The following is a 57,671-nucleotide window of genomic DNA, read 5'->3' as shown; positions in this document are numbered from 1 at the left end:
CGCGCAGCAGCTCGTCGTCGGTCAGCGGACTGGTCCGCTCCAGCCCGTGCACGTCGCGCGACACGGGATCGGAGAACTCTGCCGTCCATACGACCTCGGGATGGCGGACCTTGTACAGCGCGGCGAGGAAGTGTGACGCTGGCCAGACGACGCGGCTGTACAGCCGCTCGTACCCCTCCGGCGGGCGGCGGGACTGAATGGCTGACATGCCCCGCATGCAGAAGTCGCGGATGGCCGCCCAGTTGCCGAAGCTCGAGGGCGAATGAATGGGCAGCGCCTGGTCGATCAGCTCGGCCGAGATACGGGTCGTCTCCTTGTCGGTGCCACGGACTGAGTCCATCGCGTTGTAGATGACGTCGACGATGTCGCCGGCAGCGCGGATCCGTTTGGCCGCGACGATCGCGCTGGTGTCGACGTACGGCACGAAGCAGTAGGAGACGGCAAGGGTGCGGGCGAGGCCTCGGTTCAACACGTCGTAGGGAAAGTTCGCGAGGCCTTGCTCGCGGATGTTTCGCAGCGCGTCGCCACGATGGTCCGGCCGTGCGTCGAGGAATCGCCGGATGACGCCGGCCTGAGCCCGCATGAGCGCTGCCGCCACGCCCTGGCGGTCTGGCGGGCAACGCTCCATCAGGGCATCGAGCCGGGCGATCACGCGCACGCGGTCCTCGACGGCGAACGAGAACGTCATCTCGCGGCGGGACACCGAGTTCGGTCGGACGGTCCGGTAGTAGATCGCCTGGTCGTCAGGAGCGACCACCTGGAAGACGAACGGGTGGTGAGCGAGAAGGGACATGAAGAAGACGATGTCCTCGCCGCTGCTCAGCGTGCCGTCGTAAGCCACCTCCTGCGCGACCCGGGTCGGGATGAGCTTGGCCGCGTTGAAGCCCATCGCCCGCGGCAGCTTCTCGGGGCGAGCACGCTGTCCGGCCCAGGCGCGCAGCTGCTCGTTGACCTTGTTGTCATGGTCGGGTTCTCCGCCGTCTGCGACATCGGCGATGTTGGCGATCGGGATCACGTGCTCACCGGCGTAGGCGAGCAGGGACGAAAGGAATGTCGGAGACACGGTGTCGTCGTCGTCGACGAAGGTCGTGAATTCCTGCCGGGCCGCGGCGATCCCCAGGTTCCTGGCCCGCGAGACGCCGGCTTTGTTCACAGTGAGGCGGCGAACTCGCAGGTGCGGATTTCGGCGTGCGAATTCGTCGATGACCGCGCCAGTGCCATCGCGTGGGCCGTTCAGGACGATGATGATCTCGAACAGATCCGGCGACAGTGTCTGAGCCGCCAGTGAGCCCAGGCACGATGCGATGTGGCCTTCGGCTCGGAACGTCGGGATCACGACGCTGATGCCGCGTGACCGACTCGTGCTCGAGACCGCCGGAGCACTGTCGCGCTCGTACACGCCTTGTCCCTTCTGGATCGATACGCACGGCCGGCCGGCAGCGTGGCGCGGTGCGATGGTACCGGAACCCTTCAGCCCGACTACGCTTGCTGCCCTGAGGCGAGATTTGGAGATCGACGGTGAGAGTTCTGGCGGATTCCGGCACGGCAAGGATGCTCGTGCTGGCCGACTCCGACGAAGCCGCTGTGTCGGCGGCGCGATACACATTCGACAGTGCTGCGGTGATCCTGCTAGGTGGCGAGGACCCGGTTCTATTGGACAAAGGTGACCTGTACGACGATGTTGTCATCGCCTTGACAAACGTCACGCCGGAGGCTTTCGCAACTGCCCTCGCGATATGCGGTCATCACCTTCACGCGGACACGACGATCCGGCTATCTGTGACTCATCGGCAGGACGATGATCTCGTGGCTGCGCTCGGCAAGGCCGCCGGTTACGGCATCGTGGACGTCGAGTTCCGTGAGGGCGAGCCGTTCGTCGTCCTGAAGGCGGGCGCAGGCGACGGCTCCGATGGGACGCGGCTTTCTGGTGTCGTCGCGACCCTGCGCGCGGCCGACCGGGCGGGTCTGGGCTGGGGTCGGCGGTCTACGGAAGCGCAGGATGTCCCCCGCGACCTCGAGGGTCAGCTCGCAGTAGCCCGTGCCGCCGAGGAGCAGCTCGCGGCGAGAGCCGACCAGCTGCGCGAGCAGCTCGACGCGGCACGGGCCGAAAGCCGGGAGGCGCGCGGCGACTACGACAAGCTGAGCAGATCCAAGCTCGGGCGCCTGACATTGCAGTACTGGGGCGCGAAGCGACACCTGCGGGCCGGGCGACGGCGGGGTGCGCCGGCTGCGCTGCTGCGAATGCGTCTGCGGCCGATCCTGCTCACGGTCGTGCTCTTGCTGTGGCTGACGGCGACCACGATGGCGGCCCGTCAGTTCGATTGGAGCCTGACGCGGTGGTTGGTCGTGCAGCTGATTCTGCTGACGTCCACGCTGGTGGTCCTCCAGGTCAAGGGACAGCGTCTCGTCATTCGTGAGATGGAGGACCTGCGCCGCCGTGCCGCCCGCGACCGCAAGGCAGTGACGGACACCGCTCGTGGCGTGTCGGCCGTCAGATCCGGACTCGACAAGCTGGCCAAGCAGCTCGACGCCGTGTCGGGGCAAGCGGACGTGCTCGCCGAGGCTGGAGAAGCGCAGCTCGGCGCGGTGCGTGCCGCCCGTGTCGCCGTGACCGATCTTGCTTATCAGCTGGGGCGTCGCCTGCCGCACGAGATCGGCCGCCGCTGATCCGCCCGCGGGCCAGCGCAGTCGAAGGCGGCGCGCTTCAGAGCGCGACGTCTTTGCGGAGCTGACGGGCGAACTCAGCGCTGACCAGGCGGGCCGTGAACTGGTCGGCCCGCTCCCGCGCAGCCTGCCGGGCGAGCGGGCCGACCAGAACTGGCAGCTCCCGCAGCTGTCGGGAGAGGTCATCGCGGCTGGCGGGATCGAAGAGCAGACCCGTTTCGGGCGTGACGACGTCGGCCGGGCCGCCGCCGTGTGGTGCGATCACCGGGAGCCCGAACGTCAGCGCCAGCAGCAGATACCCGCTGTTCAGCGAGCGCTCGTACGGGACGAGTGCGACGTCGGCTGCGCGGAGAAAGATCTGGACGTCCTCGGCGCGGACCTTTCCCGCGTTCAGGATCACGCGAGGGTGGCGTGCGGCGCGGCGCAGCAGCTCGCGTGTCTGCGGATCCCGGTCAGGCGGTCCGGCCAGTACGAGCCGCCACGGCGCATCGTGCGTCCACGACTCGTCCAGGACGTCGAGGACCCGCGCGATCCCCTTGTAGCCCTTGATGGCGCCGAAGGTGGCAAGGACGATCTCGCCCGGCTCGATGCCGAGGGTCGCGCGAGCCTCTTCACGGGTCCAGTACGAGGGATACGCCTCCTGGTATGCCGGATGCGGCGAGTAGACGACCTTCTCGGCCGGGATCGGGCACACGTCCGCAACACGATCGCGGGTGTCTTGCGACATCACATGCACGCGCCAGCATCGCTCGACGAGTTCGCGCTGCAGCCGGCTCTGCTGGGTCTGGAAGACGACGTCATGAGGGAGCACGTTGTGGACCGTCCACATCAGCTTGCCGCCGGCGCTGACGAACTCGTCGACAACCGCGAGGAACGCGTCGGCGCGGTGCTCGGCGTCGGCCTCGTCGGTGGCATCGCGCAGGATCTGCGCGGTCCAGTGCAGGTGGAACACTGACTCGTACCCTTGCTGCCGCAGGGCCGTCAGAGCGGGCATGGTCGTGATGTCGTACACCGGGCTGACCGCGAGTCCTTCGGCGGGAAACGCCGAATAGAGCAGGGCCTGGAACGGGTTGAGCCGGGCGACTGGCCCGTAACCGAGCAGCACTCGGTTGCCGACTCCGCCGGCCTTGAGCTGGCGGACGGCGGCGATCGCTTCGCGCAGTGTGCGTGCGGCGCTGAAGTCGGGGTTGTGGAGGAGAGCGTGCACGGTCAGCCGCGGCCGTTCTGGTCCTGTAGGCCCTTGTAGGCGGACTGGTAAATGGGGCCGTTCGCGCTCCATTGCCGGAGCTCGCGGACCCAGGTGAGTCCGCGCTCGGCCTTCTCGCCGAGCGAGGAAGGGTCGGTGGACAGGCCCTGCAGCAGGTCGGCCAAGGCGTGGGCATCACCTGGGGGGAACACCCAGCCGCGGTCACCGTCGCCGATGATCTCGCGTAGCGCTTCTAGATCGGAGACCACGAGCGGGATACCAGCAGCCATGGCCTCGAACGGCTTGAGCGGTGTCACGAGCCGGGCGGCGCGGTCGCGTGTGCGCGGTACGACGAACACGGACATCAGCGCGTAGTGATCGAGCACCTCGCGGTGGTCGACCCGCCCGGTGAACACGACGGCGTCGCCGGCGCCCTCAGCCAGCCCTTCCAGCTCCGCCCTCCGACGCCCGTCGCCCACGATGAGGGCGGTGGCGGGAACGCCGCGGTCGCGGAGGATCTGTGCCGCCTGGATCAGCGTCTCCTGGCCCTCGCGTGGGTGGTCGAGGTTGCTCACGTAGCCGAACACGAACCGGTCGCGCAGGCCGTAGCGGTCGATCAGCTCGGCCGAGCGTTCTCGCGGGCTGAACCGGCGGGTGTCGACACCGTTGGGCGCCACCGTGATGCGGTCCAGGGGAATTCCGCGCGACGCGATCTCGGTACGCATGGATTCGCTGATCGTCATCACTGCGTCGGCCGCCGCCATGCAGCGGTTCTCGGTCTCGTACCGCCGGCGGTAGTACTCGCCGAGCTCGGCGCGCGCCGCGTCCGGCGTCCAGGTGGTCTCAAAGAAGGACCGGACCTCGTACACGACCGGGATGCCGAAGTGGCGGCCTAGCGCGAGGCCGACGAGTGCGGTCTCGTACCCACGATGCCCGGATCCGACATGGATCACCGACGGTGCCAGCTCCCGGACGTGTCGCGCGGCCGCCCAGGTGAAGTCGGTGAGGTAGCGGTCGTACGGCGACTTCAGGTCGTAGTCCGGACCGAGATCCAGCCGGATGTGCCGGATGCCCTCGACGACCTCGTCGTCGGCGAACTCGTCGACGCCGATGACACGCGGGAACCCCAGCGACGTCAGCACGATCGGTTCGAGGCCGGCCTCCAACTGGGCTTGCAGCGTGTACATGCTGCGCATGGTGAAGCCGTTCTCGTGGTACGGCACGGACTCCTTCAGCAGGTGCAGGACCCGGCCGGGCGTGAGCTGCTGGAGCGGCTCCGCGGGACCGGGCAGCTCGGGCGACCAGCCCTCGGTCGTCTCACGGATGCGGCCGAGCAATCCGGCCTCGCGCGTGATCAGGCTAGGAGACGGATCACCGAAGCGCAGCGCGCTCGTTGCGGCGAGCGCAAGGCTGATGGCGCCGGCCTTGTAGAAGACCTGGACGGCGCGCGAGGCGAACTGCGGATCGTTGGAGAACTCGGAGAAGGTGGCGAGGGTGAGTGCGACGGCGCGGTCGTGCTCGCCAAGCTCGGCAAGCTCGGTCAGCCGCCGGAGCACAGTGAGCCGCCGGGCGGCGGCCTGGGCTTTGGCCAACTCGGTACGCGGCGGCTTGGCCTTGAACCCCCTGACGAACGCGCGTGGATACCGGTCCAACCGCAGCCCTTGCCGAAAAGCCTTGCGCGCCGCGCGGGACAGTCGGCGCGGCATACCGTTCGGGTCGTGCTCAGCCGATGTCAGCCGCCCGACCGCATTCGCCAGAGCGTTCGCTGAGGCCTGCACGTGGGCGAGCTCAGCGAATGCGGCCTCGATGACCGCATCGTCCAGCTCGTTCCACGCCACCAGCAACGTGGGCGACGGCCGTTCAGGCATACCACTCTCCACCAGATCATCCGTTGAGCCATGGCGACGCCTCGAGCAGTGCACGAGCGCCCGTCCTGCCGGGCCGGTGCGACCTCTATCTCAGCCGACTACCCAGCGTCGCCATACGCTACAGGTTCATCGGCCGGACGATACATCGTCGCGAACGCGGTCGACCAGTTGTTGGACGGCGGCGGCGGATCGTTCTCGGAGTTCCGCGCGAGCGGTGTCGGGGATCGGGGTCTTCAGTTCGGCGATCTTGTCCTGGAGATTGTCCGCGTTCAGATGGGAGAGCAATCGCTCTTGGCCGATCATCCGATAGAGGTTGCGGCTCTTGTCAGTCGGCGACAGGACCAGCGACGGGACGCCGTACGCGACCGCGACCACCGTGCCGTGGAACTTCATGCTCAGCAACCCCCCGCACTCGCCGATGGCCCGGGTCAGCACATCGAGATCCTCGCTCACCACGAGCTCCTTGCCGGGCCAGTCGAAGGCGCCCGCCGCGGCGGCATCGGCCTCGCCGACCGGCCCGGTGCCAAGAACGATCTGCCGGATGCGGTAGCCGAGTCGTTCAGCGCGCTCGCACGCACTCGCGACGCTCTCGTAGTTGTCGGGGCCGCCCTTGCGGTGGCGGGTGACGACGCCGAGGATCGGCTGGCCGGCCGGAGCGGACACAGCAGGCAGGTCGAGTGCGAACACGAGATCGGGCGCCCATGTGACGGGCACCGAGGGCTCCAGGTTCTCGGTGATCCAGGCCGCGCTCTCGGGGTCGCGAGCGCTGATGTAGCGGACGTTCGGATGCTGGAAGAAGGCCCGGAGCCGGTTGACGATGTGGTCCTTGCGGCCGCCCCACGTCGGCACGCCCACCCCTGCGATGTAGACGGGGCGGGTGAGCCACTCTTTGCGCCAGTAGAGGTCGGAGATGCTCCAGGGAATCACCAGGTCGCCCCCGCCGATGACGAACGCATCGTAACTCTCGGCTACGGTCGCCACGGGATCGATGAAGTACGGCGACTTGGTGATTTGATGCACCACGGACGGTTCGCCTGCCGCTTGGAGCCGTTGCATCCAGAGCCGTAAGAACAGCTCGTCGCCGTAGTTCCCCCAGCCGAAGAAGCCGACTAGTCCGATGCGCTGCGTCATGGTGCCTACCGTTTCAGATGCAGGTGCGGGGGACAAACCGCCCGGCCGAGAGGTGCGCCCGCGCCGGCACTGAGCGAGTCCTCGACTTCGTTAGACTGTGGCGGTCCCGCAGCGTTGCTGCTCGCCGTCCAGACGGATTCCCGGTCCCGATGCACCACACGAGCACAGTCGCGCCATCGTCACGCACGGTCACCGCCCAGGGCTTGCCGTTGTCGTCGTCTCGCCTGCGCTTCCGCGGCGACATCCAGGGCCTGCGCGCCGTCGCGGTGCTCTCGGTGCTCGGCTTCCACGCGGGCGTGCCGTTCCTGGCCGGTGGCTACGTCGGGGTCGACGTCTTCTTCGTCATCTCCGGGTTCCTCATCACCGGGCTGATCCACCGCGAGATCGAGCAGACCGGACGTCTCGGTCTCGGCCGGTTCTGGGCCCGCCGGGCCCGCCGGCTGCTGCCCGCCACCGCCGTGGTGCTGGGCGCGGTCGCCGCCATGACGATCGCCGTGCTGCCGGTCACCCGGTGGGCGTCCACCGCATGGGACATCGGCGCCAGCGCGCTCTACGTCGTGAACTGGCGGCTGGCCGGGCAGTCGGTCGACTACCTGGCGAACGACGCGCCGAGCCCGGTGCAGCACTTCTGGTCGCTGGCCGTCGAGGAGCAGTTCTACCTCGTCTGGCCGGTGCTGCTGGTGCTGCTGGCCTGGGTGCGCAGGCGGCGCGGCTGGCGGCTGGACGCCGTCATGCTGGCGGGCATCGCGGCGATCGGGCTGCCGTCGCTGGCGTGGTCGCTGTGGTTCACCGAGGCGAACCCGGGTCAGGCATACTTCGTCTCGACGACGCGGCTCTGGGAGCTGGCCGCGGGTGCCGCGCTGGCGGTGGTGGCGCACCGGCTGGACCGCCTGCCCGGCTGGGCCGCGCACGTCCTGGGCCTGGCCGGCCTCGTCGCCATCGGGTACGCCGCGGTCCGGTTCGACGCCGCGACGCCGTTCCCGGGCAGCGCCGCCCTGGTGCCGGTGCTCGGCGCCGCCGCGGTGATCGTCGCCGGCGGTGCCGGCCGGCGCAGCGCGAGCGCACGCCTCCTGGGCGTCGCGCCGATGCGCGGCGTCGGCACACTGTCGTATTCGCTGTACCTGTGGCACTGGCCGTTGCTCGTGGGCGCCGCGGTGCTCTGGGGCGGCGACGACGGCACCCTGACCACCGCCGCCGGGCTGGCGGTCGTGGTCTTCTCCCTCGTCCCGGCGTGGCTCACGTACCGGCTGGTCGAGGCGCCCGTCCACCACGCCGGCGTCTTCGCGCGGCGGCCGTCGTGGGCCGGCGTGCTGGGCGTGGCGTGCACCGCCGCCGGTGTGGCCGCCGCCCTGGTCGTCGCGCTCGCGATACCGCGGCCGGTGTACACCGGGAACACCGACGCGCCCGGTGCCGCGGCGCTGAGCGACGACCCCGGTTCCGATCCGGACGGCCGGCCCGCCGACGCCGTCGACTCGATGGTCCCGGACGTGCTCGCCGCGCCCGACGACATGGCGATGCTGGACGGCGAGCTGTGCATCAGCGACATCGACGGCACCGAGTTGGAGTCGTGCACGTTCGGGCCGCCCGACGCCGCCGTGACCATCGCCGTCGTCGGCGACTCGAAGATGCACCAGTGGCTCCCGGCGCTCGAGCGGGTCGCCGCGGAGCGCGGCTGGCGGCTCGTCACGTACCTCAAGAGCACCTGCCCGCTGACCACGGTCGACGTCGCCTACGACGGCGAGCCGAACGAGTGGTGCGCCGAGTACAACGACGCCCGGCTGGACCGCCTGCGTACCGACGACTCCATCGACTACGTGCTGACGTCGCAGGTGGCCGGCTATGCCGCCGGCGACGAGCCGGAGGTCGTGCGGGCCGAGCGGATGGCCACCGACCTGAGTGGCGTGTGGTCGGGCCTGGAGGCGGCCGGCCGCGACGTCGTCGTCATGCTCGACAACCCGAATCCGCAGGGCGACGTCATGGAGTGCGTCGCCACCCACCCGGAGGACCTGCGGGAGTGCGCCTTCCCGCGCGCCGACGGGGTGCGCGCGAGCGGGGCGCCGCCGCAGCAGGAGGCGCTGGACGGACTCGACGGCGTGGGCGCTGTGGACCTACGCGACTTCATCTGCCCAGGTGACCAGTGCCCGGCCGTCATCGGCGAGACGCTGGTCTACCGGCGCGGATCGCACCTCACCGCTACGTATGTCGAGTCGTTGACGCCGAGACTGGACGAGGCGCTGCTGGCGGCCATGTGACCGTCGGCCTGCCTGGGAGTCGCGGTGCCGACCCGTCGGGGCGCGGTCGTTGAATTGCTCCGCTAGAGTCCTGCTTGCTGGGGCTCGTCGGTCTGCGAGGGCACGGATGACCACGACACGTCCAGACACGTGTCGGGAGGCCCTGTCCACTGACGACAGAGGAGCATGTGATGGGGATACCGGACGAGGGCGGCGAGTACACGTCCATCGACGTCGACGCCCTGGGGCAGGCGGTCGACGACCTCGCGGCGACGCTGACCGGGTTGACCGACAAGATCACCGGTCTGGAGTCCGATTTCGGGTACTTCGGCGTCGACAAGACCAACTTCAACAAGCTCATGGAGGCGAAGTCCGACCTCGAGAGCATCACGCCCGACATGCGCCGCCGGCACAGTCTGGCCGTGCAGTTGCTGGCCGAGCAGCAGACCAACGGCTGGGCCGGCGACGGCGTCCTGACCGTCCAGGGCACCGACATCCTCAACGACGACTTCGGCTCCGTCGAGGAGGCCCAGGGCGCCGGCAGTGACCTCGCCACCCAGGTCAACGAGAGCGGGGGCGACATCCCGCCGGAGGTCTACGAGCAGCTCGAGCAGTACGGCCACGACCCCGACTTCGCCGAGGCCTTCATCAACGGCCTCAGCCCCGCCTCGCGCGCCCTGCTGATCTCTGATGCGCGCATCCAGGCCGGGGGCGGCGGCGGCGAGGACCCCAACGAGGAGCCGCAACTGGCGGTCGCGGAGGTCTTCGCCACCGCCAGCTTCCGCATCGACTACGACGCCGAGTTCTTCCGGGGCATGAACGACGCCCTGCGCGACATGGAGCTTCCCGGCCCGTCGATCACCGCCATGCAGGACTTCCTTCCGCTGCTGCAGCACGGGAGCTGGAACCACGAGGCCCTCACCTCGGTCGCCGATGTGGCGATGTCCGGTGACTCCGACGTCACGGGCATGCTGAGCGGCGACTGGCGGTCGCTCGTGTTTGCCGGGCTGGCGCGGAGCCCGCGGGCCAGTGCGGAGTTCATGGCCGAGCATCGTGACGATGTGTGGGATTCCGCGAGGTTCGGGGACTACGAGTCCGAGGAGGAGTTCGCGGCGTTCCTGCAGGCCGCCACGGTGGACGCCGGCCCGGTGTACGCCCGGTTGGGTCTCTACGACGAGGACCTGCCGAATCTGGCCGAGCAGAACGCCGCCTGGCTGATCAACCAGGTGGGTGAGCAGCCCGAGGGTGAGGCCTGGGAGTTCAACGAACACATGCGTGGGGTCTTCTCGAACATCACGGAGGAGTACTGGGACGACTTCATGTACAGCTTCTCCACACCAGCTGGGGTCACCGACAACCCCGGCCGCGACGGCATCGAGGTGGACACGGCCAACTGGGAGGCGTTCATCATGGAGGTCATGCGCTCGGAGGAGGGCTCGGCCGACATGTTCATGCTGTTCCAGACCCAGATCGGCGACATGCGCGACCACCGGGTCGAGGGCTACGACGAGGACGACTCCGACACCGCGCACGCGACCGGCTGGGACGCCTACGTCAACCGACGGCTCGGCAACCTGTTCGTGTCGAACTGGGAGCAGGTACTCAGTGAACGCGACGCCAGCGCCCAGGAGCGCGAGGAGTTCCGTAACGGCGTCGTCGACTTCCTCATCGGTGCCGCCTTCGACCCGAAGGGTACCGCCGAGAGCCTGACCTCCATGCCGAAGGACATTGCCCAGACATTGATCGGCGACATGATCAAGGACTGGTGGGGCAGCATGACCGAGGAGGAGGTCCAGGAGATGGACACCGACTGGTTCGGTGACCGCAACACCTGGATGGAGTACGCCAACCGGCTCGCCAACGATGACCGCTTCCCGATCGACCCCGGATACAACGACGGCACCGTTACCTGGGACGGCGACCCGCAGTTCTACGAGGAGAGCTACGGTGCCAGCTTCCGCGACGACTCCGGCAACATCCTGCCGCTGGACCAGATCCGCGAAGACCCGGCTGCCCTGGAGGCCTACAACGCCTGGTTGCAGGACCCGGCCGTCCAGATGATCACCGACCCGCTCTTCCAGCCCGAGGTCCACTCGTCCTGATCGACGGTGAGGCACTGACGGCGGCCACCCGAGTGGCCGGGTTGCCGCCGTCAGCGCATTCGGCAGGTCAGGACGCGATGTCGTCCGGTATCTCGATGGCAACGATGATCGACTCGTCGGACTCATCGTCGTAGACCGCGGCCGCGAGCCGGCCGTCGCCGTACCATGCCGCATCATCGCTGGCGATGTCGGCTGTGGCGACCTCCCCGCCGGGCGTGACGACGACGGTGGAGTGCGTCTCGGTGTTGCTCGCTCGGGAGTCGGCGATCGCCTGGGCGCGCTCGCTTCCGTCGGTGACCACCCACTCGTACGGTGCGTGGTCGTCCTCGGTGAGGCTCTCCAGGTTGCCGATGGCACCGGTCGCGATGGCGCCATCCCCCGTCACGGAGAAGGTCTTGGGATCCAGGATCGCCCGGTAACCGATGGAGGTCGCGCCGACGGTCTCGGCGAACGGTCCGTCCGAGGTGACCACCGGCAGGGTGTCATCGCTGGTGTCGGCTCCGAGGACGACGCCGGCTGTCCCGTCGTCGGCGATCGACAGCACGGACCACCCGGTGCGGACGAGGACGTCGCCGTCAGGCCCACCGGCCAGCGCGATCGGGCCCAGCAGGTCGATCTCCGTGGCGGCGGATCCGTCCGGGAATGCGGTGACCGGGATCTGGTCGGTCTCGGGTGCGGTGGTCGGGTCCTCCCAGGGTTGACCTGCGAGGGTGACGAGGACACCGTCCTCGACCGTCCGGACCATAGAGGCACCCGTCAGGCCCCCGCCCTCGGCCAGCAGTGACTCGGCGAACAGCAACCGGCCGTCGGCGTCCGCGGCGATGTCCACGACCTGGCCGAGCCGAGCCTCCTCGGCGGGGGTTCCGTCGGGTGACACCGGCGTACGGGCGGACAGCTCCTCAGGCGGCGCGGGGACACCGAGCGCCGCCTGGAGGGTGTCGCTGTCGAGTACGAAGACGGACGCGTCGGACGCACCGTCGGCAACGGCGTACACGGTGCCGTCCGGGCCGACAGCAAGGTCGGTGACGGCCGTGGCACCGGCAGGCAACTCCGGCTCGAGGGAGCGCACGTCACCGTCAGCGGTGATCTCGACCAGAGTGTCGCCGCCGGCGACGGCCCACACCGAGCCGTCTGGCCCCGAGGTGAGCGCTGTGACCTGCCCGTCGAGGCGTATGTCCCGCCCGGCGGCCGGCTCAGCGGCCAGTGGTGAGTCGCCGCCGCCGGCCACCAGCTCGACCTCGACGCCGTCGCCGCCGTCGTCGTCAGAGGTACATGCGGTCACCGCGGTCAATGCGAGGATGACTCCGATGACCGCTCTGCTGGTCCGCACGTGTCCATCTCCATCGTCGGCTGGCGTTCGCAGCCGCCATGCTAGCCTCACGCGCAGCGTGACCGAACAGGAAGTAGGGTGTGATGGCGAACGACCGGATGGTCCCCAACCCGTTCATCTCCGCCATGGAGAGTCTGAAGACCCGCACGTCCAACGCCGTCGCCGAGACGCCGAACATGGACGCGCCCGCGGGGTCCATCGGCCCCGGCCCGGCATGGACCGGCGTCAAGGCCCGGCAGATCCACGACGACTACCTCGCGCCCAACGCGCAGCCGCTGAAGACCGCGCTGTCCGAGCTGGTCGGCGACGTCGAGGAGAAGATCGGCACGCTCGACCCCGAGGTCTCCGAGGGCGCGGCGCGGGCCATGCGCATGGACCTCGAGACCCGCTGACGCCCAGTTGACGCCTCCGGCTCAGGTCCGCGGGGCGAGCGCGGCCAGCAGCAGCCGCTCGGTCCGGCCGAGCCCGTCCGGGCCGACCACCACCGACGCGGTGCTGCGGTAGGTCGCGAAGACGGTGCTCAGCGTCGTGCGCACGTAGTCGTCCCACGACTGACCCTCGTACGGCCAGTCGCCGGCCGGCAGCAGCAGCTCCGCCGGGTACCCGTAGGCGCGGGCCGCGGCCAGCTCGGGCACGTCCATGACGATCACCGGCCGGAACCCGGCTGTCAGCACCTGCAGTTCGGCGATCTCGTCGACGATCTCCCTGACCCGCTCCGCGGGCGCGCCCAGGAGCAGCACCACGACGACCGGCAGCCGCCCGGTGCCGACGCCGGCCAGCAGCCGGCCGGCGGTGACGTCGAGCGGCGTGTGCTGCTTGGAGTCGACGGCGAACAGCCGGTGCACGACGGCGCGGGCGGTGGCGCTGTCGCGGATGCGCGGGACGACGGTGCGCCGGGCGTACCGGTAGCCGGGGATGCGGCGCATGTGGCGCATGACGCGGCGCGGCTTGCGGCGGTCGGCCATGGTCAGACCTGCCCTTCGACGACGAGGCCGGTGAGGACGCGGGCGGCCCCGACGGCGCCGTTGCCGGGGTCGGCGTCGGAGACGTGCTTCACCATCGGCTCGCCCCGCTCCAGCAGGTCGGCCAGCAGCGGCGTCGCCTGGTCGACGGTGACCACCTCGAGCGTATGCGCCCAGCCCTGCGCCGCGGCGTAGCGGCCGCGCGCCTCCTGGTCGTCCAGCGCGGTGGACCGGTTCGGCACGAACAGCGTCGGGACGCCGAACCGGAGCAGTTCGTGGAAGCTGTTGTAGCCGGTCGCGCTGACGGCGAGGTCGAACGCGCGGTAGCGGCGTGACAGCGGGAAGTCGCGCACCACGTGGACGTCGTCGAGGCGGCCCTGGCCGGTCGCGATCTCCGGCTGCGTCACGCACACCTCGACGCCCAGGTCGCGCAGCGCGGCGACGACGGCTCCGAGGTCGCCGCTGGTGTCGTTGATGTTGCCCGCGCCGAGCGAGACCAGCGCGAGCGGCGCGGCCGGGTCCAGGCCGAGGAACGAGCGGGCCGCGGCGCGGGTGTCGAGGTCGTCGCGGTCGAGCAGGGTGACGGGGCCGACGCGGGTCGCCTGGGCCTGCGCGGTGACGCCCTGGTCGGCCGGTCCGGCGAACTCGCCCGGCTCGATGACGAGGTCGAACCAGCTCGATTTCGCCAGCTGGTCGCGGTTCATTCCGGCCCGCCACATTCCTCGTCGCGACCACACCCAGCGGATGCCCGGGTAGGCCCGGCGGACCAGACCGAGCCCCTCGTACGGCCAGGTGCCGTCGAAGACGACGACCGACGGGTGGATGCGCTCGATGGTGGCCGACAGCCGGGCGGCGAAGTACGCGTGCCAGCGGGCCGGCTCCAGCCCGGTCGCGGACGCCGACGGCACGTACTCGTACGGGTGCCCGAACCGCCCGACCACCGGCGCGGCCTGCGACAGCGAGAAGAAGTGCGGCTCCAGCGCGGGCGCGCACCGCTGCGCGTACGCCAGCAGCCGGGTGAGGTGGCCCATGCCGGCGCCGTTGCTGCTGACGAACAGCGCCCGCGGCGGCCGCTCGTCGCTCGTCGTCGCGGGGGCGGCCGGGGTGGGGGTGGACGGCGCCGGCGTCGTGCTGGGCGGCCCGATCAGCGCCGCCAGCCGCGCGACGTGCGCCTCGTGGCCGTACCGCTCGCGCGCCGTCGTCCGGGCCCGCTCGACCTGCGCGTCGTAGGCGGCGCGGTCGGCGTAGAGGGTCTCGACGACGCGGCGGACGTCGTGCGGCTCGGCGTAGACGGCGGCGTCGCCGAAGACCGGCTCGAAGTGCGGCGGCAGGACGGCCGGGACGCCGGTGGCCAGCGCCTCCAGGATGGTCCGGCCGAACGCCTCGACCCAGCGCGGGTTGTGGAAGTAGACGAAGAAGTCGAGCGAGGCCAGGAAGTCGCGCGGCGGCATCGCGCCGAACGGGAACACCTCCCAGCTCTCCGGCAGGTCGCCGAGCAGGTGCTCCACCGGCCCCGCGCCGCCGAGCACGCGCACCGTCCACGTCCCGTCGACCGGGTAGACGGCGTGCAGCGTGGCGGCGTCGGCGGGCCACTTCTGCGGCGACGACCGGCTGTGCCGCCCGATGACGGGGCGCGCTCCGGCCGCCCGGCCCGGCCGGTCGACGGCCCAGGCGTCGACGTCGATGATGTTGACCCAGTCGGTTTCGGCCAGCGACTCCGCCGGCACCCGGCCGGCGATGGCCTGCCGCACCAGCGGGCCGATCGGCGCCCAGAGCGGCTCGCGGCCGAACCGGTGCTTGGCGATCTCGTGCACCGCCTCGGGCCGGTAGTGCTCGTGCCCGTCGATGTCGTAGGGCGCGGCGTTGGCGACGATGACGACATGGTCGGCCTCGACCGGCGGCAGCTGCTCCGCGGCGTGCTGCAGGACCGCCGGGTGCCGCACCACGACGACCTTCGCCCGCACCGGAGCCCGGCCGACCAGCAGCCGGGCGCGGCCGTCCTCGACCGCCGCGCGGATGAGCCGGTTCACCGGGGACACCTTGGCGACGAGCGGCCCGTTCAGGCTGATCAGGCCGGTGCTGTACCCGGACCGGGCCTGCGCCGTGATCTCCTCGGCGATGCTGTGCGAGGTGCCGCCGGGGAAGCGGAGGTCCGAGACGTCCAGGACGTCGACAGTGCGGGTGCCGGGAGCGGGCATGGTTCCAGATCGTGCCACACCCGCGGGCCCAGGCCGATTCGGGCCGCGCATCCGGGCAACCTCGCTTGCGGGTCGGGCGTCTACTGGGCAACACGGCCGTGTTTGCCCGATTCATCCAGCCCGACCTGGGAGCACTTCATGATGGAACCCGAGACCCCGTCCGCGGCCGACGACCGCTCCAGCCGCCGGCGCCTGCTCCGGGGCGCCGGCGTGCTGGCCGGTGGCGCCGTCGCGACCGTGGCCGGCGTGGCCGCCGCCTCATCCGCGCAGGCCGCCCCCGGCGACCCCGTCCGCCTCGGCCGCGTGAACACGTCCGGCAGCGCCACGACGACCGTCCGCTCCTCCGGCGCGGCGACGCTCGGCGTGCAGCATCGCGGCGAGGGCGACGGCCTGGTCGCCTCGACCGGTGACGCGATGAACGCGGCGATCCGGGCCGTGAACACCAACGACGAGCACATGATGGGCATCGGCGGCGCCGTGGTCGCGACCGGTTCGGCGACGCCGGCGATCATCGCTACGACCTACGGCGGCCACGATCCGGCGATCTACGCCTACGGCTTCACGGACGAGACCGAGACCGAGTGGAGCAGCGCGCTCTACGCCATCGGCTCGGTCTACCTGTCCGGTCCGGTCTACATCGAGGGCGACCTCATCGTGAACGGCACCATCTACTGCGACGACGTCAAGCCGCTGAGCGACCGGCAGCGGGCCGAACTGCGCGCTCAGGCGCAGCGTTCAGCTGACTGACGTCCGGCCGTCGACGACCGAGCGGAGCGAACCGACGAGGCGCTCCGCCCGGTCGTCGTCGTGGTTGCGCAGCCGGTTGGTCAGGTAGGCGAACCCGACCCGGGCGACGGGGTCGGCGAAGGCCAGCTGGCCGCCGGCGCCGTCGTGGCCGAAGGAGGACTCGGCCAGCATCGGCGCGATCGGCGAGCGCAGCATGAACCCGGTGGCCCAGCGGGCGTGCGGCGGCGGCAGGTCCAGCACGCCCGGCCCCTCGGCCAGGACCCGGGTCGCGTCGCGGACGGCCTCCGGGCGCAGCAGCGCGGGCGCGCCGTCGGTCTCCGTGACGACGCGCGACCAGGTGCGGGCCAGCGCCCGGGCCGTCGCGACGACGCCGACGGCGGGCAGCCCGGCGGCCAGGACGGCGGGGTCGTCGAGCCCGGTGCCGTCGCCGACCAGCTCGGGGGTGAACGCGCGGCCGAGGGTGATCGCGCGGGTCACGGTCCGCCGCCGCCAGGGTGTCGACGGCGCGTCGGCGGGGAACGTCAGCCGCGAGCGGGCCCGGTCCCAGCCGGCCGGCGCCACCCGCGCGGCGTCCGTGGCCGTGACGCCGAGCAGCAGGTCGGGCCTGCCGGCCAGCCGGGCGAGGTGCTCGGCCAGCGGTGCTCCGGTGGCGCGGCGCAGGATCTCCGCGACCAGCCAGCCGTACGTCATGGCGTGATAGGCGTGCCCGCTGCCGGGCGGCCACAGCGGCCGCTGCCGCTCCAGCGCCTCGACGACCGGCGTCCCGGCCAGCGCGTCGGCGCGGGTGAGGTCGGCGTCCAGTGCGGGCAGCCCGGCCGAGTGCGACAGCACCATGCGCGTCGTCACCGCCGCCTTGCCGTGCGCGGCGAACGCCGGCCAGTACGCGGCCACCGGCGCGTCGAGGTCGAGCGCGCCGTCCTGGGCGGCCCGGACGGCGCACGCCGCCAGCAGGCCCTTCGTGCAGGAGAACGTGGCGGCGAGGGTGTCCGCGGCCCAGCGGGCGCCGGTGCGCGGGTCGGCCCGGCCGCCCCACACGTCCACCACCGGCCGTCCGTCGACGTACACCGCGACGGCGGCGCCCGCGGCCGGGTCCTCGGCGAGCAGGTCGGCCAGAGTCCGCGCGACCGGCGCGTAGTCCGGCGCCCAGTGTCCGTCGATCATCGGCCCGCTCCCTGGAGGATGGCGGCGACGAAGCCGCGCTGGAACACGAGGAACACCACGATGGTCGGGACGACGATGAGCAGCGACCCGGCGCACAGCAGCACGATGTCGGTGCCGTACTGGCCCTGGAAGGCGCCGAGCGCACCGGCCATCGTCCGCCGCGTCGGGTCGTCGACCAGCGTCACCGCGAGCAGGAACTGGTTCCACGTCCACAGGAACAGCAGGATCGCCAGCGCCGACCACGCCGGCGCCGCCAGTGGCAGCATGACGTGCCGGAACGCCTGCCGCATGCTCGCGCCGTCGACCCGGGCGGAGTCGAGCAGCTCGGCCGGCAGCCCCAGGAAGTGCGCGCGCATCCAGAAGATGCTGAACGGCAGGAACAACGCGGTCAGCGGCAGGATGATCGCCCACCGGGTGTTCAGCAGGCCGAGGTCGCCCAGCTGCAGGTAGAGCGGGGCGATCAGCGCCTCGTACGGCAGTGCGAGGCCGGCCAGGAACGCCGCGTACACGAGCCGGGAGCCGCGGAACGGCACCAGCGCCAGCCCGTACCCGGCCAGCGTCGCCACCAGCAGCGCCGCCGGCACGACGACCAGCACGATCAGCGAGCTGGACGCCAGCAGCTCGCCCATGACGGCGGCGTCCCAGGCGGCGGCGAAGTTGCCCCACTGCGGGTCGGACGGCAGGCTCAGACCGGCCGGGCTGGAGCCGCGCGGCTGCAACGCCGTCAGGGCCATGCTGACCAGCGGCAGGACGGTGCCGACGGCGGCCAGCGCGAGCAGCAGGACGCCCGCGGGGCTGCGCCGCCTCACCGCTCGCGCCCCAGCCGCTGCAACGGCGCGATGATCGCCAGCACCAGCACGACCAGCACCACCGCCAGCGCCGACGCCAGCCCGACCGCCTGCTCGGTGAAGACCAGCCGGAAGATCAGCACGCCGGGCACCATCGTCGAGTAGCCGGGGCCGCCCGCGGTGGCGACGTAGACGATGTCGAAGCTGGCCAGCGCCGCGATGGTGAGGATGGTCGCGGCCACGACGATCTCGCGGCGCAGCGACGGCAGCGTGATCGCGGTGAACCGGCGGACCCGGCCGGCGCCGTCCAAGGCGGCAGCCTCGTAGAGCGCCGGGTCGATCCGCAGCAGTCCGGCGGTGAACAGCAGCGTGCACAGGCCGGTGGCCACCCACGCGCCGATCAGGCCGACCGCGGGCAGCGCGGTGTGGAAGTCGGCCAGCCAGGGCCGGGCCAGCGCGTCCAGCCCGGCCAGGCGCAGTAGCTGGTTCACCACGCCGTCGGGCGAGTACATCCACGACCACGCGATGGCGGCGCCGGCCAGCGGCACCACCTGCGGCAGGAACAGCACCGCTCGGGCGGCCGCCCGAGCGCCCGCCGAGCGCAGGTCGGCGACGACGGCGGCCAGCGCCAGGCCGAGCGCGATCGGCAGCAGCGTGAAGAACGCGATCAGCACCAGCGAGTGGCCCAGCGAGTCCAGCAGCCGCTCGTCCGTCGCCACCGACCGGTAGTTGTCCAGGCCGACCCAGGTCGCCGGGCCGAACCCGTCCCAGTCGTAGAACGAGTAGCGCACCGTCTGGCTCAGCGGGTAGAGCACGAAGCCGCCGTACAGCAGCAGCGCCGGCAGCACCCACCACCAGCCGGACGCGCCGGGCCGGCGCCTCGCCGCCGCCGTCACCGGCCGAGCTGGCTCTCGTAGTCGGCCTGGAGCGTGGCGGCGAAGTCCTCGGGCGTGACCCGGCCGGCCAGCAGCAGCTGCAGCTGCGGCGTCAGCGTCGCGGAGAAGAACGACGCGGTCGCGTTGCCCACGAACGGGACGATGCCGTCGTCGCGGCCGAGGTCGGTGAACGCCTGCAGCGCGTCGGAGACGACGGGGACGGTCGACGCCGGGACGGGCGCGTCCGCGGGGCCGCCGGGCGCCAGGCCCTGGTTGGCCACGACCAGCTCGCGGCCCTGGTCGGAGAAGGTGAAGTCCAGGAACGCGGCCGCGGCGTCGGCGTCCTCGGCCTCGGCCGGGATGACGAAGTTCGCCGGGTCCGACATCGCCGCCCGCGGATGGTCGTCGGCGGCCGGGAACAGGAAGAACCCGACGTCGTCGCCGAGCTGCTCGCCCAGCGTGGCGGCCTGCCAGTTGCCGCTGACGAAGTAGACGCCCTCGCCGGCCGCGAACTGCGCGACGGCGGTGCTGGCGTCGATCGCGGCGACGTCCGGCGCCAGGTAGCCGGCCGCGGCCCAGTCCTGCAGCGTCCGCGCCGCCTCGACCGCCTCGGGAGTGTCGATGCTCGCGTCGGGCGCGTTGAACACCCACTCGGTGACGGGTGCCGCGGTGCCCTGGGCCAGCAGCAGGGACTGGTACGGGAAGAACACCAGGCCGTCCTTGCCCGACGTGATCAGCGGCGTCACGCCGGTGGTCGCCGCAGCGGCGAGGTCGCGTTCGAAGTCGGCCAGCGTGGCCGGCGGGCCGTCGATGCCGGCCTGCGCGGCCAGCGTCTTGTTGTAGTAGACGCCGGTCAGCGTGAACCCGATGCCCATCCCGTACAGCGAGCCGGTGCCGCGGGTGCCGTCGGCGTCGATGCGCCACTGGTTCAGCTGCGACGCGGGGAAGTCGGTCCAGCCGTACGCCTCGGCGTAGACGTCGAGGTTGCGGACCAGCCCGTCCTCGACGGTGTTGCCGGGCGTCGGCAGGCTGATCAGGTCCGGCGGGGCGGCGCCGGTCATCAGCCGGGGCGCGTTCTGCTGCAGCGCGTCGAACTGCTCGCCGGTGATCTCGAACGTGACGTTCGGGTGCTCCGCGGTGAACGCGTCGGTGAGCGGGCGCAGGCTCTCGACCTGGGTCGTGTCCATGGTGATGTCGACGACGACCGGCTCGTCGCCGAGGTCGGTGCTCGCCTCGTCCGGCGCCGACTCCGGCGCGTCCGTGCCCGGCGAGCCGCAGGCGGCCGCCGTCAGGGCGACGAGCGTCAGGGCGCCGAGCAGGCTGGCGCGGTGCTTGGGGCGGGGGCGGGGGCGGGTGGCGGTGCGGCGTGTCGTCATGGCGCTCTCCTCGACCTCGGTGTCGGTGGTCGGCGACCCGGCCTACCGTCGTCCGGTTCGCGGATTTTGTCAAGCACTTCGATAAAGCACTTCGATAACCTAGGCTCGGTGCCGTGAAGGACGTGACCATCTACGACGTCGCCGAGCAGGCGCAGGTGAGCATCTCGACGGTGTCGCTGGCGCTCAACCATCCGGCGCGGCTCAAGCTGTCGACGCTGGACCGCGTGCTGCAGGTGGCCGACGACCTCGGCTTCGTGCCCAAGGAGCGCGCCGTCGTCCGGGCCCGCAAGGGCGTGCACCGCATCGCCGCGGTCGCGCCGTTCACGTCCTACCCGAGCTTCTCGCGGCGGCTGGCCGGCGTCTTCGACGAGCTCGGCGACCGCGGCGAGCAGCTGGTGGTCAGCGACTGCGCGGACATCGCGGTGTCGGCGTCGCCGGTGCTGGCGAACATCCCGGTCCGCGGCCACGTCGACGGGCTGCTGAACCTCGGCGTGCCGCTGGACGAGAAGATCGGCGAGCGGCTGCGGCAGCGGCTGCCCACGGTGCTGCTGGACACCCGCTACCCCGGCCTGCCCGACATCTGCGTCGACGACCACGAGGGCGGCCGGCTGGTGGCCGAGCACCTGGCCGCGCTGGGGCACCGGACGGTCGCGTTCCTCAACGAGGTCGAGACCTACCCGTTCCAGTCGCCGCCGGTGCTGCGGCTGGCCGGGCTGCGCTCCGTGCTCGGCGAGGACTCTGTCGTGGAGATCACCGTGCCGCGCGGGACGGCGGCCGGTGCCGCCGCGGTGTCCCGGCTGTGGTCGGACGACGCGCTGCGGGACCGGGTGACGGCGGTGGTGGGCTGCCGCGACCTGGTGGCGCTGGGCGCGCTGGCGGAGCTGCGCTCGCGCGGGGTGGACGTGCCGGGCGACGTCTCGGTCCTCGGCTTCGACGACGACCCGGTCGCCGAGGCGCTCGGGCTGAGCACCGTCAGGCACCCGTTCGAGGAGTCCGGCCGGCTGGCGCTACGGACGCTGCGCCGGATGCTGGCCGCCCCAGGCGAGCCGATCGCCAGCCGGCGGCTGCCGCTGACCCTCGTGCCCCGCGCGACCTCCGGCCCCGCGGCGGGCTAGCGGGTGCTATGCGTGGCTCGGTGTTGTGCGCCGGGGTCGGAGGGGGCGGTGGGTGCTGCGCCGGCTCCGCTTCGCGGCGGTGAAGCATGCCGCGTGCGCTCTTGACGCCGGCTCCGCACCCACCGCCCCCTCCTCGTGCCCCGCGCGACCTCCGGTCCCGCGCGCGGCGTCAGGCGGCCGCCGTCGCCGTGACGCGTTCGGTGGCGGTGCGGGCGGAGCGGCCGGCCGGGTCCTCGTGCCGGACGAGCACCGCCGACCCGCCGACCACCAGCGGCACCAGCAGCGCGTCGACCAGGGCGGTGCCGAGGTCGTCGGTGGCGACCAGGAGCCGGCCGCCGGGACCGGCGCCGAGCTGCTCAGCCCGCTGCCGGGCGTGGTCGGCCAGCCCGCCGAGGGTGTGCACGACGCCGGCCCGCTCGAGCGCCGGCTCGGCGTCGTCGGGCGGGGCGAGTGGGGCGAAGCGGTCGGGGTAGCCGGGCACCTCGACGGCGTAGTCGGTGACGCCGGGCGGCAGCGGCTCGGTGAACCGGCCGCCCAGCGGGCGCAGCGCGAGCCCGACCACCTCGGGCGCGCTGCCGGCCGCGTCCGCCGCGGCCGCCACGCCGTCCGGGCCGACGACCGCGACCTCGACGTCGTCCTCGTCGCCCAGCACCACGCAGACGCCGGCCGACCAGCAGGCGGCCGCCCAGGCCAGCGCCTGCCAGTGCGCCGGCAGCCGCAGCGCGACCCGTTCGCCGGGCTCGGCGCTCAGCCCGCCGGTGAGGAACCCGGCGGTCTTGGCGACCCAGTTGTCGAACGTGGTGGTGGACAGCTCGACGCGCTCGCCGGTGGCGTCGTCGTAGAACGTGAGGAACGGCCGCGCACCGTCGTGCCGGACCGTGGTACGTAGCAGCTCTGCCGGGGTCTCACTCATGCGCCCAGCCTACGGCGACGGCGGTGTGCTGCTCAGACAACGGGGCGGAGCCGAAATCGCAGGCCAGCCGCGGTCCTAGCGGTTCTAGCCGGTGATCCGCCCGACCAGCCGGACCGTCCAGCCGACCGGCCGCCACACCTCGTCCCGGTCGGCCGGCCAGGCGTAGCACGGCCCGCCGCCGCGCAGCAGCCCGACGATCCGCGGGTCGCCCAGCTCGGCGGCCGCGAACGCGTAGAGCCGGTCCAGCCGCGGCACGATCACGCCGTAGTCGACGTGCCGGCCGAACCGGTTCTCGCCCCGCAGCACCTCGTCGATGGTCAGGTCGTCCAGCGGATACCAGTCCGGCAGGATGTTGCGCAGCGACAGGAACCACCCCGTCCCGCGCCGGCGGGGGTCGCCCAGCACTGTGGCGGCGGGCCAGAACCGGCCGAGCGCCGTCCGCGGCGCGGCGACCAGGGCGTGCGCGAAGAACACCCGCAGCAGCGCGACGTCCATGAAGAACCGCTCGACCTCGTGCTCGCCGGCGGCCAGCTCGCGGTGCTCGAAGTACCCGGCCACGATGCTGCCGTTGTGGGCGCGGTACCACCGGCTCGGCGACGGCCGCTCGAGGAACCGCACCCACGGGGCGACGGCCGGGCGGCCGGCGTCCGCGGACCGGCCCGCGTCGAGCAGCGCTGCCGCCTCGAACGCGTGGCGCAGCAGGCCCTCGTTGACGGCGCGCCACCACGGACTGCCCGCCGGCTCCAAGACGCCGCGCCGCGCCTGCCAGCGCATGAACGCGAGCTGGGCCCGTCCGTACGTCCGGATGCCGCGCCGCCGTGCGTAGAACTCCGCCGCGAGGGCGAGCCGCGCACCCACGTCGTCGCGGACGGCGGCGACCAGCCGCTCGCCGGGTGCGTCCTCGGCGTCCCCCACGGGGTGAGTATTCAGCCCCTGCCGCTGCGGCGACAAACGGCTGTCGGTGGTGCGTGCTTCACTGGGTGACGTGATGGAGCGGACGTGGCGGCCGCGGCGCCCGGTCGACGTCCTGGCAACGCTCGGGGCGCAGCAGCGCGGTCCGTACGACCCCGCCTTCCAGGTCGACGCCCGCGGGCGGGTGTGGCGCACCTGCCGGCCCGGCGGCGAGCCGGCCACGGTGTGCGTGGCGCGCGCGGCCGGAGGCGAGGTGACGGCGACGGCGTGGGGTCCCGGCGCGGCGGCCGCGCTCGACGCCGTCCCGCTGTGGCTCGGCGACGCCGACGACCCCGACGACTTCCGGCCCGAGCACCCGGTGCTGGCCGACGCGATCCGCCGGTTCCCGGGCACGCTGATCGGGCGCACCGGGCTGGTCATGGAGGCGCTGGTGCCGGCGATCCTCGAGCAGAAGGTCACCGGCACCGAGGCGTACCGCGGCTGGATGCGGCTGCTGCGCCGGTTCGGCGAGCCGGCGCCCGGCCCCGCGCCCGACCGCATGCGCGTCGTCCCGCCGTCCGGCGCGTGGGCGCGCATCCCGTCGTGGGAGTACCACCGTGCCGGCGTCGGGCCGCAACGCTCGCGCACCATCGTCACGGCCGGGCGGCATGTGGCCCGGCTGGAGGAGATCACCGGCCTGGCCTCCGACGAGGCCGACCGGCGGCTGCGCGCCGTTCCCGGCATCGGCGTCTGGACGTCGGCCGAGGTCCGCCAGCGCGTACTCGGCGACGCCGACGCGGTCTCGGTGGGCGACTACGGCCTGCCGCACGCCGTCGCGTATGCGCTGACGGGGGAGCGGCGCGGCTCCGACGAGCTGATGCTGGAGCTGCTCGAGCCGTACCGCGGGCACCGGCACCGCGCGTGCGTCCTGCTGCTGCGGGCCGGCGCCACCCCGCCGCGGCGCGGCCCGCGGGCGCCGGTGCGCGACTTCCGGTCGATGTGACGGGCGCTCAGGGCAGGTCGCGGACCAGGTAGACGAACTCGCTGCGCTCGTCGGCCCCGACGCGGTCGCGGCGGAAGCCGAGCTTCTCCAGCACCCGGAAGGACGGCGTGTTCCACGGCCCCACCGTCGACCACAACCGCGTCCGCCCGGTCGCGGCGGCCGCGTCGACGACGGCGCGCGCGGCCTCCGTCGCGTAGCCCTGCCCGTGATGCCGCCGCAGCAGCTCGTAGGCCAGCTCCGGCTCGTCCAGCGACGCGCGGCCGATCAGCAGTCCGGTGTAGCCGAGCGGCTCGCCGTCCGACCTCCGCCTGATGGTGCGGAAGCCGATGCCGTTGGCGGCCTCCGACGCCAGCAGGTCCGCGAGCAGTCGCCGGTCCTCGTCGAGGGTGCGGGTCGTCCCGTCCTCGCGCTCGCCGAGCAGCTCGAGGTGCCATTCGGCGGCGTCGGCCGGGACGAGCGGGCGAAGCGAGAGTCGCTCCGTCTCCAGCTCGGACGCCAGCGGCCGGTACGTCACAGCGTCGCCGTCACAGCGTCACCGTCACGGTGGCGACGTCGACGGGCGGGTGGTCGGCGGACGGTTCGGCGGCGTGGCCGATGGCGACCGCGCCGATGGGCGTCCAGCCGGCCGGGAGGTCCAGCGCCGCCGTCGCCGCCGAGAGGGCGGGGTCGGGGAACAGCCAGGCGGACGCGAGGCCCTCGGCGCCGAGCGCGATCAGCAGGTTCTCGACCGCCGCGCCCAGCCCGAGCAGCGCGTCGGACCCGTTGACCAGGCACGGGACGACGACGTACGGGGCGGCGTCCAGCAGCCCGGCCCCGTCGAGCGCGGACGCCAGCCGGCGGCGGGCCGCGGCCGACTCCAGCAGCACGAACCGCCACGGCGGCGTGTCGATCGGCCACGGCGCGGAGAACGCGGCCGCGACCGCCTGCCGGACCACGCCCGGGTCGACCGGCGCCGGGGTGAACGACGACGCCGTCCGCCGGGTCTGGACGGCGGCGCGCATCGCCTCCGGGGTGCCGAGCCGGAACCGGTCCTCGGCGCTCGGGCGGATCAGCGCGGCGATGCCGTGGTCGTCCTCGCCCGGCTCCAGCAGCAGGTGCGGCAGCCCGCGCACGACGGCGACGGGGACGCCGGACAGCTTCGCGCGGACCAGCTCGGACGCCGCCGCCAGCTCGTCGGCCAGCGCGACGATCGTGACGCCGAGGTCGTTGCCGTAGGCGTCGGTGCTGCCGCGCAGGTCGTCGACGGCGCGGATGCCGGCCGAGCCGACGGCGAAGTCGGCGACGCCGTTGCGCCAGACCCGCCCCGCGGTGTCCGTCACGACGATGCCGACGCGTACGCCGTAGCGCTGCGCCAGCCCGTCGCGGAGGGCGCGGGCGGACGCGTCGGGGTCGACCGGCAGCAGGACGACCGAGCCGGCCTCGACGTTCGACGCGTCGACGCCGGCGGCGGCCATGACGAAGCCGTGCCGGGTCTCGACGATGCGGGTGCGCCCGCGCGGCGTCGTCCACTCCGAGATCGTCCGCACCGCCTCGGCGTCGATGGCCGCGTCGCGGTCGATGCCGGTCCGGACGCGGCCCTCGGCCTTGCTGACGATCTTGCTCGTGACGACGACGATGTCGCCGTCGCGCAGCGCGTCGCCGGGCGGTGCCTGCGCGAGCGCCGTCGCCAGGACGTCCACCAGGTCGTCGCCGGGGCGGACCTCGGGGATGCCGGGCAGCCCGAACGCCTCGTAGCGAGCGCTCACCGGGCCCGCACCTCCTCGGCGAGGTCGAGCGCGGCACGGGCCATGGCGGCGGTCGTGTCCGGGCCGGTCATCCAGAGGGGGACGGCGACGCAGCGCACGCCGGCCGCTTCGACCGTGGCTGTCGCCTCCGCATCGACGGTGTCGACCAGCCAGCCGTCCAGCAGGTCCGCGAACAGCTCGGCCACGCCGGCCGCCGTCGTCGGGACCCCGATCGCCTTGAGCGCGGCGTCGGCCATCCCTCTCACCGGTGATCCCCCGATGATCGGTGAGAGCCCGACTTTCGGCGCCTTCGTGGCGCGGACGGCGTCGCGGATGCCGGGGACGGCGAGGATCGGGCCGATGCTGACCACCGGGTTCGACGGCGGCAGCAGCACGACGTCGGCGGTGGCGATCGCGTCGAGGACGCCGGGGGCCGGCTTGGCCTGGTCGGCGCCGACGAGGACGATGCGGCGGGCCGGGACCTCCGCGTGGAGGCGGACCCACCACTCCTGGAAGTGGATCGCGCGCTCGGCGCCGTCGTCGTCCCCGGCCGCGACCACGACGTGCGTCTCGACCCGGTCGTCCGTCATGGGGATCAGGCGGACGCCGGGCTGCCAGCGGTCGCAGAGGGCCTCGGTGACGGCGGACAGCGGGTAGCCGGCGGCGAGCATCTGCGTGCGGACGAGGTGGGTGGCGAGGTCGCGGTCGCCGAGCGTGAACCACTGCGCCTCGGCCCCGTACGCCCCCAGCTCCTCCGCGACGGCGAACGTCTCGCCGGCGCGGCCCCAGCCCTGGGACTCCTCGATGCCGCCGCCGAGCGTGTACATGACGGTGTCGAGGTCGGGGCTGACGTGCAGCCCGTGCAGCGTGATGTCGTCGGCGGTGTTCCCGATGACCGTGACCTCTGCGTCCGGCGCGGCCCGCAGCAGCCCCCGGAGGAACCTGGAGCCCCCGATCCCGCCGGCCAGCGCGGTGATCCTCAGCACAGCCACGACCGTACCCGGTGCCACGACGGTGCCCCGCCCGCGCCCGGTCCCCGAGACACCGCTGGAGGACATGATCACGCGTTCCTGGGGCTGAACCGCGGAACCGAGGCGCCGTCCCGGACGTCAACGAGATGGTGCGCTCGGCGGTCGTGCATCGGGTGATCGGCCATCTGGCGTGCCGCGCGGCGGAGCGCCTATGCTCCCGCCCGAACCGCCCCACGGCTGTCGTAACAGAGCGTCGACGATGTCGTGACGATGCGTCAGCACCAGGGGCGGGGCGCGCCGTTTCGGCGGGGCGCCGGCAAATGAACGGAGATCTTTAGCACGGTTCCGCTTGACGCGCACGTATTGCACTCATGTAATTTCGAACGTGTCGTTCAGTGGTTCCGCGGCTTCGACCACCGCGGGACCGCATCGGGGGCCGGCTCTGAGCCGGAGAAACAGGTCGAAGGAGGCGAGCCATGACCGAGTGGGACGAGATCGACCTGCTCTGGGGCGAAGCCGAAGAGATGAGTTGGCAAGAGCGGGCGCTGTGCGCCCAGACTGATCCGGAGGCGTTCTTCCCTGAAAAGGGCGGGTCCACCCGAGAGGCCAAGCGCGTGTGCACCGGTTGCGAAGTCCAGGCTGAGTGCCTGGAGTACGCGCTGGCGCACGACGAGCGGTTCGGCATCTGGGGCGGGCTGTCCGAGCGGGAACGGCGGAAGCTCAAGAAGCGGGCGGTGTGACGGTCGCCCGGCCGGTTGCCGCCAAGCTGAACTCTGCCGTTCTCAGGTTCAGCGCGTAAGGTTGGCGGCTGGCGTACGGGGTTGCCCGGCCGAGGCACGCTTCGGCCGGGGCCGCCAAGCTCCGTGTGCTCGCAGACCGACCGCTGGAACGACGACGAGGCATGGCACCGGACCCCTTGACCGCAATCGACAACGGCAGCACGACGCCCAGTGTCTACTCCGACCCGGGCATCGGCGCCGACGCCGCCCTTGACGCGTTCGCCAGTGACATCGGCGAACCGGAGCCGGTCGACCCCACAGAGCTGCTGACGCACGACGTCACGGCCGTGATCGTCGCGCACGACGGCAACCGGTTCGTCCACCGCACGCTCGAGGCGGTGGCCGCGCTGCGCCGCATGCCCGAGCGCATCGTCGCCGTCGACACCGGCAGCCGCGACGACACCGAGCAGGTCCTGACGTCCACCCTCGGCGCGCCGTCGGTGGTGCCGATGCCCCGCTCGACGGGGTTCGGTGCGGCCGTCGCGGCCGGAGTCGCCGCCGGCGACGAGATGGCGCAGGCCATGCGCGGGACCGGCGGGCTGCGCAGGTCCGACCAGACCCGCTGGATCTGGGTGCTGCACGACGACAGCGCCCCGGCGCCTGACGCGCTGGCCCGGCTGCTGGAGGCGGCCGTCCGCCGCCCCGACGCGGGCATCATCGGGCCCAAGGTGCTGGACTGGCGCGAGGGCCGCCAGCTGCTGGAGATCGGCCTGACGGTCACCGGCGGCGGCCGCCGCCACACCGGCCTGGACCGCCGCGAGTACGACCAGGGCCAGCACGACACCTCGAAGAACGTCCTCGCCGTCGGCAGCGCGGGCATGCTGATCCGCCGCGACGTCTGGGACGAGCTGGACGGCTTCGACCCGCAGCTGGCGATCTTCCGCGACGACCTCGACCTCGGCTGGCGCGCCAACGAGGCCGGCTACCCGGTCGTCGTCTGCCCCGAGGCGATCGTCTACCATGCCGAGGCGGCCGCGCACGGACGGCGCCGGCTGGGCGCCACCCGCGACCGGCCGCACCTGGCCGACCGCCGCAACGCCATCTACGTGCTGCTGGCCAACACCCCGGCGCGGTCGCTGCTGTTCGTGCTGCTCCGGGTGCTGTTCATGAGCCTCGGCCGGTCCTTCACCTTCCTCGTCGGCAAGCAGCCGGCGCTGGCGTTCGAGGAACTGGTCGCGCTGCTGTCGGTCATCGGCCGGCCCGACGTGCTGATCCGGGCGCGGGCGCACCGCCGGCGGACCCGCCGCAAGGCGCCGTCGCAACTGCGCTCGCTGTTCCCGCCGCGCGGCCAGCAGTTGCGCCACGCCGGCGAGAACGTCCTCGGCATGCTCACCGGGTCCGGCAGCGGCGCCGGTCACGACGTCTCCGGCGGACGCCGCGCGGCCACGTCAGGTGGCGAGGACGACGAGGCGCCGGCCGGCGACGACGGCTGGGTCCTGCGCTTCCTGCTGCACCCCGCCGTGCTGATGACGGCCGTCCTGCTCGTGGTGACGCTGGTCACGGCGCGCGACCTGATCGGCTCCGGCCGCCTGTTCGGCGGCGCGCTGCTGCCCGCGCCGGCCGCCGCCGGCGAGCTCTGGGCCGTCTACACCGAGTCGTGGCACGGCGCCGGGCTGGGCAGCCCGTCGGCGACGCCGCCGTACCTCGGCGCCGTCGCGCTGGTGGCGACGCTGGTCCGCAACGCCTCGGTCTCCGTCGACCTCCTGCTCATCGGCTCCGTGCCGCTGGCCGGCCTGACGATGTACCTCCTGGTCCGCCGCGTGGTCACGACGAAGCTGCTGCGGGTCTGGGTGTCGGCGAGCTACGCGCTGCTGCCCGCGATCACCGGCGCCATCGCGGCCGGCCGGCTGGGCACCGCCGTCGCGACCGTGCTGACGCCGCTGCTGGTGCTGGCGGTCATGCGCACGCTCGGCACGCCCGGCCGTTCGGGACCGGGCCGGGCCGCGTGGAGCGCCGGCCTGCTGCTCGCGGTGATCTCCGCGTTCGTGCCGCTGGCCTGGCTCATCGCGCTGGTGCTGGCCGTCGTCGCCGCCGCGACGGTGTTCCGCGACCGCCGCTCGCTGGTGCGCCTCGGTGCGCTCCTGGCGGTGACGCCAGTGGTGCTGATCCCCTGGACCGGCAGCCTCATCAGCCGCCCGATGCTGCTGGTCACCGAGGCCGGCGTGCCCGGTCCGGGTCTGTCCGACCCCGAGCTGGCGCCGTGGTCGGTGCTGCTGCAGAACCCCGGCGGCCCCGGCAGCGGGCCGGTCTGGCTCGGCGCCGGCATCCTGGCCGCCGCCTGGATCTCGTTGTTCCGCCCGGTCCGCCGGCTGGCCATCGCGGCCGCCTGGATCGTCGTCGGCGTCGCGCTGGTCGCGGGCATCGTGCTGTCGCGCATCGCCGTCAGCGCCCCCACCCTGGAGACGCCGGTCGCCGGCTGGCCGGGGTACGCGACGGTCGTCGTGGCCGGTGGCCTGCTGCTCGCGGCCGCGATCGGCGGCGAGGGCGCCCGCGAACGGCTGTCGCACGTCAGCTTCGGCTGGCGCCAGCCGCTGGCCGTCATCGTCGTCTGCGCGGCCGGGCTCGCCCCGATCGTCGCGGCCGGCTGGTGGGTCGCCCGCGGCGCCGGCGACCCGATCGAGCGCCGCGACCCGCAGATCCTCCCCGCCTACGTCGCCGACGAGGCCGCCGGCCCCGAGCGGGTCCGCACGCTGGTGCTCAACCGCGCCGACGACGGCCGCATCACCTATGCGCTGCTGCGCGAGTCCGGCCCGCGCCTCGGCGACGCCGAGGTCAGCCCGCCGCCGGAGGAGTACGGCCCGCTCGACGACGTCGTCGCCGACGTCGTGTCCGGCCGCGGCGGCGCCGACGGCGCACGTCTGGCCGAGTTCGCGGTGCGCTACGTCTACCTGCCGCGCCCGTACGACCCCGACCTCGCCGACACCCTCGACACCGTGCCCGGCCTGGTCCGCAGCAGCGCGCCCGAGGGCGCGGCGATCTGGCAGATCGACCAGCCGGTCGCGCGGGTGTGGGTGGCCGCACCGCCGGCCGAGGACGGCGAGCTCGCACCGCTGGCCGACGAGAACACCGAGGTCGTCACGGTCCCCAGCGACGAGGTCGACGCCGCCGGCAGCGTGCCCGAGGGCCCCGAGGGCCGGCAGGTCGTGCTGTCCGAGCTGGCCGACCCCGGCTGGACCGCCCGGTTCAACGGCGCCGAGCTGGAGGCCACGACGTACGGCGGCTGGGCGCAGGCGTTCACGCTGCCGCCGCAGGCCGGCGACCTGACCGTCGAGTACGAGGGCAACCGGCGCGCGTTCTGGCTCTGGTTCCAGCTCGGCGCGGTCGTGGTCGCCGTCGTGCTGGCGCTGCCCGGCATCCGGCGCGAGCGTGGCGCCGTCGACGACGCCGCCGAGCTCGATCCCGAGGACTCCTCGCCGGAGCTGCCGCTGGTCCCGGTTCCGGCCGGGGTGGGCGCCGAGGCGCCGGCCGCCGTCCCGGTGGCCGCCCGCGGCAGCCGCCGCCGGAGCTCCCGCCGCGGCGCCGAGCCGTCGCCGTCGCCCCGCCCGGCGCCGACCCCCACTGCACCGCCGGTTCCGGCCGGTGAGCCGGCCCGCGAGCCCGCCACGGTCGCCGACGCCGGCGCCGGCGCCGCTGCCTGGGTGCCGGGCGAACGCACCCTCGGCGAGCGGCTGCGCCGCGGCGCGACCACGCGCAAGCGAGCGGCGGCCCGCGACCCCGAGCCCGAGTCGCCCGCGCGCGCCGCGGAGCCGGCCGCCGACGCGACCGGATTCCTCGAGCAGGCGCCGGAACCGGCGCCGCGCGGCCGCGGCGCCCGCAAGCGAGCTGCGGCCCCCGAGCCCGAGCCCCAGCCGCCGGTGCGTGCCGCCGAGCCGGCCGACGCGACCGGGTTCCTCGAGCCGACGCCGGAGCCGGAGCCGGCGCCGCGCGGCCGCGGCGCCCGGAAGCGGGCGGCCCGCGAGCCGGAGCCGCAGCAGACCGGCGATCCGCTGACCGACCCCTCCTTCGCCGAGCCCGTGCCGGCACCGGCGCCCAGGGCCCAGCAGCCGGCCGAGCAGGCGCCGCACGCCGTCGGCGAGTGGGACCCGTTCGCCCGGGCCGGCGCCGACGAGGAGGGCCCGCGCGCGTCGATCACCGACGCCTACAAGGGCCGCCGAGCCGGTCAGGCCTCCGACGAGCCGGCCGGCCCGAGCACCGACGCCGGTGGCCGCGCCCGCCGCACGCCCGGTAAGCGGGCCGCGGGCAAGCGGGCGAAGGGCCGGCGCCAGGAGGACGAGCAGTGATCAGCGCACGTTGGGCCGGCCTCGCCGCCGGCGTCGGGGTGGCCGTCGTCGTCGGCGGGGCGACGCTCATCGGCCCGCCCGACTCGATCGTCGACGACCACCCGGAGGTCCGCGAGCCGGTGGTCCGGTCGTCGCTGGTGTGCCCGTACGTCGACGGCGAGGAGGCCGGCACCGCGGAGCTCGGCGTGCTGGCGCTGCCCGGCGTCGACCTCCCCGAGGCGGTCGAAGGGGCCGAGCAGCCGCCGGTCACCGTCCAGGCGCTGGCGCTGCCGCCCGACCCGGACGACCCCGAGGCCACCGGCGACCCCGCCGAGGAGGCCGCGGCCGAGCCGCTGGTCAGCATCGCCGAGCGCGGCGTCCCGACGATCACCCCGGTCGAGACCGCGGCCGGAACGTCGTACTCCGTCACCGGCCAGGGTGCGCTGGCCCCCGGGCTGGCGGCCGAGCAGTCGCTGATCCTCCAGGAGGTCGACCTGCGCGGCGTCAGCACGGCGACCTGCACCGCGCCGCGGCGCGAGCACTGGTTCGTCGGCGCCTCGGCCGAGGTGGGCCGGCGCGGCCGGCTGATCCTGGCCAACCCGACCGACGTCCCCGCCGTGATCGACGTCGAGCTGTGGGACGAGGCCGGCGTCATCGACGCGCCCGGCACGCAGGACATCGGCGTGCCGGCCCGCAGCCAGCGGATCATGCTGCTGGACGCGCTGGCGGCCGGCTCCGTGACCACCGCGGTGCGCGTGCAGACGAGCCAGGGCCGCGTCACCGCCGCGCTCGAGGTGCGCGAGACCGACGAGATCACGCCGCAGGGCATGACGTACGTCCCGGCCGCGGTGGCGCCGCGCAACGACCTGTGGATCCCGGGCGTGCCGGGGTCGGGCCAGCGCAGCCTGCGCATCGTCGCGCCCGGCGACACCGACGCGATCGTGTCCCTGCAGATCCTCGGCGTCGACGGCGCGTACAGCCCGGTCGACCAGGACGTCGTCACCGTCACCGCCGGCACCGTCACCGACATCCCGCTGGACAGCGGCACCGACCCCGCCGGCATCCGGTTGCAGAGCGACGAGCCGATCACCGGGTCGATCCGGGTCGTGCAGGCGACCGACGGCGGCCAGCCCGACGTCGCCTACACGTCGGCCTCCGAGCCGCTCTCCGGACCGACGCCGGTGCTGCTCAGCCGCGCGGCGTCGGGCATCGCCAGCACGGTGCTGCTCAGCTCGGCCACCACGACGACGGCGCGGCTCACCGTCCAGACGCTGGCCGCCGACGGCAGCGTCGCCGAGGAGCTGCCGATGGAGCTGCCGGCCGGCGCGACCGTCCCGGTGCCGCTGACCGCGATCGGCGACGCCACGAACGCGACCGTCGTGATCGTGCCCGAGGCGCCCGGCTCGATCGTCGCGGCCCGGCAGATCAGCGGCACCGACGACGACGGCGCGCTGCTGGACCTCATGCCGCTGATCTCCCCGACGATCGAGGTCGACGTGCCCGAGGTGGTCGGCGAGCTGCCCGACGTCCCCGAGCCGGCCGAATCGCCGTAGTCGCCTCCGTGGGCCCGCGGGCCCACGGTCTAGCATCGCGTTGAGCATGGAGAAAGTCGGGTTTTGAGGCACGCGGGAGCCGCATTTCTCCATGATCAACAACGTTCGCGGCAAACTCGGTGAACCCAGTACGTCAGGGGAGGTCGTGGCCGCCGTAGGCGGGGTCGATCTCTTCAGGCTCGACGCCGAACAGCTCGGCGACCTGCTCGGTGACGACGTCGCCGACGAGGACGCGCAGCTTGGCGGGGTCGGTGGCGCGGGTCTCGACCGGGCGGCGGAACACCACGACGCGGGCGGGGAGGGCGCCGGTGCCGGCGTAGGCGCGGGCCAGCGGGACCCAGCTGCGGTCCCAGTCGTCGAGGGCGGGGACGTCCTCGACGGCGAACTCGACCTTGGCGAGCTGGTCCTGCCAGCGCCGGTCGAGCCGCTCGACGGCGGCGATGACGAGGTCGTCGAAGCGCTGGGCGCGCGAGACCGCGAGCGGCGAGCCGGACGGGGCCAGCGGGCCGCGCATGCCGCGTCCGTGCCGGTCGCGGCGGATGCGCGGCAGGGCCACCCCTGGCGGGGTCTCGGGGTCGGGCGAACGGCGGCTCATCCAGAGCAGAGTAGCTCGTATGCCGACCGCAAAGGTTCAAGACAGCGGCGGGTACCACAAGGGAAAAGGGGCATCGTGCCGTTTGGCGCGCCGTGCCCGGGCGACACCGCCCAGCCGCTAGCCTTCACCTGTGAGTCCGATGCGTCGCTGTTCCCGATCAGCTTGTCGGCGGACGGCTGTCGCGACGCTGACGTATGTGTACGCCGACTCCACCGCGGTGCTGGGCCCGCTGGCCACCTACGCCGAACCGCACAGCTACGACCTGTGCGCCGAGCACTCCGAACGGCTCGTCGCGCCGCGCGGCTGGGAGGTCATCAGGCTGGCGCCGGACCCCGCCGCGCTCGGCCCGAGCAGCGACGATCTGCTGGCGCTCGCCGACGCCGTCCGCGAGGCCGGCCGGCGGCCGGAACCGGCCCCTCCGCCACCGATGGCCGGCGAGGGCGGGGCCCGCCGCGGGCACCTGCGCGCCCTGCCCGACCCCGACGCCTGAGCCACGCTCCGTTCACCTCCCGTCCACCCGTCGTACGCCTGGCGCGTCGGCTTCACGTTGATCAGGTCACGTGCTGGGCGTACGCTGCTCCCCAGCCGGACGGGGGGTGGGCAACTTCCGAAGGGAAGTACTCCGTCCGGCCCGCCGTCGCCGCAGTGACGGCAGGGGGGCGATGTGCGCGTCGAGACGACCTGGTCTCCGCCGCAGTCGGACGGGGTGTCCGGTGCGGAGCCCGTCGGCGCGCCCGGCGAGGCCTCGTTCTGGCGCCGGCTGGCCCGCTGGTTCACCGGCGGACGCAGCCTGCGCACCCGGCTGATCAGCTCCTACGTCGTCCTGCTGGCCACGTCCGCCGTGGTCACCAGCCTGGTGCTGAGCGAGGTGCTCATCATCCGGCTCGACCAGCGCATCCAGCGGGCCGAGTTGCAAGAGGTCCTCGAGCTGCGGCGCATGGTCGACGACGGCCGCGACCCGACGACCGGCGAGCCGTTCACGTCGCTGACCGCGCTGTTCGACGTCTACTTCGCCCGCAACGTGCCGAGCAGCGGCGAGGGCATGGTCGCGTTCGTCGGCGACCGCGTGCGCCAGACGGCGGTCGGCCGGCTGCCTGACGGTGAGGTGGACCGGCACGTCCTCGACCACTGGCGCGACCTCGCCGACGACGTCGGCAGCACGACGGGGCGCATCGGCACCGACGAGGGCGAGCTGAGGTTCCGCGTCGAGCCGGTCGAGCTCGGCGGCGAGTCCGGCGCGTTCGTCGTCGCGCATCTGCCGCGGCGCGACCTCGACGACATCGCCGACGTCCGCACGTACAGCCTGTTCGTCGCCCTGGGTGTACTGCTGATCGCCGGGCTGGCCATGTGGCCGCTGGCCGGACGGGTGCTGGCGCCGCTGCGCGCGCTGACGACGACCGCGCACACGATCTCCGAGTCCGACCTCACCGGCCGCATCCGGACCCGCGGCAGCGGCGAGGCGGTCGAGATGGCGCAGGCGTTCAACGCGATGCTGGACCGCCTGGAGTCGGCGTTCCGCAGCCAGCGCGCGTTCGTCCAGGACGCCAGCCACGAGCTGCGCGACCCGCTGACCATCTGCCGCGGCCATCTCGAGCTGCTCACCGACGACGACCCCGAGGACCAGCGCGCCACGGTGGCGCTGGTGCTGGACGAGCTGAACCGCATCGCCCGCATCGTCGACGACCTCCAGGTGCTGGCCGACGCCGACCAGCCCGACTTCGTCCGGCGCGCGCCGGTCGATCTCGGTGAGCTGACGGTGGAGCTGCTGGCCAAGGCCAGTGCGCTCGGCCCACGGAACTGGCAGCTGGACGGCGTCGGCTCCGGCACCGTGCTGGCCGACCGGCACCGGCTCACCGAGGCCGTTCTCAACCTCGCGCACAACGCCGTCCACCACACCACCGGCGACCAGGTCGTCGCCGTCGGCAGCGCCCGCACCGACGACGAGTGGCGGCTGTGGGTCCGCGACACCGGCGTCGGCGTCCCGGAGGCCGACCACGAGCGCATCTTCGAGCGGTTCGCCCGCGGCGCCGGGTCGCGCCGCACCTACCAGGGCGCCGGCCTCGGGCTGGCCATCGTCACGCTGATCGCCGGCGCACACGACGGACGGGTCGAGCTGGTCAGCAGCCCCGGCCACGGGTCGACCTTCACCATCGTGATCCCGCGGCGAGGTGAGTGGACGTGACGACCATCCTCATCGTCGAGGACGACCCGCTGATCAGCGCGTTCGTGCAGAAAGGGCTGCGCAGGCACGGCTATGCCACCGAGCTCGCCGACGACGGCCTGACGGCGCGGCGGCTGGGCATGTCCGGCGCCTTCGACCTCGTGGTGCTCGACCTCGGCCTGCCCGAGCGCGACGGACTGCGGGTGCTGCGCGAGCTGCGCTCGGCCGGGCACACCGTCCCCGTCGTCGTGCTGACCGGGCTGCCCGAACGCGACGCGGTCACCTGCCTGGAGAGCGGCGCCGACGATTACATGCGCAAGCCCTTCCACTTCGACGAGCTGCTGGCCCGGGTCCGCAGCCGGTTGCGCACGACGTCGAGCGGGACCGGGTCGGCGACGGTGGCGGCCGGCGACGTGCAGCTCGACCTGCGCAGCCGGCGCGCCTGGGTGCACGGCCGGGCGGTCGATCTCACCAGTCGCGAGTTCGCCTTGCTGGAGACGTTCCTGCGGCATCCGGACCAGGTGCTGGGCCGCGATCAGCTGCTGTCACAGGTGTGGGGATACGCCGTCGATCCCGGCACGAACGTGGTGAACGTCTACGTCAACGCGCTGCGCAAGAAGCTCGGCGCCGACGTGATCGAGACCGTCCGGGGCGTCGGATACCGGCTCAAAACCCCGTAAAGAAGCTCTCATGATCGCCTTACAGCCGTCTCATCGCACCACGGGACGCTGACACCGTCGATATCCAGGTGGGGCGTGCGGAATGGCCGGGGGGTCTTCCGCAGGGGGGCGGGTAGTCATGTCCAAGGGGCGGGCTAAAGCGCTGGTCGCATTGTTGGCGGCCATCGCCACAGTGGCCGGCATCATCGCGCTGACGGCGCCGGCGGCACAGGCCGGCGAGACGTTCGTGCTGACGAGTACCACGGATGCGGCCGACGCCGACGTCGGTGACGGCATCTGTCTGACCGGCGCGGGCGAGTGCACGCTCCGCGCCGCGATCCAGGAGTCGAACGCCTCGACGGCGCCGGACGTCATCCAGGTGGCGGCCGGCACGTACGAGCTGGCCATCGCGCCCGAGGGCGACAACGGCGCCGACACCGGCGACCTCGACATCACCGCGCCGGTCACCGTCAACGGTGCCGGCGCCGCGGCGACGGTCGTCGACGGCGGGGACGCGCCATCGGGCGCGCCGCCGGAGCAGACGGCGCTGGACCGGGTGCTGGAGATCCACGAGACGGCCGGGGCGGTGACGCTCTCCGGCCTGACGCTGCGCGAGGGCTTCGCCCAGGAAGAGGGCGGCGCCCTCTACACCGCGTCGGGCGGCAACATCCGCCTGAACGGTGTCAACGTCACCGACAGCGAGGCGATCGGCGACGGCGGCGGCATCTACGCGCTGAGCGGCACCGTGACGATCACCGGTGGCGCGCTGACCGGCAACACCGCGCACAACGGCGGCGGCGTGTTCGGCGGCGGCGAGCCCAGCCTGACCGGCGTGCCGAGCCGCCTGAACCTCAGCGGCGTCACCGTCGACGGCAACTCCGCCATGTCCGGCGGTGGCGTGTTCATCGACCACGAGGGCGCGCTGAACCTGACCAACACCCCCATCACCGACAACCACGCGACCGACGGCGACGGCGGCGGCGTGGTCGCCGGGTCGAAGGCGAGCCTGTCGATCCGCGGCGGCGCCATCGAGGGCAACACCGCGACCGGCGACGGCGGCGGCGTGTTCACCGGCATCGAGCGCCCTGTGTCCATCGAGGACGTCGCGTTCACCGGCAACGAGGCCGGCATCGAGGTCGAGGGCGTCACCGAGGGCAGCGGCGGCGGCCTGTTCGCCGGCGGCAGCGGCCCGGTCGTCGTCGAGTCGTCGACGTTCACCGAGAACAGCGCCGGCACCGCCGGCGGCGGCATCGCGCTGGAGAACAACGGCTCGGTGAACATCGAGAACACCGAGATCACCGGCAACCACGCGGAGGCCGGCGGCGGTCTGCTGAACGCGGCCGCGCGGGTCACCGTCACGGGCCTGACGATCATGGGCAACGAGGCCGAGCTCGACGGCGGCGGCATCCTCAGCGACGGCAGCGGCGACTTCACCATCTCCGAGACGATGGTCCGCGCGAACACCGCCGAGAACGGCGGCGGCCTGGCCAACGAGGCCGACGGCGCGCTGCGGGTCGAGTCGTCGACGTTCTGGGACAACCGCGCCATCCAGCGCTTCTCCGACGACACCGGCCTGGGCGGCGGCATCTACGGCCTGGGCGACGCCGCGGCGAACTACGAGAACGTCACCATCACCGGCAACATCGCGCAGGTGCGCGGCGGCGGCCTGTACATCGACGCCGACGCCGACGTGCACGTGGGCAGCACCACCATCGCGCACAACAGCGCACCGCTGGCCAGCGGCGTCGGCGGCGAGGTCAGCGTCCCGTCCGTCCCGATCGAGCCCAGCACCAGCGTGATCTTCCGCAACACGATCGTCTCGGACAACCTGCTCAGCCCGAGCTGCAACTTCGCCATCGGGTCCGAGGGCGGCAACATCGAGAACGGCGACTCCTGCCACTTCCGCGGCGCCCGCGACCGCCAGAACGCGTCGACCGCCGGCCTGGACGCCGTCGCCGACAACGGCGGCCCGACCATGACGATGGCGCTGCGCGAGGAGAGCTTCGCCATCGACGGCGGCGTCGAGCCGTGCCCGACGGTGGACCAGCGCGGCGTCAGCCGGCCGCAGGGCAACCAGCCGGACCCGGCGGACAACAAGTGCGACAGCGGCGCGTTCGAGTACGAGGGCCCGTTCGCGGCGGCCGACTCGAGCCCGCCGGACACCGCGTACGTCTCGGGCCCGACGCAGGACACCGAGAACACCTCGCTGTTCACGTTCACCGGCATCGACGACGTCACGCCGACCGAGGAGCTGCTCTACGAGTGCCGCCTGCTCGAGTTCGAGCCGGGCGAGCCGCCGGAGCCGCCGGACCCGACCGAGCCGCTGGACCCCGAGGAGATGTTCGTCGGCTGCCCGAACCCGTGGCAGGTCGAGCTGGTCGAGGACGGCATCTACCTGTTCGAGGTGCGCGCGATCGACCGCGCGGGCAACGTCGACCCGACACCGGACTCGGAGTCCTTCGAGTTCCAGCCCGACGGCACCGCGCCGAACACCGTCTTCCAGGAGACCCCGTCGGACCCGAGCGACCGCAACTCCGCGGCGTTCACGTTCACCGGCACCGACGACCGCACCGCGCCGCAGTTCCTGGAGTTCGAGTGCCGCATCGACACCGTCGACCCGGACGCGTGGCTGGAGTGCTTCAACCCGGCCGTGTTCTCGAACCTGGCGCCGGGCGAGCACACCGTGCAGGTGCGGGCGATCGACGGTGAGGGCAACATCGACCCGACGCCGGCCACCCACACGTGGACGGTGACCGAGCCGAGCAGCTGCACCGCGGCCAACATCATCCTGCCGGCCGCCGCCGACACCCATGTCGAACAGGGCCAGCCACTGGACAACTTCGGCGCGTCCGAGGAACTGGTCGTGCGGTCGAACGAGCCTGACCAGAACGCCCGGTCGTTCGTGCGGTTCACGCTGCCCGACGTGCCGGACGACTGCGTCCTGGAGCGGGCGACGCTGCGGCTGCACGGCGAGGGCGAGGCCGGCCGCTCGCTGGAGGCCGTCGCCACCGACGCCGCCTGGGACGAGTCCCAGCTGAACTGGAACAACCAGCCGGGCACCGCCGGTGCCGCCGTCGCGACCAGCTCGGGCGCCGGCTACCGCGAGTGGACCATGACCGGCCAGGTGCAGTCGATGCTCGACGGCGCCACGGCGAACAACGGCTGGACGATCCGCGACTCCGCCGAGGGCGACCTCACCGGCGCCGAGTCGTCGTTCATCAGCAGCGAGGCCGTGCTCGAGCCGCCGACGCCGCCGCAGCTGGTGCTGCGGTTCCAGGAGGTCGGCACGCCGGAGCCGCCGGCGCCGCCGGAGCCCGGCTCGCCGGAGACGGTGACCTGTGGCCAGGTGATCACCGAGAGCACCCGGATCGACAACGACCTCCTGTGCCTGGGCGAGGGCCTGGTGATCGGCGCGCCGAACATCGTCCTCGACCTCAACGGGCACACGCTGAAGAGCGCGCTGTTCGTCGACCCGGGCGCCGAGGAGGGTCTGCACGCGGGTGTCCGCAACGCCGGGCACGCCAACGTCGACGTCCGCAACGGCACCATCGAGTGGTTCGGCTACGGCGTGCGCATCCTCGGCGGCGGCGAGCACGGCTCCGTGCACGATCTGACGCTGACGAACAACCTCATGGCCGGCGTCGAGCTGCACGACGCCGACGACGGCCGCTACGGCGTCCACGTCCACGACAACGTGATGAACCTCAACGGCGACGGCGTCGCGGCGGTGTTCGGCACCGAGGGCGCCCTGGTCGAGGGCAACACGTTCGGCGGGAACCTGGGCCGGCAGGTGTACCTGTTCGACTCCGGCTACAACCGGGTCGAGGGCAACACCGTCAGCGGCCTCACGCACGACCCGCTGCTGGACAGCGACGGCGGCATCTACCTGGAGAGCGCCAGCGACAACGTCATCGCCGGCAACACCGTCTCCGACACCGGCGACGCGGCGATGGCGATCCACGCCGGCTCGCACCGCAACACCGTCGAGGGCAACACGTCCAGCCGCAGCAGCGACTCGGCGATCTCGGTCGACGACTCCGACGGCACCGTCGTCACCGGCAACGTGCTGCACCTGTCCGGCGGCGCCGGCATCTCGCTGTCCAACGCGCACCACGGCGTGGTCAGCGAGAACGACGCCCGGTTCAACCCGGGCGGCATCGCGTTGGCCGGCTCGCACGACAACGAGGTCACCGGCAACGAGGTCAGCCACACCGGCGCCGAAGGCATCGGGGTGGAGTCCAGCCACCGCAACGTCATCAGCGGCAACGTCGCCGACCACGGCGGCGGCGCCGGCATCGCGGTCACCGCGGAGCTGCTGGACGAGAACGGCAACCCGATCGACGGCAACGTCATCGAGGACAACGAGGCCACCGGCAACCTCGCCGACGGCATCGCTGTCGACGGCGGCGGCCACGAGGTCACCGCCAACGAGGCGTACAACAACGCCGGGTGGGGCATCACGGCCGACGTGCTGACGATCGACGGTGGCGGCAACCTGGCCAGCGGGAACGCCGAGCCGGAGCAGTGCGAGGGCGTCGTCTGCGCGCCCGGTACGGCCCCGCCGGTGCTGCCGCCGGACCTCACCGCGCCGGACACGCAGATCCTGACCCAGCCGGCCAACGGCGCCAGCTCGCTCTCGCCGCAGATCTTCACGTTCACGGGCACGGACAACCTCGCGCCCGCGACCGCGCTGCGGTTCGAGTGCCGGCTGGACGCGCCGCCGGACCCGCCCGTCGATCCGCCGGAGCCGGGCGAGCCGCCGCAGCCGCCGGACGTCGACAACTGGGTCGAGTGCGGCAGCCCGCAGATCTACCCGTTCCTGCTGTCGGGTGAGCACACGTTCGAGGTGCGGGCGATCGACCCGTACGACAACGTCGACCTCACCCCGGCGACGTACACGTGGAACGTGGTCCCGGCCCCGCGCGGCCCGGACGACCTGCCGCCGAGCACGACCATCAGCTCGGCGCCTGACGACCCGTCGACGGAGACGACCGCGACGTTCGCGTTCCGCGGCTCGGACAACGCCACCCCGGGTCCGTTCCTCACCTACGAGTGCCGGCTCGACGGCGGCGCGTGGGCGGCCTGCGTCAGCCCGGCCGAATACCCCGGGCTGAGCCTCGGCGAGCACACGTTCGAGGTGCGCGCCAGGGACGTCGCGGGCAACACCGACCCGACGCCGGCCGTCCACACGTGGACGATCGAGACGCCGCCGGACGACACGACGGATCCGGAGACGACCATCGACTCCGGACCCGACGTCACCACGGTGGACACGTCGGCGACCTTCACCTTCTCGTCCAACGAGGCGGGCGCGACGTTCGAGTGCAAGCTCGACACCGGCGCCTGGGCGGCGTGCACCTCGCCGGCCGAGTTCACCGGCCTGGCGGTCGGTGGGCACGAGCTGCAGGTCCGCGCGACCGACACGTCCGGCAACGTGGACGAGTCGCCCGCGAGCTACCTGTGGACGGTCACCGCCGCTCCGGTCCAGACGACGGTCACCTGTGGCCAGGTGCTCACCCAGAGCACGCTGGTCGACAACGACCTGACCGACTGCGCCGGCGACGGCCTGGTCATCGGCGCCCACGGCATCACCGTGGACCTCGACGGACGGATCATCGACGGTGTCGGGCAGGGCACCGGAATCCGCAACGACGGGTTCGACTCCGTCACCGTCCGCGACGGCATCGTGCAGGAGTTCGACTTCGGTGCCTCGCTCAACTCCGGCGTCGCGCAGAACATCGTCGACGGCCTGACGCTGCAGTCCAACATCACCGCCGCCGTCCAGCTCAGCAACGCCGACGACGGCACCAACGGCAACACGATCCGCAACAACGAGATCGCGGGCAACGCCATCGGCGTCTCGCTGCTGGCCGGGACGCAGGACGCGTCGATCACCGGCAACATCATCAGCGGCAGCACCGAGCAGGGCGTCTACCTGCTCAACTCCAGCGGCAACACGCTGGCGAACAACCAGATCAGCGCGACGAGCAACGCCGGCGTCCAGCTGGACGGCTCGAGCACCAACGTGCTGCTGGAGAACGAGGTCGCGACGAGCTCCGACGCGGCCGTCCTCATCCAGCTCGGCTCGCACGGCAACCGGGTCGAGGGCAACACCCTCACCGAGAGCGAGGCCGGCGTCATCGTCCTCGAGTCCAACGGCACCGAGATCGTCGGCAACGCCGCGACGACCAACGGCGACGTCGGCATCTCGCTGGAGACCGCCCAGGGTTCGCTGGTCCAGGACAACGACGTCCGCTACAACACCGGCGGCATCGCCCTCAGCGGGTCCAGCGGCAACCACGTCGAGGCCAACAACGCCAGCGACAACGCCGGTGTCGGCATCGAGGTCGGCGACACCTCGCTGAGCAACGTGCTGCTGGGCAACATCGCGATCGCCAACGACGGCGAGGGCATCGCCGTGAACACGTTCGCGCCGCCCGGCTCCGGCACGCTGGTGCAGGGCAACACCGCCAACAGCAACGCGGCGGACGGCATCGCGATCAGCGACGTCGGCCACATGATCGGCGGCAACGTCGCGAACAACAACGGCGGCTGGGGCATCTACGCCGAGACGGGCAGCGTGGCCGGCATCAACGTCGACGGCGGCGGCAACCGCGCCTTCGGCAACGTCGGCGGCGGCATCGACCCGGTGACGCAGCGGGTGATCCAGTGCTTCAACATCGACTGCGACGGCGGCCCGCCGCTGCCGACCGACCAGGTCCCGCCGGACACGTCCATCGTCTCCGGCCCCAGCGACCCGACCACCAGCACCTCGGCGACCATCACGTTCACCGGCAGCGACAACGCCACGACCGTGACGTTCGAGTGCCGGCTGGACGGCGGCGCCTGGGCACCGTGCACCAACCCCGTCACGTACACCGGCCTGGGTATCGGCGAACATCTCGTCGAGGTCCGCGCCACGGACTGGACGGGCAACGTCGACGAGACGCCGGCCCAGCACGCCTGGACCGTCGAGCCGCCGCCGCCGGGCGTCGCACCGGAGACCACGATCGACTCCGGGCCAGACGCGATGACCGTCAGCACGACGGCGGTCTTCACCTTCTCCTCCAACGAGGAGGGCGTGACGTTCCAGTGCAAGCTGGACGGGCTGCCGTACGTGGCCTGCACCTCGCCGGCCACCTACACCGGCCTCTCGGTGGGCGCGCACACGCTGCTCGTGCGGGCGACCGACGGCGAGGGCAACGTCGACGCCACGCCGGCCGAGTTCGACTGGACCGTCGGCGCACCGCCGGTGGCCGCCGCGGTGAGCTGTGGCCAGACCATCACGCAGAGCACGCTGGTGACGAACGACCTCGCCGGCTGCTCCGGTGACGGCCTGATCATCGGCGCCGCGGGCATCACGCTGGACCTCGGCGGGCACCTCATCGAGGGGTCCGGCCAGGGCGCCGGCGTGCGGAACTCGGGCTTCGACAGCGTCGCGATCGTCAACGGCTCCGTGACGGACTTCGACTTCGGGGTCCAGCTCGGTGACGGGGTCGCGAACAACGTCGTCGCGTCGATCCACTCGACCGCCAACCAGGACGCCGGCATCGCGCTGGCCGGCACGGACGCGGGCAACACCGTCCGGACCAGCACGGTGAACGAGAACGTCGCCGGCATCGTCCTGTCCGCCGGCACCACCGGCGCCGTCGTGCTCGACAACACGCTGAGCCTGAACCCGGGCGACGGCATCCGGCTCGACGGCGTCAGCGGGAACCGCGTCGAGGGCAACCTCGTCACCGGCTCCAGCGAGTCCGGCATCGCGCTCCTCGCCGCCACCGGCAACACGCTGCTGGACAACCAGCTCTCCGCCAGCAGCAGCGCCGGCATCTCGCTCGAGGCGGCGTCGGACGGCAACGTCGTGCAGGGCAACTCGTCCACCGTCAGCGGGTCCTACGGCATCAGCGTCATGGACTCCAGCGACAACGAGTTCGTCGCCAACACCATCGGCTCGGCCAGCGGCACCGGCCTCTCGCTCGACGGTGCGAACGACAGCGAGCTGCGTGCCAACGACGTGCGGTTCAACGCCGGCGGCATCGCGCTGATCCAGTCCAGCGGCAACCTGCTGCAGGGCAACAACGCGAGCGGCACGACCGACGCGGGCATCTCGCTGGAGAGCGAGTCGTTCGACAACGTCGTCCGGTCCAACACCGCAGGCGGCAACAACGGCGAGGGCATCTACGTCGCCGGCCAGGCCCAGTCCGGGCAGGGCAACCTCATCGAGAGCAACAACACCAGCAACAACGGCAGCGGCGGAATCCTGGTCAACGACGCCGGGCACACCGTCACCGCCAACGTCGCGAACAGCAACGACGGCTGGGGCATCTTCGCGCACGAGGACACCGTCGACGGCGGTCAGAACCATGCCACGGGCAACGCGGAGCCGGCCCAGTGCTTCAACATCGTGTGCATCATCGGCCCCGCGCCGGGTGCGCCCGACACGGAGATCGTCGACAAGCCGGCCGACCCGAGCAGCAGCCGCAACGCGCTGTTCACGTTCATCGGCACCGACGACGTCACACCGCTGGGCAACCTCGAGTTCCAGTGCCGCCTGGACAGCGAGGACGAAGCCGACTGGGTGGACTGTGAGAACCCGCAGGAGTACACCAACCTGAGCCCGGGTCCGCACAAGTTCGACGTCCGCGCGGTCGACGAGAACGAGCTGGTCGACGCCTCGCCCGCGAGCTACGAGTGGGAGTACGTGCCGCTGCCTCCGGGCGTCGCGCCGGACACCACGATCAACCTGAAGCCGCCGGCCGAGACGCCGCTGTTCGAGGCGCTGTTCACCTTCACCTCGAACGAGCCGGACGTGACGTTCGAGTGCGCCATCGACGACGCCGAGTACTCGCCGTGCTTCTTCGCGGTCGAGCACGAGTTCGACGAGACCGAGGTCGGGCAGCACACCTTCCGGGTCCGCGCCACGGACTCCGAGGGCCTGACCGACCCGACACCGGCCGAGTACACGTGGACCATCACCGGTGTGCTCGCGACGATCACCGACGGGCCGGCGTTCGAGCCGGGCCAGGGCACCGAACCGCCGAACGGAGGCGAGACCGAGGAGACGACGGCCACGTTCGTCTTCGAGGCCAACGTCGCCGACTCGACGTTCGACTGCTCGCTCGACTTCGCGCCGTTCGCGCCGTGCACGTCGCCGATGACGTACACCGGCCTGAGCGTGGGTGAGCACGTGTTCCGCGTGTTCGCCACCGACCCTGAGGGCGTCAGCCAGCTGGAGAGCACGGAGTACGAGTGGACCGTGGTGCCGAGCCTGGACACCGTGCCGCCGAACGCCGTCATCCAGAGCGGCCCGGCGGACCCGACCGGGGCGGTCACGTTCACCTTCACCGGCACGGACAACGTCACGACCCCCGCGGGCCTGCTGTTCGAGTGCAGCATGGACAGCGCCGAGGAGGCCGCGTTCTCCGAGTGCACCAGCCCGTGGACGTACCCGAACCCGGAGGCTCCCGAGCCGCTGGAGCCGGGTGGGCACGTGTTCTACGTGCGGGCCGTCGACGCCGAGGACAACATCGACCCGACGCCGGCGAGCCTGCCGTTCACCTTCGCGGGCGACTCGGTGGCACCGGCGGTCACGATCCTGACCACGCCGCCGGCCACCACGCCGGAGCCGGACGTGCTGTTCACGTTCAGCGCGAACGACCCGCTCGCGACGTTCGAGTGCAGCGTCGACGGGGCCGAGTTCGAGCCCTGCGAGAGCCCGTTCGAGGTCCAGGGCATGCTGGTCGGGCCGCACGAGCTCCAGGTGCGGGCGGTCGACATGTCGGGCAACACCGGCGCCGCCGCGGTCGCGGAGTGGACCATGGTCGGCCCGCCGGAGACGACGTTGCTGACCACGCCGGACGACCCGTCGGGTGCGGAGGTGACGTTCACCTTCGAGGCCGACGTGCCGGGGTCCACGTTCACCTGCGCTCTGAACGCCGGGCCGTTCCTGCCGTGTGCCTCGCCGCACACGTACTCCGGTCTCGGGGGTGGTGACCACGCGTTCCAGGTGGCCGCGACCAGCCCGGAGGGCTTCCTGGACGAGTCGCCGGCGGAGTTCTCCTGGACCGTCGACGCACCGGCCGACACCACGGCTCCGGACACCGTGATCGAGAGCGGCCCGCCGCCGGTCTCCACCGCGGTGGACGCGACGTTCACGTTCTCGTCCCCGGACCCCGGCGCCGGCTTCCAGTGCGCGCTCGACGGTGGCGCGTTCGGCGACTGCCCGACTCCGTACCTGCTGGAGGGCGTGGCCGAGGGGCCGCACCAGCTGAGCGTCCGCGCCGTCGACGTCCACGGCAACACGGACTCGACGCCGGCCGCGTACGCGTGGGAGGTCGACGGCCCGCCGGAGGCCGAGGTGACCGACGGTCCGCCGGAGGCCACCGAGTCGACGTCGGCCACGTTCGAGTTCGTCTCGGACGAGCCCGGGTCCACGTTCGTCTGCTTCATGGACGGCCTGGAGGAGCCGTGCACGTCGCCGGTGACCTACACCGGCCTCACCGTGGGCGCGCACCTGTTCGCGGTGCGGGCCACGGACGCCAACGGCAACGTCCAGCCCGACTGGACCGAGCACGAGTGGACGGTGACACCGCCGATGCCGCCGCAGACGATGCTGACGTCGGACCCGCCGCCGGCCACGACGAGCGCGACGACCGCGTCGTTCGCGTTCTCCTCCAACGAGCCCGGCACGTTCCAGTGCTCGCTGGACAGCGCGGCGTTCGCCGCCTGCGTCTCGCCGACGGAGCTGACCGGCCTGGCGCCCGGCGCGCACACGTTCGCCGTGCGTGCGGTCGACCTGGCCGGCAACCCCGACGGCAGCCCGGTGGTGAGCAACTGGACGGTGACACCCGTCGACACCACCGCGCCGCAGACGACGATCGGTGAGGGCCCGAGCGGCTCGACGGCGGCCACCACGGCGGCGTTCGAGTTCAGCGCCGACGAGGGCGGCTCGACGTTCGAGTGCCTCCTCGACGGCGGTGCCTGGGCCGCGTGCACGTCGCCGGCCGTCCACCAGGGTCTGACGCCGGGCGCGCACACCTTCCAGGTGCGGGCGACCGACGGGGCGGGCAACACCGACCCGACACCGGCGTCGCGGACCTGGACGATCACCGCGCCGCCGGCCTGCACCACGCAGACCGTGACGCTCAACGCCGTCGCCGACTCGTGGATCGACCAGGGCAGCCCGTCGAGCAACAAGGGCACCGACTCGAACCTCAAGGTGATGTCGAAGAGCGGCTCGAACCTGCGGGCGCTGGTCCGGTTCGACCTGCCCGACCTGGCCGACGGGTGCGCCGTGTCGTCCGCGACGCTGCGCCTCAACGCGGCCTCGTCGCGCAGCGGCCGGACGCTTCAGGCCATCCGGGTGGCCGCGCCGTGGACGGAGAGCGCCGTCACGTGGGGCAACCAGCCGGCGACCACCGGCACCCCCGCGACGACGGCGTCCGGCTCGGGCTGGCGGACGTGGACGGTGACCACGCAGGTGACCGCCATGTACACGGCGAACGCCGAGCACGGGTTCCTGATCCGCGACGCGAGTGAGAACAACGATCACGAGCAGCAGTTCCGCAGCCGCGAGTCCGGCAGCAACACGCCGCAACTGGTGCTCTCGATCGGTCCGGCGCCGGAGCCTGACACGACCGCCCCGCAGACGACGATCACGACCGGCCCCGGTGCCTCCAGCACCGCGTCGTTCGAGTTCATCGCCGACGAGCAGGGCACGTCGTTCGAGTGCTCCGTCGACGGCGGCGCCTGGGCCGCGTGCTCGTCGCCGAAGTCGCTGCCCGGGCTGGCCGTGGGGTCGGCACACACGTTCGCCGTCCGCGCCACCGACGCGGCCGGCAACGTGGACCAGACGCCGGCCACGGCGACCTGGACCGTGCCGATCGACTGCGGTGCGCCGATCACCGTTCCGGCCAACGCCGACGCCTGGTTCGAACAGGCCAGCCCGTCGACGAACAAGGGCGACGACTCGGCGCTCAAGGTGCTGTCCAAGTCGTCGAACCAGAACGTCCGCGCGGCGGTCCGGTTCGCGCTGCCCGCGCCGCCGTCCGGCTGCGAGGTCGTCGGAGCGACCCTGCGGCTGTACTCGGACTCCGCGGTCTCCGGCCGGACCCTGCAGGCGCAGCGCGCGTCGGCGGCCTGGACGGAGACGGGCATCAACTGGGGCAACCAGCCCGCAGTGGCCGGTGCGGTCGCCACCGCGTCGTCCGGCACCGGCTGGCGCACCTGGACGGTGACCGAGCAGGTGCTGGCCATGTACGCACCGGGCGCGAACCATGGCTTCGTCCTGCGCGACGCCACTGAGGGCGCCAGCGCCGGGCCGGAGCAGTCCTTCCACGCCCGGGAGAAGGGAGAGCACACCCCGCAGCTCGTCGTCACCTTCGGCGCATCGAGCTGAGCGTCTCCCTGACGAGCTCCCGTCCCGCCGGCTCGGACCGGCGGGACGGGAGCTTCACGTGTACGGCCGGGCGGTACGCCCCGCGCGGGGCCCGGCGGGCAGGATAGGGTCGCAGCGTGCGTGATCTGGTCCCGATCCTCAAGGCCTACGACATCCGTGGCGTGGTGCCCGACGAGCTCGACGACGAGACCGCCCGGGCCATCGGGTGGGCGGCGGCGCACGTGCTGGCCGGCGGCAGCGGCGCGCTGGTCATCGGGCACGACATGCGGCCCTCGTCGCCCCAGCTGTCCGCCGCGTTCGCCGACGGGGTCACCGCGGCCGGCGTCGACGTCGTCATGGCCGGGCTGACCAGCACCGACCAGCTCTACTACGCCAGCGGCGCCCTGGGCCTGCCCGGTGCGATGTTCACCGCCAGCCACAACCCGGCCCGGTACAACGGCATCAAGCTGTGCCGCGCCGGTGCCGCGCCGGTCGGCTACGACACCGGGCTGGCCGAGATCAAGGCCCTCATCGACGACGGCGTCGACTCACCCGTCGCGGCGCGCGGCCGGGTCGAACACCGCGACACGCTGCGCGACTACGCCGCCCACCTGCACGGCCTGGTCCCGCTCGACGGCGACCGCCCACTCACCGTCGTCGTCGACGCCGGCAACGGCATGGCCGGGCACACCGTCCCCGCCGTGCTCGACCTTCCCGGGCTCAAGGTCGTGCCGATGTACTTCGAGCTCGACGGCACGTTCCCGAACCACGAGGCCAACCCGATCGACCCCGCCAACCTCGTCGACCTGCAGGCGGCCGTCCGCGAGCACGGCGCCGACCTCGGCCTGGCCTTCGACGGCGACGCCGACCGCTGCTTCGTCGTCGACGAGCGAGGCGAACCGGTCTCGCCGTCGGCGCTGACCGCGCTGATCGCCGTCCGCGAGTTGCAGCGGGTGCCGGGCTCGCGCGTCGTGCACAACCTCATCACCTCCAAGGCGGTGCCCGAGATCATCGCCGAGCACGGCGGCACCCCGGTGCGCACCCGCGTCGGCCACTCGCTGATCAAGCAGACGATGGCCGAGTCCGGCGCCGTCTTCGGCGGCGAGCACTCCGGCCACTTCTACTTCCGCGACTTCTGGCGGGCCGACTCCGGCATGCTGGCGGCGCTGCACACGCTGGCCGCGCTCGGCTCCGACGACGCCGGCCGCCCGCTGTCGCAGCTGCTCGCGCCGTACGAGCGCTACGTCGCGTCCGGCGAGATCAACAGCACCGTCGACGACGCCGAGGCGGTCGCCGCGCGGGTCGAGGAGGCGTTCGGCAAGGCGCCCGACGTCGTCACCGACCGCCTCGACGGCCTCACCGTCGAGTTCACCGGCACACCGATGTGGTGGTTCAACCTGCGCCCGTCCAACACCGAGCCGCTGCTGCGGCTCAACGTCGAGGGCGCCGACCGCGCCGTCATGGAACGGGTGCGCGACGACGTCCTGCGGGTGGTCCGCGGGCCAGGGGAGGGGGCCGCGTGAGGCTCGATCCGACGCTGTTGCAGGTCATCGCCTGCCCGGTCTGTCACAGCGCGCTGGAGCCCGACGACGCCGCCGGTGAGCTGCTGTGCACCGGCTGCCCGCGGGCGTACCCGGTGCGCGACGACATCCCGGTGCTGCTCGCCGACCACGCCCGCAGCCGGTCGTAGCCCCGTGGTGTTCTTCGACGGTTCGCTCGACGACTCCGACGCGCTGAGCGTCGTCGACCCGGTCCTGCGCGACATCGCTGGCTGGGGCGCCCAGGTCCGCCTCGCCGACGGCGCCACCGCCGACGCGCTGGCCTCGCTGTCCGCCGGCGACCGGCCGCGCGCGATCGTGGCCGGCGGCGCCGACGGCCGGCTGTTCCGCGCCGTGCTGGAGCCGGTCTGCCCGGTGCCGTTCGTCGCCTGGCCGCACCAGGGGCTGCCCGGCTGGGCCGGCCCGCTCGACCTCGTCGTCGTGGTCTGCCGCTCCGGCCACGGCGACGACGAGATCTCCGCCGTCGCCGAGGCCCGCCGCCGCGGCTGCCAGCTGCTCGTCGCCGCGCCCGAGGACTCGCCGATGGCCGCGGCCGCCGCCGGCCGCGGCACGACGTTCCTGCCGGCCGGCAGCGCCGACCCGACCGCGCTGGCAGTCCCCGTCCTGCACGCGCTGCACATCATGGGCCTCGGCCCGCAGGTCGACGCCGAACCGGTCGCCGCCGCCCTCGACGAGGTCGCCGAGCGGTGCGGCCCGAGCGTCCCCGCCGACGTCAACCCGGCCAAGGAACTCGCCCTCGGCATCGCCGACGACGTCCCCGTCGTGTGGGGCGGCTCGGTGCTGGCCGCCCGCGCCGCCCGCCGGGTCGCCGAGGCACTGCGCTCGGCCAGCGGCCGCCCGGCCGTCGCCGGCGAGGCCGACCTGCTCGTGCCGATCCTCGAGGGCAGCCCCGAGCCCGACCTGTTCGCCGACCCGTTCGAGGACGGCGGCTCCGCGGCACCCCGCCCGGCCCTGATCATCCTCGACGACGGCGCCGACAGCCCGTCCGCACTGGCCGGCCGCGCCCGCCTCGACGCCGCGGCCGAGAGCTCGTCGGTGCGGGTCCAGGAGGTGCGGGCCACCGACGGCCCCGACATCGGCCGGTTCGCGGCGCTGCTGGCCACCGGCCGGTTCGCGGCCGCCTACCTCGCGCTCGGCCTCGGCCGTCCGGCCTGACGATCGTCGGTCGGGAGGGACTTCTACCCGCTGTAGCGAGGAGAACTCCCTCCCGGCAACGCGAGTTCCTGATGCGGCGTCAACTAGGCTCTCGGCTCGTGGCCGTGCTTCTGGACAACCCGGTGCGTTCCTACGCGTGGGGTTCGCCCACCGTCATCGCCGAGCTGCTCGGCCGGGCTCCGTCCGGGCAGCCTGAGGCGGAGCTGTGGGTCGGCGCGCACCCGGGGTCGCCGTCGACGGTGGCGGGCGACGGGCGGCCGCTGTCGGCGCTGATCGAGGCCGACCCCGTGGGGACGCTCGGCGACGCCGTCGTGCGCCGGTTCGGGCCGCGGCTGCCGTTCCTGCTGAAGGTGCTCGCGGTCGAGCGGCCGCTGTCGATCCAGGTGCACCCCACCATCGAGCAGGCCGTCGAGGGGTACGCCGCCGAGGACGCCGCCGGCCTCGCACTGGACGACCCGCGCCGCTCGTACCACGACCGCAACCACAAGCCCGAGATGGCGGTCGCCGTCACCCCGTTCGAGGCGCTGGTTGGGTTCGACGACCCCGCCGCCGTCGCCGCGTCGCTGGAGCAGAGCGAGCACCCCGACCTCGTCGGCGCGGCCGCCGTCCTGCGCGACGACGACGGGCTGGAACGGCTGGTCCGCCGCTGGCTCACCCTCGACGCCGCCGCGGCCACGCAGATCGTCACGGCCCTGACGGCGGAGGCGTCGGCGCGGCGCGCGGACCCGCGGTTCGGGCTGGTGCACCGGCTCGCCGAGGCCTACCCGCACGACCGCGGGCTGCTGCTGGCGCTGCTGCTGCGCCACCACGTGCTGGAGCCCGGCGAGGCGGTGTTCGTCCCGGCCGGCGTCCCGCACGCCTACCTGTCCGGCGTCGCCGTCGAACCGCAGGCCAGCTCCGACAACACGCTGCGCGCCGGGCTGACGCCCAAGCACGTCGACACCGCCGAGGTGCTGCGGATCCTGCGCTACGAGCCGCGCGGCGAGGTGCTGGTCCCGCCCGTGGTGATCGACCCGGGCATCGAGCTGTACCCCGTGCCGGGCGTCGACGAGCTGCGGCTGGCGCGGGTGCTGCTGAGCCGCGCCGGGGTCATCGCGCCCGGCCCGTGCCTCGTCCTCGTCGTCGAGGGCACGGCCTCGGTCGACGGCGTCGCGCTGGCCCGCGGCCGGGCGGCGTTCGTCCCGGCGTCCGAGCCCGACACGGCACTCACCGGCGACGGCGTGGCGTTCACCCTCACCACCGCCCTCGACCAGGCACGATAGTCCCTGACCATGCACGCACCGAAGCGAAGGAATCCCTGACCCATGGCCACTGAAGGTGGGACCAAGGCGGTCGTCGCGGCCCTGCTGGCGAACACCGGCATCGCGATCACCAAGTTCATCGCGTTCGCGCTGACCGGTGCCTCGTCGATGCTGGCCGAGGCGGTGCACTCCTGCGCCGACGCCGGCAACCAGGTGCTGCTGCTGGTCGGCGGCCGGCGCGCCCAGCGCAAGGCGACGCCCGAGCACCCGTTCGGCTACGGCCGGGTGCGGTACGTGTTCGCGTTCATCGTCGCGATCGTGCTGTTCAGCGTCGGTGGCCTGTTCGCGCTGTACGAGGCGTTCCACAAGTACGAGGAGACCCGCGACGGGCACCCGAACGAGCTGCTCGAGGGCGACTGGTGGTGGGTGCCGATCGTCGTGCTGGTCGCCGCGATCGTCATGGAGATCTTCTCGTTCCGCACCGCGATCGTCGAGTCCAACAAGGTCCGCCAGAGCAAGTCGTGGGTCCAGTTCGTCCGCCGGCACAAGTCGCCGGAGCTGCCGGTCATCCTGCTCGAGGACCTCGGCGCGCTGATCGGCCTCGTCTTCGCCCTGATCGGCGTCGGCATGGCCCTGATCACCGACAACGCCTACTGGGACGTCGCCGGCACCGCGGCCATCGGCCTGCTGCTCGTGGTCATCGCCGTCATCCTGGCCATCGAGATGTCCAGCCTGCTCATCGGCGAGGGCGCGGCCGAGGAGAACGTGAACAAGATCCTCGCCGCCGCCACCGCGGGCGACGACATCGGCCGCGTCATCCACCTGCGCACGCTCTACACCGGCCCGGAGGAGCTGCTGGTCGCCGCCAAGCTGGCCGTGCGCACGGACCAGACGGGCGAGCAGATCGCGGCCGCGATCAACGGCGCCGAGGAACGCATCCGGGCGGCGGTGCCGGAGGCGACGCACATCTTCCTCGAGCCCGACATCGACCGCGCGGCGGCGCCCGCACCGTGACGTAGAATCGCTCGTGACCAACCGGCGCAGGTGATGCCGCGGACCCAGATGGGTCGTGCCGGGCCGGACGACGTGATCGGCGCCTCGTCGCGCCCTGCGTCCGGCCCACCCGCCGTCCTCTGAGAGGAACCGTTCCATGTCCCTCGACTTCAAGGTCGCCGACCTGTCGCTGGCCGAGTTCGGCCGCCGCGAGATCCGCCTCGCCGAGCACGAGATGCCCGGCCTCATGGCCATGCGCGCCGAGTACGGCGACAGCAAGCCGCTCACCGGCGCTCGCGTCACCGGCTCGCTGCACATGACCGTCCAGACCGCGGTGCTGATCGAGACGCTGGTCGCGCTCGGCGCCGACGTCCGCTGGGCGTCGTGCAACATCTTCTCGACGCAGGACCACGCGGCCGCCGCCATCGCCGTCGGGCCCGACGGCACCGCCGACGCGCCGGCCGGGGTGCCGGTCTTCGCCTGGAAGGGCGAGACGCTCGAGGAGTACTGGTGGTGCACCGAGCAGGCGCTGGCCTGGCCCGATGCACCTGGACCGAACATGATCCTCGACGACGGCGGTGACGCCACCCTGCTCGTCCACAAGGGCGTCGAGTACGAGAAGGCCGGCGTCGTCCCCGAGCCCACCGGCGACGACTCGGAGGAGTGGCGGGTCGTCCTCGGCGTGCTGAAGCGCTCGCTGACGGAGAGCCAGAGCCGCTGGACCGCGCTGGCCCAGGAGGTCAAGGGCGTCACCGAAGAGACCACGACCGGCGTCCACCGGCTCTACGAGATGATGCGCGACGGCGCCCTGCTGTTCCCGGGCATCAACGTCAACGACTCCGTCACCAAGAGCAAGTTCGACAACAAGTACGGCTGCCGGCACTCGCTGATCGACGGCATCAACCGGGCCACCGACGTCCTGATCGGCGGCAAGGTGGCCGTCGTCTGCGGCTACGGCGACGTCGGCAAGGGGTGTGCCGAGTCGCTGCGCGGCCAGGGCGCCCGCGTCGTCGTCACCGAGATCGACCCCATCTGCGCGCTGCAGGCGGCCATGGACGGCTACGAGGTCACCACGCTCGACGACGTCATCGAGCGGGCCGACATCGTGGTCACCGCCACTGGTAACCGCGACGTGCTGACGGCATCGCATCTGGCCCGGGCCAAGCACCAGGCCATCGTCGGCAACATCGGCCACTTCGACAACGAGATCGACATGGCCGGGCTGGCCGCCGTCGACGGCATCGTGCGCACCGAGATCAAGCCGCAGGTGCACGAGTGGCGCTTCCCTGACGGCCACACCGTCATCGTGCTGTCCGAGGGCCGGCTGCTGAACCTCGGCAACGCCACCGGGCACCCGTCGTTCGTCATGTCCAACTCGTTCACCAACCAGGTGCTGGCGCAGATCGAGCTGTTCACGAAGAGCGCCGACTACCCGCTCGGCGTCTACACGCTGCCCAAGCACCTGGACGAGAAGGTGGCCCGGCTGCACCTCGGCGCGCTGGGCGTGCAGCTCACCGAGCTGACCCCGGCGCAGGCGTCCTACCTGGGCATTCCGGTCGAGGGGCCGTACAAGAGCGAGCACTACCGGTACTGACGGCGCGCGCTCAGCCGGGGCGGGCGAGGCGCACGTTGCGGGCGTAGGCCCGGAAGCCGAGCGCCTCGTACGCCGCCCGGGCGGCGGGGTACCCGTCGTCGCCGCGGGCGCAGACCCTTGCGTGCTTTGCGCCCAGATCGCTCGCGGCGCTCAGCGCGGCCAGCGTCGCCGCCGCGGCCAGGCCCCGGCGGCGGTGCCGCGGATCGGTGCCGACGGGCTCCAGCACGGCGATCTCGCCGTCGACCCAGGCCAGCGCGGACGCGGCCGGGGTGCCGTCCGGCGCGAGGACCAGCCAGTCCAGCTCCGGCCGGTACGACGGCGCCCGCATGACGCCGCGGTAGCCGGCCTCGGTCATGGTGACGTCGAACGCGGCGGCGTGGACGGCGGCTCGCGCGGCGGCGTCGGCCGGACCGGCCACCGGCCGCAGCGTGTACCCGTTCGGCAGCGTCGGAACGTCCGGGAGACCGGCCAGCGGGCGGCGCAGGTGCGCGAAGAACCGGGCGTCGTCCTGGCGGAGGTAGCCGTGCCGGGCCAGGTCCGCGGCCAGCGCGGTCTCGGCGTCCAGCACCGTCACCGAGGTCGCGCCGGACCAGGCCACGATCCGCTCCGTCAGCGCGAGATGCGCCGGGTCGAGCTGCAGGTCCAGGCGGCCCGCGCGCGCCCACGCCCAGGCGACGACGCGGTCGCCGTGCCGCCAGTGGGCCAGGCGCCAGGACGGGTCCGGGCGGCCGTGCTCGCACCAGAACCACGCCAGCTCGCCCGGATGCCAGCGGCTGGACCAGCTCCACAGCCTGCTCGCCAGCGCTTGCATCGCGGCCAGCTGCGCCGGGCCGGCGCCGTCGGAGCGGCGGTACCCGGTGGTCACGACGGGGGCGCGAAGCCGCCGTCGGTGCGCGACGGCGCCGCCGGCGGCTGCGTGGGCGGCGGTGTTGGTCGCGGCGGCGCTTGCTGGGGTGGGGGCTGCTGGGGCTGGGGTGGCGGGACGCCGTAGCGCAGGGTGTCGCGGCGGCGGCGCTCGGCGAGCACGGCGGCGAGGTAGTCCCACGGCTGCAGCCCGGGCGGGGGCGGCGGGCTGACCACCGCGGCCATCTCGTTCGCGAGGTCGACGGCCAGCCGGGTGCGCACCTCGGGCGCCAACTGCGGCGCCCTGGCCAGCAGCGACCGGGCGGCCATGGCGAGCCGGTCGGGCAGCCGGGACAACTCCAGCGACGCCGCCCACCCGGCCAGGCGCGGGTCGAGGACCGGCGGCGGCGCGGCCGTCGACGGGATCCGCTCGCGGATGACGACGGTGCCGGCCAGCACGTCGCCGATGCGCTTGTCGCGTGAGTTCAGCAGCGAGCAGACCATCGCGCCGACGCCCAGCGTGAGCACGAAGTCGGCGAACACCCCGGCCAACGCGCGGACCAGGGCGTGCCGGAACCGGATCGGGCCGCCGTCGTCGCGGACCACGCGCAGCCCCGCCGCCGCCTTCCCGAGCGACTTGCCGCGGGTCAGCGTCTCGACCGTCGTGG

39 protein-coding genes (2 of these 39 running past the window's edge) are annotated in these 57,671 nt (G+C 72.8%); 20 read left to right on the top strand and 19 right to left on the bottom strand.

Features of this window, described 5'->3' with window-relative positions:
• Nucleotides 1-1,606: the 5' portion of a glycosyltransferase gene (locus BLV05_RS33695; protein WP_082155645.1), read on the bottom strand. Its footprint begins 725 nt before the window's first position; only the first 1,606 of its 2,331 coding nucleotides appear in the window; the start codon lies at nucleotides 1,604-1,606; its stop codon lies off the left edge, out of view.
• Between BLV05_RS33695 and BLV05_RS33690 the strand changes: the two genes are divergently transcribed.
• Entirely contained in the window at nucleotides 1,558-2,667 is a 1,110-nt protein-coding gene (locus BLV05_RS33690; RefSeq protein ID WP_152690980.1) for a hypothetical protein, read from the top strand. The genes BLV05_RS33695 and BLV05_RS33690 overlap by 49 nt on opposite strands.
• Before the next feature lie 37 nt (nucleotides 2,668-2,704).
• Here BLV05_RS33690 and BLV05_RS33685 read toward each other — a convergent pair whose 3' ends face one another.
• The 3 genes from BLV05_RS33685 to BLV05_RS33675 all read right to left on the bottom strand — a co-directional run bounded on the left by BLV05_RS33685 (nucleotide 2,705) and on the right by BLV05_RS33675 (nucleotide 6,849).
• The gene (locus BLV05_RS33685) at nucleotides 2,705-3,769 is read right to left on the bottom strand and encodes a glycosyltransferase family 4 protein (RefSeq protein WP_160312801.1); all 1,065 of its coding nucleotides are present in this window, start codon (nucleotides 3,767-3,769) and stop codon (nucleotides 2,705-2,707) included.
• Between the two features lie 104 nt (nucleotides 3,770-3,873).
• Entirely contained in the window at nucleotides 3,874-5,718 is a 1,845-nt protein-coding gene (locus BLV05_RS33680) for a glycosyltransferase family 4 protein (protein WP_052762936.1), read from the bottom strand.
• Nucleotides 5,719-5,844: 126 nt separating this feature from the next.
• Entirely contained in the window at nucleotides 5,845-6,849 is a 1,005-nt protein-coding gene (locus BLV05_RS33675; RefSeq protein ID WP_046771495.1) for a polysaccharide pyruvyl transferase family protein, read from the bottom strand.
• Nucleotides 6,850-7,058: 209 nt separating this feature from the next.
• Between BLV05_RS33675 and BLV05_RS33670 the strand changes: the two genes are divergently transcribed.
• Together BLV05_RS33670 and BLV05_RS33665 are read left to right on the top strand one after the other, a co-directional pair.
• Nucleotides 7,059-9,101, top strand: coding sequence for an acyltransferase family protein (locus BLV05_RS33670; protein WP_160312800.1), 2,043 nt, complete (start codon nucleotides 7,059-7,061; stop codon nucleotides 9,099-9,101).
• 170 nt (nucleotides 9,102-9,271) lie between these two features.
• Nucleotides 9,272-11,182, top strand: coding sequence for a BTB/POZ domain-containing protein (locus BLV05_RS33665; protein ID WP_046771494.1), 1,911 nt, complete (start codon nucleotides 9,272-9,274; stop codon nucleotides 11,180-11,182).
• 67 nt (nucleotides 11,183-11,249) lie between these two features.
• Here BLV05_RS33665 and BLV05_RS33660 read toward each other — a convergent pair whose 3' ends face one another.
• Complete coding sequence (locus BLV05_RS33660; protein WP_046771493.1) at nucleotides 11,250-12,512, bottom strand: hypothetical protein; 1,263 nt, start codon at nucleotides 12,510-12,512, stop codon at nucleotides 11,250-11,252.
• Nucleotides 12,513-12,595: 83 nt separating this feature from the next.
• On the opposite strand from BLV05_RS33660, the gene BLV05_RS33655 reads away from it, so the two are divergent.
• On the top strand, nucleotides 12,596-12,904 hold the full coding sequence (locus BLV05_RS33655) for a hypothetical protein (protein WP_046771492.1): 309 nt from the start codon (nucleotides 12,596-12,598) through the stop codon (nucleotides 12,902-12,904).
• Nucleotides 12,905-12,925: 21 nt separating this feature from the next.
• Here BLV05_RS33655 and BLV05_RS33650 read toward each other — a convergent pair whose 3' ends face one another.
• A complete protein-coding gene (locus tag BLV05_RS33650; protein ID WP_046771491.1) occupies nucleotides 12,926-13,477 on the bottom strand; it encodes a hypothetical protein in 552 nt (183 codons plus the stop codon).
• 2 nt (nucleotides 13,478-13,479) lie between these two features.
• Entirely contained in the window at nucleotides 13,480-15,672 is a 2,193-nt protein-coding gene (locus tag BLV05_RS37385; RefSeq protein ID WP_197683461.1) for a glycosyltransferase, read from the bottom strand.
• 138 nt (nucleotides 15,673-15,810) lie between these two features.
• Between BLV05_RS37385 and BLV05_RS33640 the strand changes: the two genes are divergently transcribed.
• Entirely contained in the window at nucleotides 15,811-16,419 is a 609-nt protein-coding gene (locus BLV05_RS33640) for a hypothetical protein (protein WP_152690979.1), read from the top strand.
• On the opposite strand, the gene BLV05_RS33635 is transcribed toward BLV05_RS33640, so the two are convergent.
• Genes BLV05_RS33635 through BLV05_RS33620 form a run of 4 tightly spaced genes read right to left on the bottom strand, consistent with a single transcriptional unit; the run spans nucleotide 16,408 to nucleotide 20,619 of the window.
• Nucleotides 16,408-17,580: a serine hydrolase domain-containing protein gene (locus BLV05_RS33635; RefSeq protein ID WP_046771489.1), complete on the bottom strand. Its 1,173-nt coding sequence runs from the start codon at nucleotides 17,578-17,580 to the stop codon at nucleotides 16,408-16,410. The genes BLV05_RS33640 and BLV05_RS33635 overlap by 12 nt on opposite strands.
• A complete protein-coding gene (locus BLV05_RS33630) occupies nucleotides 17,577-18,389 on the bottom strand; it encodes a carbohydrate ABC transporter permease (protein WP_046771488.1) in 813 nt (270 codons plus the stop codon). Before BLV05_RS33630 ends, BLV05_RS33635 begins: the two co-directional genes overlap by 4 nt.
• Nucleotides 18,386-19,264 (bottom strand): carbohydrate ABC transporter permease, encoded by an 879-nt coding sequence (locus BLV05_RS33625; protein WP_046771487.1) that lies wholly within the window; start codon nucleotides 19,262-19,264, stop codon nucleotides 18,386-18,388. The genes BLV05_RS33630 and BLV05_RS33625 overlap by 4 nt, the downstream gene beginning before the upstream one ends.
• Nucleotides 19,261-20,619: an ABC transporter substrate-binding protein gene (locus BLV05_RS33620; protein ID WP_046771486.1), complete on the bottom strand. Its 1,359-nt coding sequence runs from the start codon at nucleotides 20,617-20,619 to the stop codon at nucleotides 19,261-19,263. Before BLV05_RS33620 ends, BLV05_RS33625 begins: the two co-directional genes overlap by 4 nt.
• A gap of 113 nt (nucleotides 20,620-20,732) precedes the next feature.
• On the opposite strand from BLV05_RS33620, the gene BLV05_RS33615 reads away from it, so the two are divergent.
• Nucleotides 20,733-21,734, top strand: coding sequence for a LacI family DNA-binding transcriptional regulator (locus BLV05_RS33615; protein WP_046771485.1), 1,002 nt, complete (start codon nucleotides 20,733-20,735; stop codon nucleotides 21,732-21,734).
• Nucleotides 21,735-21,903: 169 nt separating this feature from the next.
• Here BLV05_RS33615 and BLV05_RS33610 read toward each other — a convergent pair whose 3' ends face one another.
• Complete coding sequence (locus tag BLV05_RS33610; protein WP_046771484.1) at nucleotides 21,904-22,647, bottom strand: TIGR03089 family protein; 744 nt, start codon at nucleotides 22,645-22,647, stop codon at nucleotides 21,904-21,906.
• 84 nt (nucleotides 22,648-22,731) lie between these two features.
• Nucleotides 22,732-23,562: a hypothetical protein gene (locus tag BLV05_RS33605; RefSeq protein ID WP_046771483.1), complete on the bottom strand. Its 831-nt coding sequence runs from the start codon at nucleotides 23,560-23,562 to the stop codon at nucleotides 22,732-22,734.
• Between the two features lie 73 nt (nucleotides 23,563-23,635).
• Between BLV05_RS33605 and BLV05_RS33600 the strand changes: the two genes are divergently transcribed.
• Complete coding sequence (locus tag BLV05_RS33600; RefSeq protein WP_046771482.1) at nucleotides 23,636-24,541, top strand: DNA-3-methyladenine glycosylase family protein; 906 nt, start codon at nucleotides 23,636-23,638, stop codon at nucleotides 24,539-24,541.
• Nucleotides 24,542-24,548: 7 nt separating this feature from the next.
• Here BLV05_RS33600 and BLV05_RS33595 read toward each other — a convergent pair whose 3' ends face one another.
• Genes BLV05_RS33595 through cofD form a run of 3 tightly spaced genes read right to left on the bottom strand, consistent with a single transcriptional unit; the run spans nucleotide 24,549 to nucleotide 27,248 of the window.
• Nucleotides 24,549-25,055: a GNAT family N-acetyltransferase gene (locus tag BLV05_RS33595; protein WP_197683459.1), complete on the bottom strand. Its 507-nt coding sequence runs from the start codon at nucleotides 25,053-25,055 to the stop codon at nucleotides 24,549-24,551.
• A 10-nt stretch (nucleotides 25,056-25,065) separates the two neighbouring features.
• Nucleotides 25,066-26,286, bottom strand: coding sequence for a coenzyme F420-0:L-glutamate ligase (locus tag BLV05_RS33590; RefSeq protein WP_046771481.1), 1,221 nt, complete (start codon nucleotides 26,284-26,286; stop codon nucleotides 25,066-25,068).
• Nucleotides 26,283-27,248, bottom strand: coding sequence for a 2-phospho-L-lactate transferase (gene cofD, locus BLV05_RS33585; protein ID WP_046771514.1), 966 nt, complete (start codon nucleotides 27,246-27,248; stop codon nucleotides 26,283-26,285). The genes BLV05_RS33590 and cofD overlap by 4 nt, the downstream gene beginning before the upstream one ends.
• A gap of 464 nt (nucleotides 27,249-27,712) precedes the next feature.
• On the opposite strand from cofD, the gene BLV05_RS33580 reads away from it, so the two are divergent.
• The 3 genes from BLV05_RS33580 (at nucleotide 27,713) to BLV05_RS33570 (ending at nucleotide 33,827) form a co-directional block, all read left to right on the top strand.
• Nucleotides 27,713-27,976: a WhiB family transcriptional regulator gene (locus tag BLV05_RS33580; RefSeq protein ID WP_046771480.1), complete on the top strand. Its 264-nt coding sequence runs from the start codon at nucleotides 27,713-27,715 to the stop codon at nucleotides 27,974-27,976.
• A 161-nt stretch (nucleotides 27,977-28,137) separates the two neighbouring features.
• A complete protein-coding gene (locus BLV05_RS33575; RefSeq protein WP_052762935.1) occupies nucleotides 28,138-32,295 on the top strand; it encodes a glycosyltransferase family 2 protein in 4,158 nt (1,385 codons plus the stop codon).
• Entirely contained in the window at nucleotides 32,292-33,827 is a 1,536-nt protein-coding gene (locus tag BLV05_RS33570) for a DUF5719 family protein (RefSeq protein ID WP_046771479.1), read from the top strand. The genes BLV05_RS33575 and BLV05_RS33570 overlap by 4 nt, the downstream gene beginning before the upstream one ends.
• A gap of 133 nt (nucleotides 33,828-33,960) precedes the next feature.
• On the opposite strand, the gene BLV05_RS33565 is transcribed toward BLV05_RS33570, so the two are convergent.
• On the bottom strand, nucleotides 33,961-34,422 hold the full coding sequence (locus tag BLV05_RS33565; RefSeq protein WP_046771478.1) for a metallopeptidase family protein: 462 nt from the start codon (nucleotides 34,420-34,422) through the stop codon (nucleotides 33,961-33,963).
• Nucleotides 34,423-34,552: 130 nt separating this feature from the next.
• Between BLV05_RS33565 and BLV05_RS33560 the strand changes: the two genes are divergently transcribed.
• The 10 genes from BLV05_RS33560 to ahcY all read left to right on the top strand — a co-directional run bounded on the left by BLV05_RS33560 (nucleotide 34,553) and on the right by ahcY (nucleotide 56,160).
• Nucleotides 34,553-34,912: a DUF3499 domain-containing protein gene (locus BLV05_RS33560; RefSeq protein ID WP_172860750.1), complete on the top strand. Its 360-nt coding sequence runs from the start codon at nucleotides 34,553-34,555 to the stop codon at nucleotides 34,910-34,912.
• 174 nt (nucleotides 34,913-35,086) lie between these two features.
• A complete protein-coding gene (locus tag BLV05_RS33555; RefSeq protein WP_082155641.1) occupies nucleotides 35,087-36,604 on the top strand; it encodes a sensor histidine kinase in 1,518 nt (505 codons plus the stop codon).
• Nucleotides 36,601-37,263, top strand: coding sequence for a response regulator transcription factor (locus BLV05_RS33550; protein WP_046771511.1), 663 nt, complete (start codon nucleotides 36,601-36,603; stop codon nucleotides 37,261-37,263). Before BLV05_RS33555 ends, BLV05_RS33550 begins: the two co-directional genes overlap by 4 nt.
• Nucleotides 37,264-37,381: 118 nt before the next feature.
• Complete coding sequence (locus BLV05_RS33545) at nucleotides 37,382-49,639, top strand: right-handed parallel beta-helix repeat-containing protein (protein ID WP_152690978.1); 12,258 nt, start codon at nucleotides 37,382-37,384, stop codon at nucleotides 49,637-49,639.
• A gap of 116 nt (nucleotides 49,640-49,755) precedes the next feature.
• Nucleotides 49,756-51,141: a phosphomannomutase/phosphoglucomutase gene (locus BLV05_RS33540; RefSeq protein WP_046771475.1), complete on the top strand. Its 1,386-nt coding sequence runs from the start codon at nucleotides 49,756-49,758 to the stop codon at nucleotides 51,139-51,141.
• Nucleotides 51,138-51,308, top strand: a complete 171-nt coding sequence (locus BLV05_RS36785) for a Trm112 family protein (RefSeq protein ID WP_082155639.1) — start codon at nucleotides 51,138-51,140, stop codon at nucleotides 51,306-51,308. The genes BLV05_RS33540 and BLV05_RS36785 overlap by 4 nt, the downstream gene beginning before the upstream one ends.
• Nucleotides 51,309-51,312: 4 nt before the next feature.
• The gene (locus BLV05_RS33530) at nucleotides 51,313-52,332 is read left to right on the top strand and encodes an SIS domain-containing protein (RefSeq protein ID WP_052762934.1); all 1,020 of its coding nucleotides are present in this window, start codon (nucleotides 51,313-51,315) and stop codon (nucleotides 52,330-52,332) included.
• Between the two features lie 98 nt (nucleotides 52,333-52,430).
• Nucleotides 52,431-53,594, top strand: coding sequence for a mannose-6-phosphate isomerase, class I (gene manA, locus BLV05_RS33525; protein ID WP_052762933.1), 1,164 nt, complete (start codon nucleotides 52,431-52,433; stop codon nucleotides 53,592-53,594).
• 42 nt (nucleotides 53,595-53,636) lie between these two features.
• Nucleotides 53,637-54,587, top strand: a complete 951-nt coding sequence (locus tag BLV05_RS33520; protein ID WP_046771473.1) for a cation diffusion facilitator family transporter — start codon at nucleotides 53,637-53,639, stop codon at nucleotides 54,585-54,587.
• Between the two features lie 136 nt (nucleotides 54,588-54,723).
• Nucleotides 54,724-56,160 (top strand): adenosylhomocysteinase, encoded by a 1,437-nt coding sequence (gene ahcY, locus BLV05_RS33515; protein ID WP_046771472.1) that lies wholly within the window; start codon nucleotides 54,724-54,726, stop codon nucleotides 56,158-56,160.
• Between the two features lie 10 nt (nucleotides 56,161-56,170).
• On the opposite strand, the gene BLV05_RS33510 is transcribed toward ahcY, so the two are convergent.
• Together BLV05_RS33510 and BLV05_RS33505 are read right to left on the bottom strand one after the other, a co-directional pair.
• On the bottom strand, nucleotides 56,171-57,025 hold the full coding sequence (locus tag BLV05_RS33510) for a GNAT family N-acetyltransferase (protein WP_052762932.1): 855 nt from the start codon (nucleotides 57,023-57,025) through the stop codon (nucleotides 56,171-56,173).
• Nucleotides 57,022-57,671: the 3' portion of an RDD family protein gene (locus BLV05_RS33505; RefSeq protein WP_082155638.1), read on the bottom strand. It continues 214 nt past the right edge of the window; only the last 650 of its 864 coding nucleotides appear in the window; its start codon lies off the right edge, out of view; it ends in the stop codon at nucleotides 57,022-57,024. The genes BLV05_RS33510 and BLV05_RS33505 overlap by 4 nt, the downstream gene beginning before the upstream one ends.

This window comes from Jiangella alkaliphila (assembly GCF_900105925.1).
In the GTDB taxonomy this organism is placed as follows: domain Bacteria; phylum Actinomycetota; class Actinomycetes; order Jiangellales; family Jiangellaceae; genus Jiangella; species Jiangella alkaliphila.
This window is presented reverse-complemented; position numbering and strand designations above follow the sequence as displayed.

Excerpts from the sequence above, each read along its gene's own strand:
- BLV05_RS33610 (WP_046771484.1), bottom strand. The coding sequence starts at position 22,647 with ATGAGTGAGACCCCGGCAGAGCTGCTACGTACCACGGTCCGGCACGAC.
- BLV05_RS33520 (WP_046771473.1), top strand. The coding sequence starts at position 53,637 with ATGGCCACTGAAGGTGGGACCAAGGCGGTCGTCGCGGCCCTGCTGGCG.
- BLV05_RS33545 (WP_152690978.1), top strand. The coding sequence starts at position 37,382 with ATGTCCAAGGGGCGGGCTAAAGCGCTGGTCGCATTGTTGGCGGCCATC.
- BLV05_RS33675 (WP_046771495.1), bottom strand. The coding sequence starts at position 6,849 with ATGACGCAGCGCATCGGACTAGTCGGCTTCTTCGGCTGGGGGAACTAC.
- BLV05_RS33650 (WP_046771491.1), bottom strand. The coding sequence starts at position 13,477 with ATGGCCGACCGCCGCAAGCCGCGCCGCGTCATGCGCCACATGCGCCGC.
- BLV05_RS33655 (WP_046771492.1), top strand. The coding sequence starts at position 12,596 with ATGGCGAACGACCGGATGGTCCCCAACCCGTTCATCTCCGCCATGGAG.
- BLV05_RS33635 (WP_046771489.1), bottom strand. The coding sequence starts at position 17,580 with ATGATCGACGGACACTGGGCGCCGGACTACGCGCCGGTCGCGCGGACT.
- BLV05_RS33580 (WP_046771480.1), top strand. The coding sequence starts at position 27,713 with ATGACCGAGTGGGACGAGATCGACCTGCTCTGGGGCGAAGCCGAAGAG.
- BLV05_RS33680 (WP_052762936.1), bottom strand. The coding sequence starts at position 5,718 with ATGCCTGAACGGCCGTCGCCCACGTTGCTGGTGGCGTGGAACGAGCTG.
- BLV05_RS33565 (WP_046771478.1), bottom strand. The coding sequence starts at position 34,422 with ATGAGCCGCCGTTCGCCCGACCCCGAGACCCCGCCAGGGGTGGCCCTG.
- BLV05_RS37385 (WP_197683461.1), bottom strand. The coding sequence starts at position 15,672 with ATGCCCGCTCCCGGCACCCGCACTGTCGACGTCCTGGACGTCTCGGAC.
- BLV05_RS33620 (WP_046771486.1), bottom strand. The coding sequence starts at position 20,619 with ATGACGACACGCCGCACCGCCACCCGCCCCCGCCCCCGCCCCAAGCAC.
- BLV05_RS33575 (WP_052762935.1), top strand. The coding sequence starts at position 28,138 with ATGGCACCGGACCCCTTGACCGCAATCGACAACGGCAGCACGACGCCC.
- ahcY (WP_046771472.1), top strand. The coding sequence starts at position 54,724 with ATGTCCCTCGACTTCAAGGTCGCCGACCTGTCGCTGGCCGAGTTCGGC.
- BLV05_RS33600 (WP_046771482.1), top strand. The coding sequence starts at position 23,636 with ATGGAGCGGACGTGGCGGCCGCGGCGCCCGGTCGACGTCCTGGCAACG.
- BLV05_RS33665 (WP_046771494.1), top strand. The coding sequence starts at position 9,272 with ATGGGGATACCGGACGAGGGCGGCGAGTACACGTCCATCGACGTCGAC.
- BLV05_RS33640 (WP_152690979.1), top strand. The coding sequence starts at position 15,811 with ATGATGGAACCCGAGACCCCGTCCGCGGCCGACGACCGCTCCAGCCGC.